This is a genomic window from Streptomyces sp. NPDC002671 (assembly GCF_053592475.1).
Genome location: NZ_JBSFVU010000004.1, coordinates 295,463 through 351,643 on the forward strand (window position 1 = coordinate 295,463; position 56,181 = coordinate 351,643).

A 56,181-nucleotide genomic window follows, 5' to 3' on the forward strand; every position below is an offset into this window, starting at 1 on the left:
TCCTGGAGATCAGCCCCGTCGACCGGATCGCCGTGGTCGAACCGGGCGTCGTCAACGCCGCCCTCTCCCGCGCCGTCGAGGAACACGGCCTGTACTACCCGCCGGACCCCTCCAGCTGGGAGACCTGCACCATCGGCGGCAACATCGGCACGGCCTCCGGCGGCCTGTGCTGCGTCAAGTACGGAGTGACCGCCGAGTACGTGCTCGGACTCGACGTCGTCCTCGCCGACGGCCGCCTGATGTCCACCGGCCGCCGCACCGCGAAGGGCGTCGCGGGCTACGACCTCACCCGCCTGTTCGTGGGCTCCGAGGGCTCGCTCGGCATCGTGGTGCGCGCCGTCCTCGCCCTGAAGCCCAAGCCGCCCCAGCAGCTCGTGCTGGCCGCCGAGTTCGCCTCCGCCGCCGACGCCTGCGCCGCGGTCTGCCGGATCATGGAGGGCGGCCATGTGCCGTCCCTCCTCGAACTGATGGACCGTACGACCGTCAAGGCCGTCAACGACCTCGCCCACATGGGGCTGCCCGAGACCACCGAGGCCCTGCTGCTGGCCGCCTTCGACACCCCGGACCCGGCCGCCGACCTCGCCGCGGTGGGCGCGCTGTGCGATGCCGCCGGCGCCACCCAGGTCGTCCCCGCCGAGGACGCCGCCGAGTCCGAACTCCTCCTCCAGGCCCGGCGGCTCTCGCTGACCGCGCTGGAGGCGGTCAAGGGCACGACGATGATCGACGACAGTTGCTCTATGGCACGAGCCGTCCGACCTGCGACGATGATTGATGACGTCTGTGTTGCCCGGTCCAAGCTCGGCGAGTTCATCGACGGCGTTGCGAAGATCGCCGACGAGCTCAACCTCACGATCGGCGTCGTCGCGCACGCGGGGGACGGCAACACCCATCCGACCGTGTGCTTCGACGCGAACGACGAGGACGAGTCGCGGCGCGCTCGGGAGTCCTTCGACAAGATCATGGCTCTCGGCCTGGAGCTCGGCGGGACGATCACGGGGGAGCACGGAGTCGGGCTGCTGAAGAAGGACTGGCTCGCTCGGGAGGTGGGGCCGGTGTCGTTGGAGATGCACCGCGGCATCAAGGCCGTGTTTGACCCTCTGGGCATTCTCAACCCGGGCAAGGTCTTCTGACGATCGTTCTCGCGTGTTGGCCCGTGTGAGGGCGTGCGTGATGCTCGCCCCGGAATTCTCTATGCGATGGAGCATCTGGGGCGAGCGGTGGTGGCGTTCGTGCAGACCCCTGCCCCCGCAGACCCCCTGAGACCTCTTGGGCGCGGGCCGGAGACGCGGGCTAGGGTCTTTCGTTTGGATCAGGCCGGATCAGGGAGCGGGGCCTGGTGCGTGCATCTGCAAGGCGGAGGAGGGAGTCAACGATGGGGGTCCCCCCGCGCGAGCGAAGCCGAGCGTGGGGGAGTGTTGGCGACTGACGACAACGCCGCTGGGGGTCCCCCCTCTGGGGGAGTGCGTGCCAGGCCCCGCGAGCCCGGCGTGATCCAAACGAGAGGCCCTAGAGGTTGCCGCGCTTCTCCTGCTCGCGCTCGATCGCCTCGAACAGGGCCTTGAAGTTGCCCTTGCCGAAGCCCATGGAGCCGTGCCGCTCGATGAGTTCGAAGAACACGGTCGGGCGGTCCTGGACCGGCTTGGTGAAGATCTGCAGCAGGTAGCCGTCCTCGTCGCGGTCGGCGAGGATCTTCAGCTCGCGCAGGGTGTCGATGGGCACGCGGGTCTCGCCCACCCATTCGCCGAGGGTGTCGTAGTAGCTGTCGGGGGTGTCGAGGAACTCGACGCCGGCCGCGCGCATGGTACGTACCGTCTGGACGATGTCGTTGGTGTTCAGCGCGATGTGCTGGACGCCGGCGCCGCCGTAGAACTCCAGGTACTCGTCGATCTGGGACTTCTTCTTGGCGATCGCGGGCTCGTTGATCGGGAACTTGACCTTGCGGGTGCCGTCGGCGACCACCTTCGACATCAGGGCGCTGTACTCGGTGGCGATGTCGTCGCCCACGAACTCCTTCATGTTCGTGAAGCCCATGACCTTGTTGTAGAACGCCACCCACTCGTTCATGTGGCCGAGTTCGACGTTGCCGACGCAGTGGTCGATGGCCTGGAAGGTGCGCTGGGCGGGGGGTTCGACCATCGGGGCCGTGGCGACGAAGCCGGGCAGGTACGGGCCCTCGTAGCCGGTGCGCTCGACCAGGGTGTGGCGGGTCTCGCCGTAGGTGGCGATCGCGGCGAGGACGACGGTGCCGTGCTCGTCCTTCACCTCGTACGGCTCGGTGACCGGCCGGGCGCCGTGCTCGACGGCGTAGGCGAAGGCGCGGCGCGCGTCCGGGACCTCGATGGCCAGGTCGATGACGCCGTCGCCGTGCTCGGCGACGTGCCGGGCCAGGAAGTGGCCCCAGTCGGTGCTGGGCTTGATCACCGAGGTGAGGACGAACCGGGCGGAGCCGTTCTCCAGCACGTAGCTGGCGGTCTCGCGGCTGCCGTTCTCCGGTCCGGAGTAGGCGACCAGCCGCATGCCGAAGGCGGTCGAGTAGTAGTGCGCCGCCTGCTTGGCGTTGCCCACGGCGAAGACGACCGCGTCCATTCCCTTGACCGGGAAGGGGTCGGCCGCCCGGGTGGTGTCGGGAGTGTGGTGTGTGGTCTGCGTCATAAGCGAAGCGTGGACCCGGTCTGCAAGGTGCGCAATAGTGGCCGTAATCGCTGGACAATCTGTTCAGTGATCCAGCCGCTTTGGCGCTTGATCTGTACAGGCTGACCATCTCAGGGGGTCCCGTGGCGATCGATCATCTGGACGGCCGCATCATCGTGCTGCTCGCCCGGGAGCCGCGCATCGGCGTACTGGAGATGTCCCGGCGGCTCGGGGTCGCGCGGGGCACGGTGCAGGCGCGGCTGGACCGGCTTCAGTCGAGCGGAGTCATCCACGGATTCGGCCCGCAGGTGGACCCGGCGGCCCTCGGCTACCCGGTCACCGCATTCGCCACGCTGCAGATCCAGCAGGGCCAAGGGGCCGACGTGCGGGCGCACCTGGTGACCGTGCCGGAGGTGCTGGAGCTGCTGACGACCACCGGTAACGGGGACATGCTGTGCCGCCTGGTGGCCCGCTCGAACGCCGATCTTCAACGGGTGATCGACCTGGTTGTCGGTTTTGACGGCATCGTCCGGGCCTCCACGACGATCGTCATGGAGACCCCCGTTCCGCTGCGGGTCATCCCGCTGGTGGAGCAGGCGGCCCGGGACAACGAAGGGGCGCAGCCGACGACGGGCTGACTTACAAAGAAGTTGTTGCAAAGGACTGCTTGCAAAGAAGTCTTTGCATAGCTATCGTTGTACGCATGACGGAGGAACCACAGCAGCACAAGGTCCGCGAGCTGGACGCCCGTTCACTGAAGGGGCTGGCTCACCCGCTGCGCATGGAGCTGCTCAACGCCCTGCGCCGCGGCGGGCCGGCCACGGCTTCCCAACTCGCCGAGAAACTGGGCGAGTCGAGCGGGGCGACCAGCTACCACCTGCGGCAGCTCGCGGTGTACGGCTTCGTCGAGGACGCCCCCGAGCAGGGCAAGGGGCGCGAGCGCTGGTGGCAGGCGGCCGACCAGGGCCTGAGCATGAGCGACGACCTGATCAGCAGCCCCGACCCGGCGGTGCGCGGCGCGGCCGACTTCTTCCTGCACGAGGCACTGGCCGCCCACCACCGCGAGCTGTCCACCTTCATGGCCACGCGTCAGGACTGGCTCCCGAAGTGGTCCGACGCCTCCGACATGAGCGACATGACGCTCCGGCTCACGCCCGAACTGGCCGCCGAGCTGATCCAGAAGATGCACGCCCTGATCGACGGCTACCGCGACCGCGTCACCGACGCGGACACGCCCGACGCCGAGCAAGTACGCGTCCACACGCACCTGTTCCCCATCGAGACGGACTGAGAGGCACCCTCATGAACGCCACGACCCAGCTCGCCGCGTCCCACATCGCCGACCTGCACACCCAGGCCGCCGCCCACCGTCTCGCCACCGAGGTGAAGCCCCCGGCCGAACTGCGCGCCCGCGTCGGCTGGACCCTGGTGGAACTCGGCCTGCGCCTCGCCTCCACCCCCCGGCCCGTCGCGGCGGTGGCCTAGGGTCTTTCTTCCGGATCAGGCCCGGCTCCAGCCCACCGAGCTTCCCGGCCGACCCGAGCGGGGTCTGGTGCGTGCAGCTGCAAGGCGGAGGAGGGCGGCGACGCGATGGGGGTCCCCCCGCGCGAGCGCATTCGAGCGTGGGGGAGTCGGCAACCGACGACAACGCCGCTGGGGGTCCCCCCTCTGGGGGAGTGCGTGCCGGACCCCGCGACCCCGGCAAGATCCGGAAGACAGGCCCTAACAGCTCGGTACCGAGCCCTTCCCCTTCTCCAGCGCCGCCAGGGAGTTCACCGCGCCCTTCAGCGTGGTGACCGGCACCAGCCGCAGCCCCTTGGGCAGCTCGGCCTTGGCATCGGCGCACTCGGCCTTCGGGACCAGGAAGACGGTCGCCCCGTCCCGCCGGGCGGCCTGCGTCTTGAGGGCGACCCCGCCGACCGCGCCGACCTTGCCTGCCGCGTCGATCGTCCCCGTACCGGCGATGGTGCGGCCACCGGTCAGGTCGCCGCCGCTGCCGTCGCCGTCCAGCTTGTCGATGATCCCCAGGGTGAACAGCAGCCCGGCGCTCGGCCCGCCCACGTCGGCGAGCCTGAGCGAGACCTTCACCTTGTCGGGGCTCAGGTCGAGGTACTTCAGCGCGGCCACGGTCGCGGCGTCCTGGGACTGCCGCATCTGCGCCGCGTTGTGCTTCTCGATCTCCTTCACGCTGTTGCCGCTCGGGTAGACCGAGTCGCGCGGCATGACGGCGCGGTCGGTGCGGAACCAGCCGTCGATCACGTCCCCGAGCGAGACCCGGGTGGTCGGACCGGTCGCCACGATGGTCACCATCCGCAGCTGCCCGCTGGTCCGCCGGACCGGGGCGCCGGAGACGGTGATCACCTCGGTGCCCTTGTTCTTCCCGAGCACGTTCGCCGTCATCCCGGGCTGCGCCACCGAGAACGGCAGCGGCGCGAACGCCGCCGTGGCGAGCAGCGCCGCGACGGGCACGGCGCTGACGGCGATGGCCTGGAGGCGTGTGAGACGTGAGAGCACGGAATCAATCTAACGACAACGTGCGAACACTGCGGACCGAGGCCTCCCTCCCACCGCGCTGCGGGCACCCCACAAGCGCGGGCAGGCGAAGCCGGCCGGCGCCAACGCCGGGTGCCTTGTCAGCGCAGGGCCTCCGCGACTTCCTTGGCCGCCTCCACCACCCTGGCTCCCACCCGCTCCGGCACCGAGTCCGCCAGCATCACCACGCCCACGCTGCCCTCGACCCCCGTCACCCCGACCAGCGGCGCCGCCGCCCCGCTCGCGCCCGCCTCCAGTTCTCCGTGCGTGAGGGTGTAGCCGGGTTCGGCCGACGGGGAGTGCCGGGCCGTGAGGATCGCCCTGCCCGCCGCCCCCCGGTCCAGCGGATGCCGGAAGCCGGCCCGGTACGCCACGTGGTAGTCGGTCCACGTCGGCTCGACGACCGCGACGGCCAGCGCCTCCGCACCGTCGACCAGGGTCAGATGCGCCGTCGCCCCGATGTCCTCGGCGAGCGAGCGCAACGCGGGCAGCGCGGCCTCGCGTACCAGCGGATGCACCTGGCGGCCGAGGCGCAGCACCCCGAGCCCGACCCGGGCTCGCCCGCCCAGGTCACGTCGTACGAGCGCGTGCTGCTCCAGCGTGGCGAGCAACCGGTACACCACGGTCCGGTTCACGCCCAGTTTGGTGGATAGCTCGGTGACGGTCAGCCCGTGGTCCGTGTCGGCCAGCAGCTTGAGGACGCGCAGTCCCCGGTCGAGCGTCTGAGAGGTCTCCGCGGTCACGACGCCCACTCCTTTGGTGGTGAGGTCGGCGGCCTCCAAGCGCGGAATACGTCACCGAGTCCCGTCGGCGACGCGCCTCAGAGGCCGCCGATCGGCAGGACGGCCCGGCGGCTGCGGACCGTGTCGCTTCACGGCTGCGCTCCGCGGCGGCGCTGCCACGGGGCGTGTGCGTAGCGGGACACTAGCGAAGCCGGTTCGCTGAGCGGAAGTCTTCGTCCAGAATCCGGGCAAGGCCGGATCCGGCCTGCCTGCATTCGTCCGGATACGCACACCGAGGCCGGACCGGGCCTCACCGCATGCGGGTCGCCCACTCCTGCACCTTGGCGATGCGCTGCCGCAGCTGCCCCGCCGTCGCCTCCGCGCTCGGCGGTCCGCCGCACACCCGGCGCAGCTCGGTGTGGATGACGCCGTGCGGCTTGCCGCTCTGGTGGACGTACGCGCTCACCATGGTGTTGAGCCGCTTGCGCAGCTCCATCATCTCCTTGTGGCTGACCACGGGGCGCCGCTCGGCGGGCAGCTCCAGCAGGTCGGCCTCCGCGTCCGGCTTCTTGCGGCTGTGCGCGATCTGCCGGGCCTGCCGCTTCTGGAGCAGCATCTGCACCTGCTCGGGTTCGAGGAGCCCGGGAATCCCCAGGTAGTCCTGCTCCTCCTCGCTTCCCGGGTGGGCCTGCATGCCGAACTCGGCGCCGTCGTAGAGCACCCGGTCGAAGACGGCCTCGGACTCCAGCGCCTCGAACGAGAACTGCTCCTGTTCGCCGGTGTCCTCGTCCTGCTGCTTGTTCGCCTCGTCCATCTCCTTCTCGGACTCGGCGTACGGGTCCTCCTCACCCTCCTTCTTCGGCTTGTCGAGGGCGTGGTCGCGTTCCTTCTCCATCTCGTTGGCGAAGGTCAGCAGGTCGGGGACGGTCGGCAGGAACACGGACGCGGTCTCGCCGCGCCGGCGGGAGCGTACGAAGCGTCCGACGGCCTGTGCGAAGAAGAGGGGGGTGGAGATGGTGGTGGCGTACACCCCGACCGCGAGCCGGGGCACGTCGACGCCCTCGGACACCATGCGCACCGCGACCATCCAGCGGTCGTCGTTCTCGCTGAACTCGTCGATCCTCTTCGAGGCGCCGGCGTCGTCGGACAGGACGAGGGTCGCCTTGTTGCCGGTGATCTCGCGGATCAGCTTGGCGTAGGCGCGCGCGGAGTCCTGGTCGGAGGCGATGACGAGGGCGCCCGCGTCCGGGATGGCCTTCCTGACCTCGGTGAGCCGCTGGTCGGCGGCGCGCAGCACGCTGGGCATCCAGTCGCCGCGCGGGTCGAGCGCGGTGCGCCAGGCCTGGCTGACCGCGTCCTTGGTCATGGGCTCGCCGAGCCTGGCGGCGATCTCGTCACCGGCCTTCGTGCGCCAGCGCATGTTGCCGCTGTAGGAGAGGAAGATGACGGGCCGGACGACGTGGTCGGCGAGGGCGTTGCCATAGCCGTAGGTGTAGTCGGCGGCGGACCGCCGGATACCGTCCTGCCCCTCCTCGTACGTCACGAAGGGGATGGGGTTGGTGTCGGACCGGAACGGCGTACCGGTCAGCGCGAGCCGCCGGGTCGCGGGTTCGAAGGCCTCCAGGCACGCCTCGCCCCAGGACTTGGAGTCACCGGCGTGGTGGATCTCGTCGAGGATGACGAGAGTCTTGCGCTGCTCGACGCGGTTGCGGTGCAGCATGGGGCGCACGCCGACACCGGCGTACGTGACGGCGACCCCGTCGTAGTCCTTGCCGAGCGGGCCGGCGCTGTACTCGGGGTCGAGCTTGATGCCGATCCGGGCCGCGGCCTCGGCCCACTGCTTCTTGAGGTGCTCGGTCGGCGCGACCACGGTCACCTGCTGCACGACGTGGTGGTGCAGCAGCCAGGAGGCGAGCGTCAGCGCGAAGGTCGTCTTGCCGGCGCCGGGCGTGGCGACGGCGAGGAAGTCGCGCGGCTGTTCCTGTACGTACTTCTCCATCGCCCCCTGCTGCCAGGCACGCAGCTTGCTGGCGGTACCCCAGGGCGCACGGCCCGGGAAGGCGGGGGAAAGGTGATGGGAGGCGGTGGCGGCGGTGGTAGTCACGGTCTCCGTGGTCAGTGGGTAGGGGCGGCTCGGCTACGTATGACAACCGGGCCACCCTACCGGCGCCCCACCCCCGTCAACGCGCGAACGAGGGCGCACCGCCCGTGGGTGGGACCCAGTTCACATCGCCTCGTGCAGCGCCCTCAAACGCCGGGCGATCATCCCCACATCCTCCAGGCTGCCCGATGCCACCTCGATGACGAGCTTGTAGGCCTCGTCCTGGTCGACGCCGACCATGTCTGTGCCGTTGAAGTCGAGATAGACGACGGTGGACATCCACGCCATGCGCTTGTTGCCGTCCACCAGGGGATGATTGACGGCCTGCGAGTGCAGCAGTGCGGCGGCCTTCTCGAACGGATCGGTGTACGCCTCGACGCCGAACATCTGCGACTGGGGGCGGTGCACGGCCGAGCTGAGCAGACCCAGATCGCGCACGGCGACCTCCTGTCCCCCGCACGCCAGCTCCGCCAGGTCCAGGACCTCCGGGACCGTGAGGTACTTCATCCGCTACTCCCCCAGCCTCCGAAGCAGGTCGGCGTGCGCCGCCGCGTACTTCGCCCCGAGGCGACGCACCGTTTCCCGGTCCGTCTCCTGCTCCAGATACCGGTCGATGGCCTGTAGCACTACGGCGTGCATGCTGCGCCCCTCCTGCTCGGCCCGCAGCCTGAGCGCCTCCTGCTGGTCGTCACGGAGACGAAGGTTCATAGCCATACCAGGACGGTACCGATCATGGGGTCACCGCGGTACCGGATTCGGGCACCCCCCGCAGCCGCCTCGTCACCCAGGCCCCCGCCAACGCCACCCCCGCCATCGGCAGGAACACCGCGGCGAAGGCGGCCGGGTGGGTGCCGTCCGCTGTCGTGGGTGTGGTGCTGCCGCCGCCCAGGGCCGCGAAGGCCGCGCCGGTCGCCGCCAGAAGGACGACGTTGGAGAGGGCGTCGGAGATCTGGAGGGCCGCGGAGTTGGTGCCGGCCTCCTCCGGGGGCGACAGCTTGAGCAGGAGCACGCTGGCGGAGGCGAGCACCAGGCCCATGCCGAAGCAGCCGAAGCCCCAGGCGACCGCCACGGTCCAGACGGGCACCGCATCCACGAGCACACTCGGCACGGCGGCGATCGAGGCGGCGACCAGCACCATCCCGAACGTCATCAGCCGCTCCCGGTACGGCTCAAGGCGTGGCCGGGACTGCACCCATGAACCCAGCGCCCAGGTGGCGCCGCCCGCCGCCAGCGAGAACCCGGCGAGCGTCGGCGACAGCCCCCGCTGGGTGACCAGCATCAGCGGCACGAACGACTCGGCGGCGATGAAGGCCCCGTCGGCCAGCCCGCGCAGCAGCACGACGGAGGGCAGACCGCGGGCGGCCCGGTAGGTGCCGCGCGGCAGGAGACCGAGGACGGCGGGCACGAGGAGGGCCGCGCCGGCCAGCCCGGGCAGGAGGGAGAGGACGCGGAGGTCCTGGGCGGCGTACTGGAGGAGCCCGGCGCCGAGCGAGATGCCGAGGGCGAGGCGGATCCGGCGCCCGTCGAAGGCCGCGGCACCGGCCTCCGCGTCCAGCGGTCCCGCCGCCCTCCGCCGTATCTGCGGCAGCGCGAGGGCGAGCGGGAGCACCACGAGGACCGGGATGCCGAGGAACACCCAGCGCCAGCCGAGCCGCTCGGTCACGGCACCGGCGGCGAGGGGGCCGACGATGGACGGCACCACCCAGCCGGCGGCGAAGGCGGCCATGATGGCGGGCCGCAGCCGCTCCGGGTAGGCGCGGCCGACGACGACGTACAGGGCGACGATGACCAGCCCGCCGCCGAGTCCCTGTACGGCCCGGCCGAGGATGAACGCCCACATCGCCTGGGCGGTCCCGGCCACCACCAGCCCCGCCGCGAAGGCCGCGATGCCCGTGGTCAGCGGCGCGAGCGGGCCGCGCCGGTCCGACCACTGACCGGAGAGCACCATGCCGAACAGGCTGGTGGTGAAGTACCCCGAGAACGCGAACGCGTACAGCGCCACACCGTCCAGCTCCCGGGCCGCGACCGGCATCGCGGTGCCGATGGCGGTGGCCTCGAAGGCGATGAGGAAGATCACGGAGACGAGGCCGACGCTGAGCGCCCGGTACGACCGGCTCAGCACGCTGCCGTCGTCTCTCTCGGCGTTCACGACGGCGGCGTCGCGGGGTTCCAGGGCGGTCATGGTCGTCAGCGTAAGGCGCACAACGCGGCTTGACCCCTGTCGGTGGTCGCACTCCCGCTCCGACCATGGTCGTACGCCCCAGGCGTTTCATGAACGCCGCATGGCAGCCCTGTTGCAGCCCCGCCCGTTCCCTTGAACGCCGCTCCGACGGACCCGTACGTTCATTCCCGGAACAGCAAAGAACACGGCCGTGTGCCCGAGTGGTTCAGGGGCTCGCCTGCAAAGCGAGTTACGTGGGTTCGAATCCCGCCACGGCCTCCAGAACGCCCGTCCTGGTTCCGAGTGTCAGAGGACCCCGCCCGCCTCGTCCTGGAACAGCTCCGTCCAGTAGTGCCAGTCGGTGAGCGGGGACATCCCCGTCGGGTCGACGGTGTTCAGGGTGTGGATCATCGCGGCGGCGAGCTGGTCGTAGGCCTCCGTGCCCAGTTCGTTGCCCAAATGCTCGTCGATGGTGCGCTCGTGGTGGAGGAGCCAGAGCGTGAAGGCGAGGGTGGAGACGTCGGTGTTGAGCGGGTAGAGGGTCGCCTCCGGCTCGCTGAACGTCAGCACCGCGCCCGTTCTGCCGTCGATCACCAGGCTGTTGTCCTCGACCAGGTGTCCGACGCGGATCAAGTGGTCGGCGTGGGCGGGAAGTTCGTGCAGCGGGTAGTCGCCGTCCGTGCGCTCGTCGGTGAAGTACTCGCGCAGGGTCGGCAGGGGCACGTCCGTGTCGGCGTGGAAGAGGACCGTCTCCTCCGGCAGCCCGGTCTCGCGCAGGAAGCGGCGGGTCGGCTCGTGGGTGAGCGTCGCCGGGAAGTCGACCTCCTCGAAGCGGACCACGCGGCCGTGGCCGAACTCCTGGTCCAGGAGACGGGCCGGGACGTCCAGGGTGAGGCCGCAGACCGTGCCGGGGCCGGCGACGAGGGCGAGCGGGCGGATCAGCGCCGCCGCCTTCCAGTACGGCGGGACGTCGCCGTCCGTGCCCTCCTCGAAGAGCCCGAGGAGGAGCCGGGACGCCTCGGTCGCCGTCCGGGGGCCGTACTGGCCCGCCAGGGCGGCGAACCGGCCGCGCAGGCCCGCCAGTTCCTCGGTGACCGCGGCGAAGCGCAGGAGGGTCGCCAGGGAGGGCGCGAAGGGGCGTGGGTCGGACGGGGCGAAGAGGTACGCCGTCGTCAGCTCGCCGGTGTCGCCGTCGAGCAGGATCGACTCGCACTCCATGCCGGCCGGGTTGAGGAGTTCACCGATCACCAGGCGGTCCCGCAGCTCCTCCGCGAGGTGCAGGGGGCCGTCGGTGGCGTCGGCGAGGGTGCGCAGGCCGTTCGTGCGCAGCGGGGAGAAGGTCAACAGGCCGGTGTCGGCGGGCAGTCCGGGGCCGGTGAGCAGGCCGCGGGTCGGGGCGTGCGTGACGTAGCGGTCCAGCTCCGCCTCGGTCAGCGTGATCGCCGGAACCCCGGCGTCGGTCGTGCTCATCGCTCCCCCGCGATCCGGTCCTGGTGCGTCGGGAACGGCCGTCCCCCACTGCTCGGAACACTACGCCGCCCCACTGACAACGCCCTCCACCTGGGAGGACGTCAGACGGTGCAGCCGCGTTCCGTTCCAGGCGAACACGAACTCACGTGAAGTAGACGCCGCCCAGGACAACGGCCAGCGCCGCCACGACGAACAGCAGGATCCAGAGGAACAACTTGCCGAGCGCGGGCGGAGGTTCGTAGCGCGGCTCTTCGGGAGGACTCGGAGGAGTGGTCATCGGTCCGTCACCACCGCGGCCTGGGGGCGGATGGGCAGGCGGTTGACCGGGCGGCCGGTGGCCGCGCGGACGGCCGAGGCGATCGCCGCGGGGGCCGTCACGACCGGGACCGCGCTGACCGACTTGGCGCCGAAGGGGGCGACCACGTCCCGTTCCTCGACCAGTTTCACGATCCGGATGTCCGGCGCGTCCAGGGCGGTCGGCAGGGCGTATCCGGTCAGGTCGGGGTGGCGGATCAGGCCGCGCGGGGTGCGGAGGTTCTCGGTGAGGGCGATGCCGATGCCCTGGGTTACGCCCGCCTCGATCCGGGCCTCCAGCTGCGCCGGGTTGAGGATGCGGCCCACGTCCTGGGCGAGGGCCAGCTCCACCACCCGGACCGAGCCCAGCTCGACGTCCACGTCCACCACCGCGCGGATCGCGCAGAAGGCGAGCCCGACGAAGGCGTCGCCCTGGCCGGACTCGTTCAGCGGCTCGGTGGGGTGCGGGCGGCACTGGGCCGTGGCCCACAGCTCCTTGCCCTCCATCGCCTCGGTGACGGTCGTCGACAGCACGCCGTCGTACGAGGTGATCTTGCCGTCGGTGATCTGGAGCAGCTCGGTGGACATGCCGAACTTGTGCGCCAGGGGCTGGAGGAGCTGGGTGCGGACCATCTTGGCCGCCCGTTCCACCGCGCCGCCCGACACCCAGGTGTGCCGGCCCCGGCAGCTGCCGCCGGCCGGGGGCTGGTCGGTGTCGACCGGGGCCACGTGGACCTCGTCGATGCCGAGCGTCTCCTGGACGATCTGCCGGGCCAGCGTGGTGAAGCCCTGGCCGGTCTCCACGGCCGCGCACAGCACGGTCGCGACGCCGTCGTGGACCTTCACGGTCGCGGTGGACACCTCGTCGGCGCCTTCCGTGCCGAGCATGTGCACCATGCCCAGGCCGTAGCCGACGCCCCGGCGCACCGCGCCCGGCTCGCCCGCGCCCTCGGGGCCGCCGGGCAGCAGCCACTCCTCCTCGGGCGTGTCCTTGGGCAGCGCGGGCAGCGGGAAGTCCCGTACGGCCTGGAGGAGTTCGGCCACCGGCGCCGGGCAGGTCACCGTCTGCCCGATGGGCAGGACGTCGCCGGTCGCGAGCGCGTTGCGCAGGCGCAGCTCGGCCGGGTCCAGGCCGAGCTTCTTCGCGAGCTTGTCCATCTGCGCCTCGTAGGCGGCACACACCTGCATGGCGCCCTCGCCGCGCACGTGCCCGGAGGGCGGGTTGTTGGTGCGCACGGCCCAGCCCTCGATGAAGGCGTTCGGGACGACGTACGGGCCGCAGGCGAAGGAGACAGCGGCGGCCAGGACCTCTGCGGAGGTGTCGGCGTACGCGCCCGCGTCCAGCAGCACCTGCGCCTCGACCTTCACCAGCTTGCCCTCGGCGTCGGCGTGGTGGCGGTAGCGCAGCAGGGTGGGGTGGCGGTGGGCGTGGCCGAGGAAGGACTCCTCGCGCGTGGCCGTGAGCTTCACCGGGCAGCCGGTCTTCAGGGCGAGCAGGCCGAGCGGGAGCTGGAAGCTCTGGTCCTCGCGGTCGGCGGTGGCGCCGGGCACCCCGGTGACGACGATCTTCACCCGATCAGGGGACAGGCCGTAGCAGGCCGCGGCCGTGTTGCGGTCGGTGTGCGGGTCGGTGGAGGCCAGGTACAGCTCCACGCCGCCGTCGGGGCGGGGCACGGCGAGGCCGGCCTCGGCACCGATGGGGGCCGGGTCCTGGCGGCCGATGCGGTACAGGCCCTCGACCACGATCTCGCCGACCGCCTCCGGGTCGCCGTGGCGCAGCGGGATGTGCCGGATCAGGTTGCCGTCGGGGTGCAGCGGTTCGGCCTCGAAGGCGTGCTCCGGGTCGGTGACCGGGTCGAGTACTTCGTACTCGACGATGATCGCGGCGGCGGCCATCCGCGCGGTGTCCGGGTGGTCGGCGGCGACGGCCGCGATGGGTTCGCCGTGGTGCCGCACGACCTCGGAGGCGAACACCGGGCGGTCGGGCGTGCCCCGGCCGTGGCGCGGGGTGCCGGGCACGTCCTCGTGGGTGACGACGGCCCGTACGCCGGGCATCTCGCGCGCGTGGGTGGTGTCGACGGAGACGATGCGCGCGTGCGCGTGCGGGGAGCGCAGCACGGCCGCCCACAGCAGGCCCTCGGCCCACAGGTCGGCCGCGTACGGGAAGGTGCCCTCGGTCTTGGCGCGGGCGTCGGCGTGCGGCAGCGAGGCGCCGAGGCCGTGCGGCAGCGGCTCGGCGGCGGGAGCGGGTTCCGCGGTGGTGGTCGCGGCGGCTTCGTTGCTCACGCCTGGCCTCCGTCCTGGCCGTAGTGCTGCTCGTGCGGTGCCGGCGCGCCGAAGGTGCCGGGGCTGTCGAAGACGCTGGGCGTCTCGAACGCAGACGGGTTGACGCCCCCGGAGCCGGGGCCCGCCTGGTGCGGAATACGTGCCGCGTCGGTGTCCGTCCCGGCGTCCGCGGCGGTGAGCGCCTCGCGTTCGGCGACGACCTCCTTGACGGCCTGGACGACGCCCCGGTAGCCGGAGCAGCGGCACAGGTTGCCACACAGGGCCTGCCGGGTCTCCAGCTCGGTCGGGGCGGGGTTGCCCTCCAGCAGGTCGTGCACGGTCATCGCCATGCCGGGCACGCAGAAGCCGCACTGCACGGCACCGCACCGGGCGAGCGCGCGCTGCACGTCGGAGGGCTGTCCGTCGACGGCCAGGCCCTCGACGGTGCGCACCTCGGCGCCGGCCGCGGTGACCGCCGGGACCAGGCAGGAGGCCACCAGCCGCCCGTCGACCTGCACGTTGCAGGCCCCGCACTCGCCCTGCGAGCAGCCGTCCTTGGCGCCCGCGAGACCGAGCCGCTCGCGCAGGACGTACAGCAGCGACTCGCCGATCCAGGCGTCGGTGACGGGCCGGTCGGCGCCGTTGACGCGCAGGACGAAGGAGGCGAGGGGATGGTCGTCGAGCGGGGGCAGGGGCGTGGGGTCGAGGTCCTCCGGGGCGCCGTCCTGCTCCGGGTCGGCCGGGACCGCCGGGGCGGACGCCTCGGGCTCCCCGGGCTCGGCCACCGGTGCCGGGGGTTCCTCCTGCGCGGGCGCGGAGTCAGCGAGGTCCGCGGGGATTTCGGGCGTGTCGGCCGGGGCCGCGGGTGCCACGGGTGCTGCGGGTTCGGCGGCTACGGCCGCTTCGGCGGGTACGACCGCTTCGGCCGTGTCCGGCGTTTCCACGGCCTTTGGTGCGGCTGCCGGGGCGGCGGAGGTCTCAAGGTGCGCGGGGCTGCCAGCGGGCCACTCAGGGGCTTCCTCGGGCGCGTGCGCGCCGGGGTTCTCCGGGTACGGCCCGTCGTACTGCGGGGCGTACGGCTCGGCAGGCGCGTGCCCCTCGGGCGCCGGGATCCCGTGCGCGGGCGTCTCGGTGGTCTGCGCGAGGGACTCGGCGGCCTGCGCGAGCGCCTCCTGCCGGCTCCACGTCTGGCCGGCGCCGTCCGTCGCCCAGGGCGCGGGCGCGCCGCCGGGGAGCGTGGCGGGCGGGGTGCCGCCCCACTGCTCGACCAGCGAGGATGTGGTGAACTCCCCCGATTCGTCCGGGAGGTCGCCGCCGGCGACGGGGATGGACCACTGCCCGGTGACGTCGTGGCCGGACGCGGGCGGGGCGGCGGGCTCCTCGAACGTCCACTGCTGCGTGGCGCCGGGGTGGTACGTGAACCGGTCGTCGGTGACCGGCTCCTGGGGCACGGCGTTCGGGTCGGGCCACTGGGCGCCCTCGGCCGCCGGCCAGGTCCCGGCGGAGCCGTCGGCGGGCGCCGCCGTTATGGGCGGCGGCACATAGCCGTGTCCGGGTGCGGCCAGCGGGCTGTCGCCGGAGAGCAGGGCGTCGATGCCGCCCTCGGGGAGCTTGACGAAGGCGGTGGCGCCGTCGTCGTAGTCGCCCTGGGGCAGCGGGTCCCAGCGCCCGCCGGTTCGGGGCGTGCCCTCTCCGTGCTGGTCGTCGGTCACGACAGCGCCCTCCCCAGTGCTCGTCGGGCCAGCGCGGCGACGGTGCGCCGCAGGTGCAGTACGGCGGGCGGAAGAGGCGGGACGGTGCCGTCCGCCTCCGGTGCCGGGTCGGGGATGCAGGCCGCGGCGACGTACTCCCCGAAGGCCTCCAGGGCCTCCGGGACGAGCGCGCGGTCGTTGTCCCAGTCGATGAGCTGCGCCACCCACTGCTCGGCCTCCAGGGGCCTGAGCGGCATCGGCGCTATGGCCCCGACGGCGCAGCGCACGCCGCGCCGGGCGGGGTCGAGGACGAGGGCCACGGAGGCCAGCGCGCGGCCCGGCCCGGTGCGTCCCGTCGCCTTCAGGAAGACCTGCGGGGCGTGCAGCAGCGGTACGCGCACGAAGCCGATGAGCTCGCCGCCGCGCAGCATCTCCACGCCGGCCAGCAGGTGCGACACCGGGACCTCGCGGCGGGCGCCGCCCGGGCCCGCGACGATCAGGGTCGCCTCCAGGGCGGCCAGCACCGGCAGCGCGTCCCCGGTGTGGGCCGCGGAGGCGATGTTGCCGCCCAGGGTGCCGGCGTTTCGGATGTGCGGCGGGCCCGCGGCGCGCGCCGCGGCGGCGAGCGCCGGGATCAGGGCCGCGAAGTCGGGGCGGCCCATGCGCGCGTGGGTGAGGCCCGCGCCGAGCAGCGCGTGGCCGTCCTGGTACTGCCAGCCGCGGATCTCGCTGATCCGCCCGAGGCCCACCAGGGCCGCGGGCCGGAGCTGGCCGGAGTTGACGGTGGCCATCAGGTCGGTGCCGCCCGCGACGGGGACGGCGGTGGGCACGGCGGTGAGGGCCGCCACCGCCTCGTCCAGAGTCGTGGGCAGCGTGACGGCCTGCGCCGCCTGCGGTGCGTGCGTGGTCAAACCGGCTGCCCCTTCCCGCTGCCCCACCTGGTCCCGCCTGTGCGCCGTACGGTACGTGCTGACAGGGCGGACGTGGCAACTCTGGCACATCTTCGCAACACCCGAACGCGGGGGTCCGCTAGGAGGCATTCACCCATCCCATCGGGGGGATGGTCCGTTTTCGCACGGCAGCACCGGTGCGCACGAATTGCCACTCTTCGGTGATAGTGCCGGGGTTTTTCCGTTGTCTGTTCGGGGCGGCCACCTGTTCGGCCACCTGTTCGGCTACCTATTCGGAGGCGGTCCCTCGATCGGCCGGCCGAGGACACCGGGGCGCCGCTGCCAGGGCCGGGGACCGGCCGGTGGCCGGTATGCGACCCCCAGGGCGTCAAGTCGCCCGTAATGGGCGGCCATACGGCGCTCGAAGTCCGCGAAGTCCCGTTCCGCCGGGGCGGGCAGCCGGCTCCAGGCGACCTCGGCGAAGGCGGCGAGCCTCGGGAAGGTCTGGTAGTCCACGCGCGCGGCGTCCTCCAGCACCTCGGTCCACACGTTGGCCTGGGTGCCCAGCACATGCCCGGCTTCCTCGGGGGTGAGCTGGGATGGAACGGGCTCGAACCGGTAGACGTCCTCCAGGGTGCGCACGAAGCCGATCGGCACGGGTTCGTCCTCGCCCGGAGCCTGGCGGTGGTCCAGGTAGACGTACTGCTCCGGGCAGATGACGACGTCGTGCCCGGCCTGCGCCGCCGCGACGCCGCCCCCGTAGCCGCGCCAGGAGGAGACCGCCGCACCGGGCGCGAGGCCGCCCTCCAGGATCTCGTCCCAGCCGATGAGCCGGCGCCCGCGCGCGGACAGCCACCGGTCGAAGTGGCCGATGAACCACGACTGCAGCTCGTCCTCGTCGGCCAGCCCGAGCTCCGCGATACGGGTCTTGGCGGCCACCGACTCGCGCCACTGCTCCTTGCGGCACTCGTCGCCGCCGATGTGCACGAACTCTCCGGGGAACAGTTCCAGGACCTCCTCCAACACCCCCTCGTAGAAGCGCAGAGTGGTATCGGTGGGAGCCAGTACGTTCGAGGAGATCCCCCAGTTGTCCAGAACGGTGAGGGCGGTCGTGTCGATGACGTCGGTGTTGCCGAGTTCCGGGTACGCGGCGATGGCGGCCTGCGAGTGGCCCGGTACGTCGATCTCCGGGACGACGGTGATGTGCCGCTCGGCGGCGTAGGCGACGATCTCCCGGATGTCGTCCTGGGTGTAGTAACCGCCGTGCGGCTTCTCCTCCCACAGCGGCGAGGCACGGTGACCGAATTTCGTCCGCGCCCGCCAGGTGGCGACCTCGGTCAGCTTCGGGTACCGCCTGATCTCGATCCGCCAGCCCTGATCGTCCGTCAAGTGGAAGTGGAAGACGTTGAGTTTGTGCGCGGCCATCAGATCCAGGTAGCGCAGCACGCCTTCCTTGGGCATGAAGTGCCGTGCGACGTCGAGCAGCAGACCGCGCCAGCCGAACCGCGGCGCGTCCTCGACGGTGACCCGCGGCAGCTCCCAGTCCCGCCCCGGCCGCACCGGCGCCCGGCGGAAGGCGTCGGCACCGAGCAGCTGCCGGAAGGTCTGCGCCCCCCAGAAGACACCCGCCGCGCTGCCGCCCTGGATGCGGTACGGCCCCTCGTCGCCGACGAGCCGGTAGCCCTCCGGGGGCAGGTCCGGCTCGACGCCGAGCACGATGCGATTGCCGGGGTCGGCGGGATCGGCCGCCTCCGGGAACGGCAGCCCGGTCGCCGCGCCGACCGTCGCCCTCAGCCAGCGCGCGACCCCCTCCGTACCGGGCCGCGCCTCCAACGCCGTACTGCGATCGAGCCTCGCGCGTCCGGCGGTGTCCTCGGAGTTCTCGGGGTTCTCGGAGTTCTCGGAACAACGCGCCGGAGCCGGAATCAGATCCACCATGCCCGGAGGTTAGGAGCCCGGGGACAAGCCGACAAGAGGTCTCGACCACTTCGCGCCTTCGGCACACGAAGGCCCCCGGGGTGCACCGAAGCGCACACCCCGGGGGCCTCGCACAGATCAGACGTATGTCACACGTACATCAGAAGGAGGGAGGAGCTACTTGCCGCCGTCCTTGCCCTTGCCCTCGTCGCCGCCGGCGCCCATGGACTCGTAGATCTCCTTGCACATGGGGCAGACCGGGTACTTCTTCGGGTCACGGCCCGGCACCCATACCTTGCCGCACAGCGCCACGACGGGCGTGCCGTCCAGGGCGCTCGCCATGATCTTGTCCTTCTGGACGTAGTGGGCGAAGCGCTCGTGGTCACCGTCGCCGTGGGACACCTGCGGCGTCGGCTCGACGAGGGTCCCCGTACCAGTCCCGCGCTCGGGCTCAAGAGTGCTCATATCGCCAAGGGTACTGAAGCTCACACGCATCAGTTGAGCGATGGGTCGTCCGGGTACGTGGCCACCATCGCCAGTTCGCTGCGCTGGCGGCGGAGCACTTCGCGCCAGAGTCTTTCCGGGGCCGGGGAGGAGACGTCCCCGGGTTCCGATTCCACGACGTACCAGGCGCCCTCCGCCAGCTCGTCCTCCAGCTGGCCCGGGCCCCAGCCGGCGTATCCGGCGAAGATGCGCAGGGAGCCGAGGGCCGAGGCGAGGAGTTCCGGCGGGGCCTCCAGGTCGACCAGGCCGATCGCGCCGTGCACCCGCCGCCAGCCCAGCGGGGCGGCGTCGCCGCCCGCGCCGCCCGGGATGACCGCGACGCCGAGCGCGGAGTCCAGCGAGACGGGGCCGCCCTGGAAGACGACGCCGGGCTCGCCCGCGAGGTTGGCCCAGCCCTCCAGGATGTCGCCGACGCCCACCGGTGTGGGACGGTTGAGGACGACACCGAGGGAGCCCTCCTCGTCGTGGTCGAGAAGGAGCACGACCGCACGGTCGAAGTTCGGGTCCGCCAGGGCGGGGGTGGCCACGAGCAGCCGCCCTGTGAGCGAGGACACCTCGGTCATGGCAGACATGATCCCGCATCTTCCGCCGGTGTGGGGAGCCAATCGCCGTTCCCCGCGTGCGGTGACCCCATGTGCCCGCCGGGGAACCGTTCGTGTTGTGACAGAGCTTTGACGTGGCTGGGTCGTACTCGGGCTTACGGACGAGGGGTCATCGGCGATTAGTCTGTCTTCCCGGCCCCCGCCAAGAGTGATCGGCCGGCCCCTGTCCAACCAATCGGAACGCGAGATTCATGACCGTCAACGACGATGTCCTGCTTGTCCACGGCGGAACCCCGCTGGAAGGCGAGATCCGGGTCCGCGGTGCGAAGAACCTCGTGCCGAAGGCCATGGTCGCCGCGCTGCTGGGCAGTGCGCCGAGCCGGCTGCGCAACGTTCCGGACATTCGTGACGTGCGCGTCGTGCGCGGCCTGCTCCAGCTGCACGGGGTGACGGTCCGTCCGGGCGAGGAGCCCGGCGAGCTGGTGCTCGACCCGACGCATGTGGAAAGTGCGAACGTCGCTGACATCGATGCCCACGCGGGTTCCAGCCGTATCCCGATCCTGTTCTGCGGTCCGCTGCTGCACCGTCTCGGCCACGCGTTCATCCCGGGCCTGGGCGGCTGCGACATCGGCGGCCGGCCCATCGACTTCCACTTCGACGTGCTGCGGCAGTTCGGCGCGACGATCGAGAAGCGGGCGGACGGCCAGTACCTGGAGGCGCCGCAGCGGCTGCGCGGCACGAAGATCCGGCTGCCGTACCCGTCCGTCGGTGCGACCGAGCAGGTGCTGCTGACGGCCGTACTCGCCGAGGGCGTCACGGAGTTGTCCAACGCGGCCGTCGAGCCGGAGATCGAGGACCTCATCTGCGTTCTGCAGAAGATGGGCGCGATCATCGCGATGGACACCGACCGCACGATCCGCATCACCGGTGTGGACAAGCTCGGCGGCTACACCCACCGCGCCCTGTCGGACCGCCTGGAGGCGGCGTCCTGGGCCTCGGCGGCCCTCGCGACCGGCGGCAACATCTACGTCCGCGGCGCCCAGCAGCGCTCGATGATGACGTTCCTGAACACCTACCGCAAGGTCGGCGGCGCCTTCGAGATCGACGACGAGGGCATCCGTTTCTGGCACCCCGGCGGCCGGCTGAAGTCCATCGCGCTGGAGACGGACGTGCACCCCGGCTTCCAGACCGACTGGCAGCAGCCGCTGGTGGTGGCCCTGACGCAGGCCTCGGGCCTGTCCATCGTCCACGAGACGGTGTACGAGTCCCGCCTCGGCTTCACCTCCGCGCTGAACCAGATGGGCGCGCACATCCAGCTCTACCGCGAGTGCCTGGGCGGCTCCGACTGCCGCTTCGGCCAGCGCAACTTCCTGCACTCCGCGGTCGTCTCCGGCCCGACGAAGCTCCAGGGCGCCGACCTGGTCATCCCCGACCTGCGCGGCGGCTTCTCCTACCTCATCGCCGCCCTCGCGGCCGAGGGCACCTCGCGCGTCCACGGCATCGACCTGATCAACCGCGGTTACGAGAACTTCATGGAAAAGCTGGTTGAACTGGGCGCGAAGGTCGAGCTGCCCGGCAAGGCGCTCGGCTGACGGCTGGTTAACGGCTCGCGAAGCCTGCACGAAGGCCGCACGAAGCCCGTACGACGATGGGGCGGCCCTCCGGTGAAGGAGGGCCGCCCCATTGGCGTCACAGCGCTTCAGAGCGCCTCGTACGCCGTCCCGTGGCGTACGAACGGCAGGGTCACTTGCCCTTGGCGGCTTCCTTGAGCTTCGAGCCCGCGGAGACCTTCACGCTGAAACCGGCCGGGATGTTGATGGGCTCACCGGTCTGCGGGTTACGCGCGGTACGAGCGGCACGGTGGGTGCGCTCGAAGGTCAGGAAGCCAGGGATGGTGACCTTCTCGTCGCCCTTGGAGACGATGTCGCCGACGACCTCGGCGAAAGCGGCCAGTACGGCGTCGGCGTCCTTGCGCGTCACCTCGGCACGGTCGGCCAGCGCGGCCACCAGCTCACTGCGGTTCATGTTGTTACTCCCGTGTTTTTCTTACCGTTGGGGTGTGCCACGCGGCGGAGCCGAAGAGGCACTGCGATGCCGATGCGCTCGCGCCCAGGGACGCATCCTGCCCCTACCTGCGGCGGGAAAGCCAATCCGGCACCCGTAGGAGTCGTGAGAACACCCTGGGGAGTCACACGAAAAACGCCTGCTCGGCCGTCACCCTAGAGCGCGCCCGGCATCAGGTGGTTCCACGACGCGCCGGGGCGGGGGCCTGCCGTGGCGATGCTCACAGCCCCCGCACAGCGGCGCGCGCAGCTACTAGACGGTCTCGTTGACCGTCACGCCGGCCGCCTTCGCGGCCTCGCGGACCGCGCCGGCGACGGCGCCCGCGACCTTGTCGTTGAAGACGCTCGGGACGATGTAGTTCGGGTTCAGCTCGTCCTCGGTCACCACGGCGGCGAGGGCCTTCGCGGCAGCGAGCATCATCTCGGTGTTGACGGTGCGGGACTGCGCGTCCAGCAGGCCGCGGAAGACACCCGGAAAGACCAGCACGTTGTTGATCTGGTTCGGGAAGTCGGAGCGGCCGGTGGCCACAACGGCCGCCGTCTGCCGGGCGATTGCCGGGTCGACCTCGGGGTCGGGGTTCGCGAGCGCGAACACGATCGCGCCGTCGGCCATCGCGGCCACGTCGTCGCCGTCGAGGACGTTCGGGGCGGAGACGCCGATGAAGACCTCGGCGCCGCGCACGGCCTCCTTGAGGGTGCCGGTCAGGCCCTCGGGGTTGGTGTTGTCGGCGATCCAGCGCAGCGGGGAGTCGGCCGGGGCCTCCACCAGGTCCTCGCGGCCGGCGTGCACCACGCCCTTGATGTCGGCGACGACGGCGTTCTTCACGCCCGCCGCGATCAGCAGCTTGAGGATGGCCGTACCGGCCGCGCCGGCGCCGGACATGACGACGCGGATGTTCTCGATCGCCTTGCCGGTGACGCGCAGGGCGTTGGTCAGGGCGGCGAGGACGACGATCGCGGTGCCGTGCTGGTCGTCGTGGAAGACGGGGATGTCGAGGGCCTCGCGCAGCCGGGCCTCGATCTCGAAGCAGCGGGGCGCGGAGATGTCCTCCAGGTTGATGCCGGCGAAGCCCGGGGCGATCGCCTTGACGATCTCCACGATCGCGTCGGTGTCCTGGGTGTCCAGGCAGATCGGCCAGGCGTCGATGCCGGCGAAGCGCTTGAACAGGGCCGCCTTGCCCTCCATGACGGGCAGCGCGGCCTTGGGGCCGATGTTGCCGAGGCCGAGCACGGCGGAGCCGTCCGTCACGACCGCAACGGAGTTGCGCTTGATGGTGAGGCGGCGGGCGTCCTCGGGGTTCTCGGCGATGGCCATGCAGACGCGGGCCACACCCGGCGTGTAGACCATGGAGAGGTCGTCACGGTTGCGGATGGGGTGCTTGGACTGCATCTCGATCTTGCCGCCGAGATGCATGAGGAACGTACGGTCGGAGACCTTGCCGAGGGTGACGCCCTCGATGCCGCGCAGCTTCTCGACGATCTCCTCGGCGTGTGCCGTGGAGGTGGCCGCGATGGTGACGTCGATACGGAGCTTCTCGTGGCCGGACGCGGTGACGTCGAGGCCCGTGACCGAGCCTCCGGAGGACTCCACGGCGGTGGTGAGCTGCGAGACGGCGGTTCCGCTCGCGGGCACCTCCAGCCGGATGGTCATCGAGTAGGAGACGCTGGGCGCCGTTGCCATGGCCGACTTCCTCTGCTTTCACCGTGTCGCGAGTTGTGCCGTCCGATCGTCGCACCTACCGATCAGTACGTGGTAGTCGCCCTGGATTGCGGACGTTTTGTTCACACGGGACGTACGGTCGATGCATGGTTTCGGAAAACCTCTTCCACCATACGAGAGGCGATCGGACAAAGAAAGAGACCCACGCCACACCCGTGACGTGGGTCTCTCTCACGTTCATGACACCGACCCGCCATGCTCGCCTCGCGGCAAGTGGTCCCTCTGAGGGACGAAGGTTGGGCCCGGGGGCTTGGATCGAGCCGGTGTCACACCCAGGCTAACAAACCGACGACGGACAGCCATTCCCCGTACGGGATGTTCGCCGGAAGTCAGTCCCGGAGCAGGTCGGGCACCCCGGCCGCGTCCGGCTCGTCCCGCTCCCCCGACACCAGCGTCAGCTGCTGGGTGGCCCGGGTCAGCGCCACGTACAGCACGCGCAGCCCGGCCGGGGACTCGTCGGCGATCTCGGCCGGGGAGACGACGACCGTGGCGTCGTACTCCAGGCCCTTGGCCTCCAGGCTGCCGAGAGCGACGACCCGGTCGCCGAGCCCGGCCAGCCAGCGCCGGGCCTCCTCGCGCCGGTTCATCGCGACGACCACGCCGACCGTGCCGTCCACCAGCCGCAGCAGCCGCTCGGCCTCCGCGCGCACGGTCTTCCCCAGCGAGTCCCCGACGACCACGAACCGGGGCTCGACCCCGGTGGACCGTACGGCGGACGGCGACTCGGAGCCGGGCATGGCCAGGGCGAGGACCTTGGCGGCCAGCTCGGCGATCTCGGCCGGGTTGCGGTAGTTCACGGTGAGCTGGAAGCGGCGCCGCGGGCGGGTGCCGAGGGCCTCGTCGCGGGCCTCGGCCGCCTCGTCCGGGTCGGACCAGGAGGACTGGGCGGGGTCGCCCACCACCGTCCAGGTGGCATGCCGGCCGCGGCGGCCGACCATGCGCCACTGCATCGGCGTGAGGTCCTGTGCCTCGTCGACGATGACGTGCGTGTACTCGGTGCGCTCCTGCGCGAGCCGCTCGGCGCGCTCGCGCTGTGTCTCCTCGCGCACCGGCATCAGCTCGTCCAGGCCGGTGAGCTGGTCCAGCGGGTCCAGCTCGCGCTTCTTCTTCGGCCGGGCCGGGGCGCCGAGGATCGCCTGGAGCTCGTCCAGCATGGCGATGTCGTGCACGGAGCAGCCGTCCCGCTTCAGCGCGCGGGCGACCCTGCGGACCTCGCCGGGGTTGAGGATCCGGCGGGCCCAGCGGCCGAGCCGCTTCTCGTCGGCCATGGCGGCCAGCACGCCCTTCGGGGTCAGCTCGGGCCACCATGCGTCGAGGAAGGCCAGGAAGGTGTCCTCGGTGCTGACGTCCTCGTCGAAGGAGGAGCGCAGCTCGGCGGCCAGCTCCGGGTCGGTGTGCCGGCCGGCGGCGCCGGATGTGGCCCACAGGGCGTCCAGCAGCAGCTTGCGGGCGCGCGGGCGCAGCAGGTTGACGGGGGCGGTGCCGCCGAGCGCGTTACGGCGGATGCGTTCCAGCTCCCTCGCCTCCAGCTCCAGGCGCCGCCCGAAGGCCACCACGCGCAGCCGCTCCGGGGAGCCGTTCAGCTCCAGCGCGCCGCGGGCGGCCTTGCGCAGCACCTTCAGCATCCGGTACGAGCCCTTGGCCCGTGCCACGGACGGGGAGTCGTAGAGCGTGGCCTCCACGCCGTCGACCAGGGAGCCGATCGCGCGGATCGCGACCTGGCCCTCCTCGCCGAGGGAGGGCAGCACGCCCTCGGTGTAGGCCACCAGCAGCGGGGTCGGCGAGACGATCAGGATGCCGCCCGCGTAGCGTCTGCGGTCCTGGTAGAGCAGGTAGGCGGCGCGGTGCAGCGCGACGGCGGTCTTGCCGGTCCCCGGCCCGCCCTCCACGTACGTGATGGAGGCGGCGGGGGCGCGGATCACCAGGTCCTGCTCGGCCTGGATGGAGGAGACGATGTCCCGCATGGTGTGGCTGCGGGCCTGGCCGAGGGCGGCCATCAGGGCGCCGTCGCCGATGGCGGGCAGCTCACGGCCGTCGAGGAAGGCCGTCAGCTCGGGCCGCATCAGGTCGTCCTCGACGCCGAGCACGCGGCGCCCCTTCGACCGGATGACGCGTCGCCGCACGACCCGTCCCGGGTCCACGGGGGTGGACCGGTAGAAGGGTGCGGCGGCGGGGGCGCGCCAGTCGATGACCAGCGGCGCGTAGTCCTCGTCGAGTACGCCGATGCGCCCGATGTGCAGGGTCTCGGCGATGTCGGCCGTGTTGTCGCCCCGCACGGCTCCTTCGGCGGGTTCGACGGCGGTGTAAGCCCCGTCGGGCCCCTTCTTCCCGTCCTTCCCCGGCAGCAGATCGATCCGTCCGAAGAGGAAGTCCTCGAACTCGTTGTTGAGCCGGTTCAGGTGGATACCGGCCCGGAAGACCTGCGCGTCCCGCTCGGCGAGCGCGCCGGGGGTGCCGACCTGGCCGCGCTGGGCCGCGTCGTTCATCAGGAACTCGGCTTCGTGGATCTTCTCCTCGAGCCGCCGGTACACCCGGTCCAGGTGTTCCTGTTCGACGCTGATCTCTCGGTCACGCACGGACTCGTGTGCGTCGCGTACCGATCCGACCGCGGACTGCTGAACCTGAGCGGCCACCGGGCCCCCTTCTGACGTGCTGGGCAGCCGTCAACCGTACGCGAAGGGGACCGGCGGAAGCTACGGCACCGCTACGGACCGGTTACCACGGCCGTGCTCTCGACCTCACTCACCCACCTCACTCCCCCACCTCCACGAGCTTCTTGCCCTCGAAGGTCATGACCTCGAAGTGGTCGATCTGGTTGGGGCTGAAGGCGGCGCCGCCGTGGACGTAGAGCGGCTTCTTCGCCTCGTCGGACTTGGCGTTCGGGACGCCGTAGCCCCAGTCCGGGACGGACCATGAGGTCACCGTCTCGCGTTCGCCGTTCTTGCCGACGGCGACGAGCGAGCACCGCTTCGGGCCGGTGACGTTCTTCAGCTCCAGCACCGCATGGGTGCCCCACTCCCTCTTCTCCGTCGCGACGGTCGCCGTGACATGGGTCGCAGGATCCGTGGCCGTCCTCTTGTCGGACATGGTCTGGAAGGCGGACTGGGCCGGCCCCATGGCCTGCATGCCGCCGTTGTCCGAGCCGCCGCTGGTGGTGAGCACGACGAGCGGCCCACCGACGATCAGCGCAGCCGCGGCGGCGACGAGATAGAACCCGCGCCGGCGCTTCTGCGCACGCTTCACGGCGACCTCGTCGACGAGCCGCTCCGCCAGGCGCGGGCTGGGCCTGGCCGACAGGGACTCGCCGATCGAGGGAGTGCTGCCGGAACCGGGCAGGTCCGCGAGGGCGGCCAGCATCGGCTCCATCCCGGCCAGCTCGTCCAGCTGCTGGGCGCACCAGTCGCAGCCGGCGAGGTGGACCTCGAAAGCGGTCGCCTCGGCGTCGTCGAGGATCCCGAGAGCGTAGGCACCGACGGCCTCGTGCTCGCTAGGCACCGAAGATCCCTCACCCGGGTTCATGGGACCAGTCATACCCGTACCACCTGCACCAAATCCCAGTTTTCCCCCGTACCCGCTCATCACGCCGTCACCCCCCGCTCCTCCAGTGCCAGCTTCATGGACCGCAGGGCGTAGAACACCCGAGAACGCACCGTGCCGCTGGGAATACCCAGCGTTTCGGCCGCCTCGTTGACCGTACGTCCCTTGAAGTACGTCTCGACGAGCACCTCCCGGTGGGCCGGGGTCAGGTCGTCGAGCGCGTCGGACAGCGTCATCAGCCACAGCGCCTTGTCGATCTCGTCCTCCGCGGGGATGACCTCCAGCGGCGACGGATCGACCTCCTGCGGCCGGGCCTGCCGGCTGCGGTGGCCGTCGATGACGATGCGGCGCGCGACCGTCACCAGCCAGGGGCGTACCGATCCGGTCGCCCGATTGAGCTGACCGGCGTTCTTCCAGGCACGGATGAGCGTTTCCTGTACGACGTCCTCGGCGCGCTGCCGATCACCGGCGACCAGCCGCAGGACATAGGCGAGCAGAGGCCCCGCGTGCTCCCGGTACAGGGCACGCATCAGCTCCTCGTCCGGCTCCGAGGGCTGGGAGGGCATGCGATGTCGGGCCCTCGGTCCTCGTTCATTGGCCACGGCCGCATCCTTGCGCACGCCCACCTCCGGTGTCCGGGGGTTCCCCCAGTCGGTCGCTCGCCCACCCGTACGGACGGAGGTGGCAGGGTGTTCAAAGGGGGTGGCGATTTTTCTCTCGACTGAGGGCGGGAGCGGGGCGTTTCCACACATTCTCACCACATGTTGTTCATGCCCCCGACGTATGGGCAGGGTTGGGCGGCACGTCGCCCCCGGGGGCTCTCAAGCCCGCGCGAGGGCGGCCCGCCGCCGGTGCCGGGCGACCCTCTCCCGATTCCCGCAGACTTCACTGGAGCACCAGCGCCTCCGGCGCCCGCGGGAGGTGTCGAGATAGACGATGGGACAGTTGTCCCCTTCACACTCCCTGAGGGCCGCGCGCGCGACGGGATCGGTGAGCAGCTCGACGGCATCCCGGGCGACGGCACCGAGCAGCGCGGCGCACTCGACGGGTGCGGCCAACTCCCGTATCAGTACACCGTCTTCACCGGGTACGGCACGTGGCGCGGGCGGTGCGGCATGGGCAACGTCGTTGAGCCGGGCGAGCGAGCGTGCATACGACGGCGCGCTCACACCACCTCCGACGCCCACCAACCGCCCTACGCACCCTCGCAGTTCCCGGAACCCGACCAGCCAGGAGGCATCGACATGCCCCAGCGCCGTACCGGCCGGGACCAGCCCGGCACCGACGATCCAGGCACACAACGTCTCGACGGCGTCGAGACGTTCGGCCGGGTGCGTGGTCGCGAGAAGATCCAGACAGATCCGCCCGGCATCGAACCGCAGCTCGTACGGGGGCGTGGCCGTACCCAGTGCCATGTGCCTGTCACCGCCTAGGCAGGAACCGTGCAGGGGGAACCATTCCGTGGCTCCCTTTCACAGTGCCCGTCCCTGCGGGCTGCCGGAACCCCTCGTACCGGCTCGGCGGCCCTCAGGGCAGGAACGCCTCCACCACGGCCCGGGTCAGGGTCCGGTACCGCTCCTCGCCCAGACCGCCCGGGAAGTGCCCGCCGAGCTCCAGGCTGATCACCCCGTGGGACGCCGCCCACAGGGTGTCGGTGACCTCGTCGACGTCGGCGTCCGCACGCAGCACGCCGGCCTCGATCGCGGCGCGGACCGCTTCCCGCAGCACGTCCAGGCTGGCCGCGGCTGCGGCGCGGGACTCCTCGTCCGGTACGAAGCCTGGGATGGCCTCGCCGTGCATGACGCGGTAGAAGTTGGGCTCTTCCAGGGCGTTGGCGCGGTAGGCGCGGCCGAGGGCGGCGAGGTACTCGGCCGGGTCCGTGCCGCGTGGCACGGCGTCGAGGCGGCGGTGTAGTCGGGCGAAACCTTCGCGGTAGAGCGCCTCCGCGATGCCCTCCTTGGCGCCGAACAGGCGGTACAGGACGGTGGTCGAGCAGTCGGCGGCGGCGGCCAGGCGACGCATGCTCAGCGCGGCCGGGCCCTCGGCGACCAGCAGCCCGGCGGCGATGTCGAGCATGGTGGTGCGCAGAGCCTCCTTGCCCTGGGCCTGGGCCCGGGCGAAGGCGCCGGTCGGTGATTTGGCGGGCATGGAAACGATCCTCCGGGAATGACTGTCGGACGGCGCTGATGACTACTGCCAATCGGACAGCGGCCGGTAGATCGGCACGCCGGCTTCCTCCAGCGCGGTCCGCCGGGCGAAGTACTCGTCACCCATCGGATCCACCCCCAGGAGCGGCATCGCGCTGCGCCACGTCGTCACATCCTCCGGTGCCAGCTCCGTGGCGGTCTCGAAATGCCGCTCGGCCGCCTGCCGGTGGCCGTGGCGCAGCAGCCAGAGCGCCAGCGTCGCCTCCGTACGGGCGCGCTGCTGCTGCGGGGTGCCCGCCAGGGTCAACTCCGCGACCGTGTCGGCGTCGAGGCCCGAGTCGCCGGTCGTCACCCAGCGCCGCAGCGCGCCGAGGGCCTTCGCGGAGTCCAGGCCGCTCATGGAGCGGAAGAGGTCGGTCGCGAACTGGGTGTCGTTCGGGCGGACGATGCGGCCCTGTTCGTCGATCCAGAGCACGGTCGGGACGTTGAGCAGCTGGTACAGGTCGGCGACCCGGCCGTCGACGTCGATCAACGCGGGGTGCGTAGGCGCGGCCTCGGCGATCCACGGCGCGGCATCTTCGATCCTGCGGTCCACGGCGACGCTCACCACGGTGAGGCCCTCGGCGGCCAACGCGGCGTGCTGGCGCTCCCACTCGGGGAGGTCGTAGCGGCAGCCGCACCACGAGGCCCAGAAGACGAGCGCCACCTTCCGTCCGCGCAGCTCGCCCAGCGAGTGCTCGACACCGTTGACGTCCGGCAGGGTGAAGTCGGGTGCCTGGTCGCCGACCAGGGCTGCCGACCTGTCGGCGGCCGACGCGCCGAGCGCCATGACCCCGGCGTCGGGTTCGATCGCCACCGGCCGGCCCAGCATCTCGGCGAAGGCGGTGACGTCCAGCATCCCGGCGTCCCCGTCCCCGTCCGCGTCCTCGATCCGCGCGACGGCGGCGGCCGGAACGCAGATGTCGCCCTGGCACCAGCCCTGCGGCTTGCGCGTGAACCCGAGCGTGCGCTCGACGTCCGTGAAGGCGAGCCAGACGTGGGGGCTCGCGCCGCCCTCGCCGACGCCCGTTCGGAACTCGGCCTCGACGTGACTCTCGACGTGGTCGTCCAGGACTGTCAGCCGGACGGTGGTCCGGGCACTGCTCGCGGTCGTGATCACGGTGTCGCACATGGCGCCGCCCCCTTGGTTAATAACAGCGTTACTTAACAATAACGCTGTTACCGTACGGCAAACCACCTCCCCCGGCAAGCGGACGATCTGCGAGATCGGCGCCGCCCCTAAAGGCGCATCTCTTCCTCGATGACGCGGGCAATCTCCGACCACGGCGCGCACAAGGCACCGACGAGCGACCAGTAGCCGTACATATCCCGGACCAGCGCCCCGACGCCAAGGCGTGCGGCGTCTCGGTCGATGGCGCCTATGACCCGCCGAGTGATTCCTCCCGCTCCTCGGGCAGCCGGGGTGATCCCGTGACCGAGTAGGAGCGTGGCCGTACGGATGGCATCCAGCGTGGTAGGCGGCGCAGCCCCAGCGAAGCTGCCGTAGATCAGTTGGTGCCAGCACTCCTGGGTGCGAGCCCACGCCAGGCGCTCCAGTCCGCTGCCGAGGTCTACGGCCATGCGGCCTGGGTGATCGCTGTTCCACAGGAGGACGATGTCGCCAAGGGTGCGGTCCAGGTGGTAGAAGCGCAGCGTGATTCCCTCGACCTGCCGCCGACGCCACGAGGACAGCTCGCCGTTGATGCTCAGGTGCCGTGCATGGAAGCCGAGCTGGGAGAGGACCGTCAGCCAGCCGTCGAGGATGGCGCCGCACTCGTCCAGGCTGCCTATGCGTTGGACCCGGGATATGTTGAAGAAAGAGGTCAGAAAGCCGTCCTTCAAGTGGCCAGTGTCGTCTCGCTGACCCGTGAAGCGAACGACCGGCTGGGGAAGGAACCCGCTTCGATGCGTGTGGAGTTGGCCGTCCTTGAGAAGCGGGTCGAGTGCCTGGACCGCGGAGATGGTCAGCTCGGTCTCCCGGCCCCAGCGGAGGGGAAGGCAGGCATCACGTACAGCTCCAACTCGTGCGAAGCCAGTCTCCAGGGAGTCGAGCAGTTCCCTCCATGAAGGTGGTCTGCGCGGTGGCCTGTAGGGGGTTCCGCGGTTCGGATGGCGGACCTCGACCTGACGGCCATCGGCCGTGAACTCCCAGTGCGGGCCTAACGCGGCACGCAACACGCCGGGTATCTGCTGGGCCAAGTCGTCCCCGACCGTGCGGTTCGCGCGGGTCAGCACGGCCGTGTCGCCATCGTCTGGAAGTGGCGGACCGGGTCAAAGCGCTGCATCCCGATCTCCTGGACCCGGCGGTGGTCGAGGTCTTCCGCCTGCTGGATCGAGCCGGCGAGCCTCCGCGCTGCCGTCTCATCGTCCTCCTGTGGATCGACGACGGCGACCGCACCGGTCTCGTTGCACAGGGCTGCCTGGGCACATGTCCCATCCCTCCAGGTCAGAGCAGCCATGGGGGTGCCGGCGCGGAGGGATTCACCGAAGACGGCGGCACCGGCCTCCACGTACGCACGCGCGTGCGTATAGACGAAGACAGACGCCTCGGCCATCGCGGCCGTCTTGGCAGTGCCACCGAGTTCCCCGACCCAATCCACGTGTTCGGCGGTGAAGAGGCGCTCGTGGTGACGCACGTACTCCCTGTCGAAGACCGGCCCGACGATTCGGATTCGGCGGCTAAGTATCTGTGCCGCGCGCACCGCGATATGCGGGGCCTTGTCCTCGTCGATCCGGCCGAGCCAGACGAGGTCGGTACCGGCGGTGGCTGGAGGCTCCTCCTCGCAGAGGCCGAGGTGAACGGCGAGCTCGGGGATCGGCCTGTGGTCGGCGTAGCGCTTGGTCATCTCGGGCGAGTAGCAGTAGAGCCGCGACCGCCGGCCGTCGAAGGCGGTGTCGGTGTGTTGGAAGACCGGCGAGTGCTGGAAGGTGGCGACGTCGCAGTCCAGCTCGCTCCACGTGCGGGTCCAGGCCGGCAGCGACGGGTACTCGTGGCCCACGACAAGGAGGTCGTACCCGCTGGCTCGCAGCTCGCGCTCGGCGAGCATTCCGGGTGTGATGTCCTCCAGCCGGACCGGCTTGCGGACCCAGTCATGCTCCAGGTCCGTGAGCCAGCCCGGCCCGAGGAGGTGTACATCGGCGTCTGCGGCTCGGGCGCCTATGGCGACTGCCCACAGCCATCGTTCGATTCCGCCGTATCCGGCGGGTGGAAAGGCGTAGCTACCAGGGAAGTCGCAGACGCCGACGAGCACTATGCCTCCGGTGTTCCGTCCGCCGAGATCCGGCGGAAGCCGAGGTACGGGACGAGGGATTCGGGCAGGAGGATGGAACCGTCCTGCTGCTGGCACTGCTCAAGGAGAGCGGCCAGGGTGCGGCCGATGGGCAGGCCGGAGCCGTTGAGGGTGGCGACAAGCTTGGGCTTGCCGTCCTCGCCGCGGGTCCGGATGCTCGCCCGGCGGGCCTGGAAGGTGCCGAAGTTCGAAATCGAGGAGATCTCGCGGTACGTGTTCTGGCTCGGGATCCAGACCTCGATGTCGTAGGTGAGCTGGGCGGAGAAGCCCGTGTCGCCGGCGGCCAGCTTGACGACGCGGTAGGCGAGGCCGAGTTCCTTCAGGCACTCCTCGGCGTGGCCGATCATCTTCTCCAGCTCGGCGTTGGCGTCCGCCGGGTCGACGATGCGGACGATCTCGACCTTGGCGAACTGGTGCTGGCGGATCAGGCCCCGGGTGTCGCGGCCGTACGAGCCCGCCTCAGACCGGAAGCACGGGGTGTGCGCGGTGAGCGCGAGCGGCAGCTCCGCCGGGGGGATGATCTCGTCGGCGTACAGGTTGGTCAGCGGGACCTCGGCCGTCGGGATGAGGAACAGCTCACGGTCGGCGACGCCGGTCTTGAACAGGTCTTCCTCGAATTTCGGGAGCTGGCCGGTGCCGGTCATGGTCTTGCGGCTGACCAGGTAGGGGACCGCGTACTCGACGTAGCCGTGCCGACGGGTGTGGAGGTCGAGGAAGAGCGTGGCCAGGGCACGCTCCAGGGCGGCACCAGCACCGCGGGAGACCGCGAAGCGCGGGCCGGACAGCTTTGTGGCCCTGCCGAAGTCGAGGATGCCGGTGGCCTCGCCGAGGTCGACGTGGTCCTTCGGCTCGAACGGGAACGCGGGAGGCGTGCCGACGCGCCGGACCTCGACGGCGAACTCCTCGGAGTCGCCATCGGGGGCCGAGTCGTCTGGCAGGTTCGGGATGCTGAGGAGCAGGTCACGAAGCTGGGCCTCGATCTGCTCCTGGCCGACCTCGATCTCGCGGATCTGTTCCTTCAGTTCGCGGGCGCGCTCCTTGAGCTTGGTGATGTCGCCGCCCTGCTTCGCCGTCTGCTGGACCTCGCTCGCCACTCGCTTGGACTCTGCCCGCAGCTCGTCGGCCGAGCGGATGTTCTGGTTGCGTCGAGAGTGGAGGGACTCCAGCTCGGACAGGTCCAGGGTGTAGCCGCGACGAGCGAGCCGACGAACCGCTTCGGCACCCATGTCGATCAGGGCGCGGGCATCATGCATGAGGAAGATCCTTCTGATCCTGCGAGTGGGATGGGGATGCGGAAACGACCGTAGCAACCGCCGTGCCGTTCCCGTTCCGGAATATCCTCCCGTCACCGGTATCGGCGGCACGGCACTCAGCGCCGGCTTCGAGATCGTTCATCAGTGTCCCGACCGCCAGGCCATGGGCCACGAGGACGCGAGGGCCGGGGTGGTCCAGAGCCGCGAGCACCCCCGTGAGCATCCTGCGGATTCCCTCGCTCTGGGATTCGGTGCTGGCGGGCGGTTGCTCGTCGGCGCGTTCTCACGCTGTGGAGGGGCAGGCTGGTTCATGGTCAGCGCCCGATAATCGGTTCCCTGGGGTTAGGGCCGACAGCCACGCGAGGACGTCGGCCATCCGCGGTGCGCGTGTGTCAGAGGTTTCGAGGTAGTAGAGGAGACCGTCCAGTGCCAGGGCTCGGCACCACGGCGCGAGCACGGGGACGGGGATACGAGCGATCCGGGCGGCCGTAGCCAGGCGAGCATCCGTGCCGTGCCCGAGGTCGTAGTACACGGTCCAGAAGGCCCAGTCGAAGGCGGCGTCGCCCACCATCGGAAGGGGATCGATGAACCGCGGGTGCCCCAGCCAGTCGAAGAGCACGTTCTCGCGGTAGAGGTCCGTGTGCAGGACCGTCGCACGGCCTTCGTCCTCCTCCAAGGCCAGGAACTCGGGGAGGATCGCGTTGACGAGGTCGTGCCACGTGCCAAGGTCGACCGCCCCCAGTCTGCGCCGCACCCGCGGGCATATTTCCTGGTGCAGGTACGTGGCCAGAGGCGGGAGGTCACGCGGTCGGCGACGACGCCGGCCGAAGGTGTGGAGGCCGTGGAGGGCGGCGGAGACCGTCTGTAGCTCCCGTGGTGGCCGCTCGCCGCCGCCCGGCTGGCTGCTGATCATTTCCATGGCCGCCACGGCGAGGTCGTCCGCCACCTCGACAACGTCCGCCGTGGGACCGCCCGCCCAAAGGCGCAGGGCGGTCACCTCGTTGCGGAACCGGGTGGGGTCAGCCCACGCCTTGAGGAGCAGCGGACGCCCGTCGAGGGTGCCGGCCGTGGCGATCACGGAGGCGTGTCCGGCGTCGTGGTACGCCCCGAGAGTGAGCTTCCAGCGCTTCGTCGCCTGGTCCAGCAGAGCGGGCACGGTGTCGAGCCACCCGGAGACCTCGGTGCCATAGTGGATGATCAGGCGCTCCCGGCACTCCGTGGAGACCTCTCCAAGCGTCCGCTTCACCATCAGCTCAGCACGATCCCGTCGGAGACCAGCTCGTCGGTGAGGGCGGGAAACTCTCCCAGCGCTTCCTCCACCAACGCCTGCACCTTGTCCACCTCGGCGTCCGGAGACGACAAGCGGACGAGAACGCGCCACGGCTGGTCGAGGCGCTGTCCGGTGGCGCTCACCAGGTGGACCTCGGCGTGGCCTCCGGTCGCCTCGTGGAGCCGCTCGGCGAGCCGTCGCGCGGCAATGTTGTAGAGCTTGCCCACGTGGTACACGGGGTTCTTGCCGTTGGCGCCCTCCAGGTTCATCGGCCGCAGCGGCGTGATGAGCCCGTTGACCCGGTTGCCGCGGCCGACAACTCCTTCGTCGCCGGACTCGATCGAACTGCCGGTGTACGTGAGGTACAGCTCGTCCTTCTCCGGCACGTCGCGTGCGTTGAGCCGGAACCGCGCGTCCGCACCCGGAAGCCGGAGGGAGGCGAGTCTGTGGCACTCGGCGAGCACGCTCTCCGCGTTCCGCACGTACTCGGCCCGGTTGGCGACGAACAGCGACTTCTGCGGGACGCAGAGCACGACATCGGCCTGCTCTCCGTCCCAGTAGCCCATGAGCTTGACGTCCGATCCGCACCAGGTGTGGGTGCGGGTGAACTCGCTGTTCCCGGAGAAGTGGTTCACCAGCTCGCGGACGAAGGACTCGAAGGTGTTCTCCGGTGCCCAACCGGTTCCCAGTGAGGTGTCGTTGGACAGCCTCACCCGCCGCTCCCGCAGGTCCTCGATCGACCGCGGGTTGAACCAACGCGTCCGGTCAGGCACCTCATCGCTCGTAAGGACGGCACCTGGGCTCGAATTGCTGGTGATGTTGAAGACGACGTCGAGATGGTCCGAGACCTCGGGGAGCCGCTCGTCGAAGAACGCCCGTACCTCGGCCTCCACGATCTCCTCGACGGGAATCCTCTCTCCGCCGCACGCGGGCGCGGCACGGCCGTTGACGAGCACCCTGACCGGAGCGGTCATCCGGCCGGCGCCGTACCGGACCTCACTCGCGCCGCCGAGGAGGGCGAGCTTGTCGAAGTTGTGGTGCAGCACGTCACCGAAGCGCTCGACGGTGTGGTGGCTGTAGGCGCGGGAAAGCCGCTCGGCGAGGTGGTCGGCCAGGGTGTCCGGGTGACCAAGGCCCTTCCGTTCCACGATGGTCGTCGCATCCGGTCTGGCCATGGCGGTGTCGATGACGAGGCGGCTGTTGCCGATGGTCGTGCTGGTACGAGGCATGACGAACTCCCGTTTGGTGTGGACGAAAGGTGGATGAGTGCAGGCGTCGGCGCGCCTGGGTGAGCAGTGAGCGAGGATTCAGCGCGGAACGCCAGCGGCGCGCAGCGCCGAGACAGCCCGAGTCAGCAACGCGTAGGCGGCTGGGGCGTGGTCCTCGGCGGCAAGCCGGTAGACATCGCGCGTCGCGATGAGGTCGATGTCCTGAGGGCGACGGCGATCAAGCCAGAGCAGTAGGCGCCAGGCCAGAGCCGAGCCGCTGAACGGCAGCCGGCTCATGAGATCGATCGGGACAGGGCCGGGCTTCACGCCCGCGTAGAGCAAGTCACGTACGAGGTGAAAGACCACGTCGGCGTAGTCGACGACGGCGGGCCCGCGGGCGCTGGCCTCCCAGTCGACGACGCTCAGTTGGTGGTCGTCGACCAAGAGGTGCTCGGGCTTGAGATCACCGTGGAGGTAGACGACGGGATGTGATTCAAGGGGCTGAAGTGCCTCGGTCAGGGCTGCCCACCACGGTCGCAGTCGGCAGCGCGGAGAGAGCTGGTTGAGCAGGAAGTGGTGCTGGAGAGCAGGGCGCCCTCCTTCATCGGCCCAACCGGAACCAGGTGCCAGACCAGTCGAAGACCGGTGAAGCCTCTGTGTCAGACCAAGGACGTGGCCGATGTACTCCTCGATCGCCCGACCCGTCCGAATGCCACATGGCATGCCTGGTAGCACGCGGAACACCGACCAAGATCCGGTGCCGCACCTGCCTGTGGCCAGGACTTCCGGAACCGACAAGCTCCAGTGAGCCGCACGCCGGACCGTCTCCGCCTCGCGGTTCCGCCGGCCCTCGGGATCAACCCCGATGTAGACCTTCAGCAGAGAGCCACCGTCGACTGCCCGCTGCGTCCTGGAGTACGGCTTGACGGTCACAGGCCCGAAAGGACCGCAACGGAGCTCGGCCGTCCGTAACGTCACGTCGCCATCAAGCACAGGTCGCCTCCTGCCCTCTCCGATCTCGTACGGACACTGGAGACCGAGGCGGGCGAGCGACGACCGCGTCGGTGTGACCATGACAGCGGTTCGGGGGTCCGCGGAGTATCACGAGCTGTTGCCCAAGCTGCTCATCAACGGCTCATAGCCGAGTGACCTGACTTTTCAACATCCGCTATCACACGCGTTCATGAGAGGCTGACCTAGGCTCCGGATCATGACCAGGGATGGGCAGGCGATAGGCGCAGTGGGGAAGAGTCGCCCCGGGTGGCGCCCGGACAAGCTGAGACAGCAACGCGAAGCCCACGGTCTGACACTCGAAGGCGCGGGCGAGCAACTGCGCGAGGTGGCCCGGGCAGCGGGTCTCGCGGTGCCGGCCGCCAACTTCCAGACACTGTGGCAGCATGAGCAAGGTGAGGTCTATCCCGGACCGCACTACCGCCGGGCGTACTGCTTGCTGTACCGCGCGACCGAGCCCGAGCTCGGCTTCCGCAACGCCCTGCCCGACGAGGCCAGGAAGCTCAAGTTCACCGCGTCGAGCGAACCGCACAGCGGAGCCCACGTACTGGCTGTGGAGCGCGCGTTGCTCCAACTCTCACCCGGTACGGAGGACACCGACGGGCAGGGCATACAGCAACGCATCCTCGACGCCTGGAAGCGCCGCCACACCGGCGGCGACCCGAACAAGCCGACACTGATGATGGTCGGTGGCTATGCAGGGAGCGGGAAGTCGGAGTTCGCCCGCTTCATATCCCAGCTCACTGGCTGGCCCGTTCTCGACAAGGACCCGATCACGCGTCCCCTCGCCGAGCGACTCCTCGTGGAAATGGGCAGCGACCCAAACGACCGACACACTGACCTCTACCGGGAGAAGGTCCGCCCGCTGGAGTACCAGTGCCTGCTGGAGACCGCCTACGCCAACATCGACTGCGCGATCAGCACAGTGCTCACCGCGCCGTTCATCTCCGAAGCCACCGATCCTCGGTGGATGCGGCGTCTGATCAACCGTTGCGAGGCCCGTGGCGTCACCGTCGCTGTCGCCTGGATCCAGTGCGATCTCGACACGATGCACGAGTACATCAGCTTCCGTTCCGCCGCCCGGGACAGCTGGAAACTCCAGAACTGGGATGCGTACGCCGCCGGGATCGATCCCGAGCTGCGGCCCGTCGTACCGCACTTGGTTGTCGACAACCGGCTAGGAGCCGCGATATCGCTCACGGACCAGGTGCGTCAGGTCTTCGGGACGGTGTTCCAATGATGCAGGGCATCCTGCTGTACGGGCCGCCGACAGCAGGCAAGGACACAATCACGGACGTACTCACCGAACTCGGCGCGCGGTACGTGCGGTTCACCCGACTCAAGATCGGGACGGGGAACACCAAGGGCTATCGGATGGGCACACCGGAGCAGTTGACGGACCTGGAGGCGCGCGGCGACGTCATCTACCGCAATGAGCGGTACGGCAACATCTACGTCGTCGACCGGCCCGGTCTCGAACAGGCCATGGAGGGCGGCCGGACCCCCATCGTCCACCTCGGGCAGATGGCGGGGATGGAGCAGGTGTCATCCCTCTTCCCGGCGCAGTGGGTGCGCGTACTGCTGTGGTGCTCCAAGGAGACCACCGCCCTACGCTCACCGCAGCGGGGCGACAACGACACGGCGGCTCGGCTGGCCGCGTGGGACGCCACCGAGACCGATCTCGCGGCTCATCCGTGGGCTCAGTGGGAGCTGCGCGTGGACACGGATGCGGCAGCACCCCTTGAGGCAGCGAAGCGGATCGACGCCATCGTCCGCACCACGTCACCTCATGCCTGACAGCCAGGAGTCAGCGACCCAGCGGCGCGATCCGCTCAGCCCAGTTCGTCCAGGTCTCGCTCACCGCGCAGGGCTTCCAGTGCCTCGGCGATATCCAGTTGCTCGTCTCTGTTGCCGTCCCACCGTGCGAGCGTCGCAGCAGCGGCGTGCATCAGGGAGTCCGGCAGGCCGACGTCGGCAAGCAGAGCAGCCGCGTCCTCAAGCTCCGGGCCCCAACGCCAGGCGCGGGCTGCGGTCTTGGGGATGTAGTCCGTCTCGATGAGATAGCTGCGGGTGCGCTTGGCCGCGATCGCCAGCAGCTCGTCCGCAACTCCGTACGATTCGGCTGCTCCGTACGCCACAGTGGCGAGGACGCGGGAGACCTTCTGGTAGCTGGAGTACGCGAGCTTGAGTGCGGAGGCTTGGCCCATGCTGTCACCGAGGACGCGGGTCCGAACATCGGTTCCCGAGAAGAGTTCGGCGATCTTGTCGGCCTGTTTGCCGGGGCCGGACACATAGAGCGTCGGGGTCTTGCCGCCCACCGGTGGCGATCCGACCACCGCGGCATCGATGACCGCCATCGGGGCCAGACGGTCGGTGATGCGCTGCACACGGGGCGGCGCGACGGCGTTCGCTTCGACATAGATCGTGCCCGCGCCGGCCATACCGAGCTCGGCCACCTGGGCGGCAACCTCCTCCGCGGCGGCCGGCGGGCACAGGGAGAGAAGCACGTCGGAGCGGGAGACGAGCGCGGGCAGTGCCTCGGGTTCGAGACCTGCGTGCTGAGCCCGGCGGCGGGTTGCCTCGCTGCGTCCGTCGGGGCACCACAGAATGGTGTGGCCACAGGCGCGCAGCTGGGCGCCGAAGGCGGATCCCATGCTGCCGGGGTGCAGCAGCCCGATGGTGTACGTCATGCCGTGGTACTCGCGTGGTTGGCGGAATGGAGAAGCAGCAGGTCGATGGCCGCGCGTGCATGCGGCACGGTGTGGTCCGGCCCGGGATCGTCCGGCGGCCAGAGGTGGACGTTGCCGACCCAGATGGTACGCAGCCCCGCGGAACGTCCGCCGCCGATGTCGTTGACCGGGTTGTCGCCGACCATCCAGCCGCCGTCGCCCAGCAAGGCCCCGCAGCGGGCCGCGGCCAGGGCGAAGTGCCGGGGCTGCGGTTTGCGTGCGTCGGCGTCCTCGGAGACGAAGACGCCATCCACGCGATCGAAGATACCGGTTGCGCGCAGCTTGGCGCGCTGGATGTCCGACGCTCCGTTGGTCGCCACCCCGACTCGCCAGCCGGCTCCACGCAGTGCGTCCAAGCCGTCGAGCACCTCGACGGGGCACGACACCAAGGCGGCGATGTCGGCGCAGTACGCGCGCCACAATTCGTCAGTCGACATGGGCAGCCGGTACCGGGAGCGAATCACGTCAAAGGTTGATGGATAGGCTCGTTCGGCCACCATGCCCAGGACGTATCCCTGCTCCTCGTCCTCTAGGCCATGCCGGGCGGTGAACTCAGCGGCCCAGTCGGCGAGCGCTCCGCGCCGGTCCACAAGCGTGTTGTCGAGGTCGAAGAGAACCAGGAAGCGCTGCACATCCCGCACCCTAATTGCCTGTCCCTCTCCGAGGCACTGCGGGAGACCATCCGCTCCCTGCCCGAGCGGGCGCAGGGTTTCCAAATGCCTCGCACGAGAGGAAGTCCGTCCAGGTGGAGGGCGTGACAGTGATGTGAGGGCGGGTGATGTTCTTCGAGTCGCGGATGTGGATCGTGGTGGGGGTGGGGGCTATTTCGACGCAGTTCGAGCTGTCGCCGCTGTAGGTGGATTTCTGCCAGTGGAGTGTCTGCACGTCGCTCTCTCAGATGTCCCGGATGAGGCTCTGAATGAAGTCGCGCGACTCGGCCGGCTCGAGCGCGCAGGACTCCATGTGATCCAGCACGGCACGGTACTTGCTCAACTGTGCCTCCGCGTCGAGGAATCCGCAGCCGCCGTGATGGGTGTCGAGCTGCACCGTGTCGAGCTGCGGAACCGGGCCCTCGACGTAGTCGAAGGACTGACCCGTGCTCGGGTAGTACTCCGCGTCGAACGGGATCACTCGGACGATGACCTTCGGAAGCTCGCTCATATCGAGGAGATGCTCGAGCTGCCCACGCCTGACGTCGGCGCCGCCGAACCGGATGCGAAGAGCCGACTCGTGGATGATCGCCGCATACGGCAGCGGATCCTCCCGGTGGAGGATCCCCTGCCGTTTCATGCGGTGTGTGAGGCGGTGCTCGATCTCGTACTGCCGCATGGGCGGGACCACTGCTCGGAAGAGGGCGCGGGCGTGGTCCGTCGTCTGCAGCAGTGCGGGAATGTGCATCGCAAGGGCCACCCGCAAACCAGTTGCGTAGTGCTCGAGTTCGGCCAGGTCGACGAGCGCGGCCGGGAGATGTTCGCGGTACTCCTCCCACCAGCCGCGCGTCCGGCGTCCGGTCATCGCCGCCAAGGCGTCGACCATAGCCCCGTCCGAGCAGTCGTACGCGGATGCCAGCGCCCGGACGCGGTCGGAACTGAGAGAGCTGCGGCCTGTCTCGATCATGCTGACCCGCCCCTGGTTGACGCCCAGCCGCGCGGCGGCCTGGGTGACCGTGAGGCCGGACCGCTCTCGGAGTTTGCGCAGTTCAGCGCCAAGACGACGTTGACGCAGGGTGGGGTTGTTGGTGGGCGGCAAGGCGCGTCCTTCCAGGCTGGTGCGCGGCACTTTCGTCACCCACACGAGGTAACTACTGGCACATCTCCCCCGTCTGGGAGATGCATCTCCCGAGTCGCTCTACTGTAGAGCCGTACCGCCCAACTCCCCCCGCCCATAAGCCGGAAGCGCACCTCCCCAGGCAGAGCCACCGCCGGGCGCAGTCGTCATCCCGTTCCCTTCTCGGAGGATTCCATGGGCACCGTATCCCCGCCCGACACCTGGATGTACACCCTTCGCCTGCCCCATGATCCTCGCGCGGCACGCGTCGCACGTATGACCGTACGGGCGGCACTCAGCAGTCATGGCAGAACCGAAGTCCTGGACGCCGTAGAGCTGTTGACGTCGGAGCTGGTCACCAACACCTATCGACACACCCGCGGCCCCGCCTCCCTGCGGCTCACCGCCCTCGTGGACGGGCGGTTGCGGGTCGGGGTCTGGGACAGTCATCCATCGATCCCCGCGCCCTTTGGTGAGCCGCCCCGGGATCGTGTCCCGCCCGCCCCGATGGAAGCCGAAAGAGGGCGTGGGCTGCAGCTCGTGCAGGAGTACGCCGACTCGTGGGGCGGCCGGCCCATCGGGGACGGGCCGCTCGACCGCGGTGCCGGGAAGCTGCTGTGGTTCGAGGTGGGCGGGCGGCGAGCCGAGGGGGCGCGGAGGGCCGTTGCGTGACGTGCAGGTGAGCAGGGGCCCAGGCCGCCGCCTCCTCACACATCCGAGTACTTCGCGTCCGCCGACGGGTCCAGCGCCAGCCGGTACCCCCGCTTCACCACCGTCTGGATCAGCTTCGGTGCCCCAAGGGCCGTACGGAGGCGGGCCATCGCCGTCTCCACCGCGTGTTCGTCGCGGCCGGTGCCCGGGAGGGCGCGGAGGAGGTCGGCGCGGGCGACCACCCAGCCGGGGCGGCGGGACAGGGCTCGGAGGAGGGACATGCCGGCCGGGGGGACCGGGCGCAGTTCGCCGTCGACCAGGACCGCGTGGCCCCTTATCTCCAGCTGGTGGCCTGCCACCGGCAACGCCCTTGCCCGGCCCGGCAGTTCCTGGCAGAGGAGTTGCACGAGGGGGCCCAGGCGGAAGCGTTGGGGCTGGACGGTTTCCACACCGTGTGCCTCCAAAGGCACCGCCGTCACCGGGCCTACGCACGCGGGTACCACGTCGTGGGAGAGGGCGGTCAGCAGCTCGGCCAGCAGGCCCCGCTTCTCCGCCCGGGAGAGGAGGGAGGCCGCAGCCGGGGCGCTCGTGAAGGTGAGTGCGTCCAGGCCGCGGGAGACGGCCGCGTCCAGCAGGCGGTCCACCGGGGCGAGGTCCTCCGGGGGGCGCCAGCGGTAGACAGGTACGGGAACTACCTCCGCTCCGGCCGCCGTCAGCGACTCCACGAAGCCCGGCAGTGGCTCCCCGTGCAGTTGTACGGCGATGCGCCGTCCGCAGACGCCCTCCTCCAGGAGCCGGTCGAGTACTTCCGCCATCGAGTCGCTCGACGGCGACCACTCCTCCGTCAGCCCGGCGGCCCGCACGGCACCCTTCACCTTGGGGCCGCGGGCGAGCAGCTCGACCCCGCGCAGCCGTGCGATCAGCGGCTCGCCGAGCCCCCAGCCGTCGGCCGCCTCGATCCAGCCGCGGAAGCCGATGGCGGTGGTGGCCACCACCACGTCGGGCACCTGGTCGATGATCCCCTTGGTCGCGGCGAGCAGTTCGCCGTCGTCGGCGAGGGGCACGATGCGCAGGGCGGGCGCGTACAGGACCGTTGCGCCGCGCCGCTGGAGAAGGGCGCCCAGTTCGTCGGCGCGGCGGGCGGCGGTCACGCCCACGGTGAACCCCGCGAGGGGACTCTTTTCCGTTCGCTGCTGTACTGCGGACATGGCTTCGTACATGGCTCTCGTCCCGCATTCGCGTTGTCGTACTGGATGCGGGTAGCGGCACCCGCATGCCGATCGAGCCTGTCAACGGCTCGTGACAGGCTCGGTTCGGCTTTATGTCCCCGGTGTTACGTCACACCTCGGCGTAGCTGAGCTGGGCGTTTGCTTCTGTGGCAGCTGTGGCCTGCGTCCCACCGGCCGGGCGGCGAAGGTATACGGCCCAGGTGACCATGAAACACACAGCGTAGAAGGCGAGGAAGGCGACGAAAGCTCCGGTGCCGGAGCCGTAGGAGAGGAAGGACTGCCGGAAGGCGAGGTTGATGCCGACGCCGCCGAGCGCGCCCACCGCGCCGATGAGGCCCATGGAGGCTCCGGAGAGCCGTCGGCCGTAGGTCGCCGCTTCCTCACCCGTCAGCCCCTTGGCCAGGGCCTTCGCCTGGAAGATGCCGGGGATCATCTTGTACGTCGACCCGTTGCCGAGCCCGCTGAGCACGAACAGGACGACGAAGACGGTAACGAAGAGAGGAAGCGACTTCCGCATGCTGGCCACGATCAGTACGGCGGTCGCGGCGGCCATGCCTACGTAGTTGTAGAGGGTGATCCGGGCCCCGCCGTAGCGGTCGGCGAGCCAGCCGCCGACCGGGCGGATCAGGGAGCCGAGCAGCGGGCCGATGAAGGTGAGGTACGCGGCCTGGAGCGGGGTCCGCCCGAACTGGTTGGTGAGCACCTGTCCGAAGGCGAAGCTGTAGCCGATGAACGAGCCGAAGGTGCCGATGTAGAGGAAGGACATGATCCAGGTGTGGGCGTCCTTGGCTGCGTCCTTCGCGGCCCCCGTGTCGTTCTTCACTGAGGAGAGGTTGTCCATGAAGAGCGCGGCGAGGACGGCAGCGACGACGATCAGCGGGATGTAGATCCCGAGCAGCACGCGCGGGCCGCCGTTCGCGCCGATGATGGCGAGCGCGACTAGCTGGATGACGGGCACGCCGATGTTGCCGCCACCGGCGTTGAGTCCGAGCGCCCAGCCCTTCTTCTTCAGCGGGAAGAAGGCGTTGATGTTGGTCATGGAGGAGGCGAAGTTGCCCCCGCCGACCCCGGCGAGCAGCCCGATCCACAGGAAGGTGGAGAAGGAGGTTCCCGGCTTCATCACCGCGAACGCGGCGATGGTCGGTACGAGCAGCAGAGTGGCGGAGATGATCGTCCAGTTCCGGCCGCCGAAGACGGCGACGGCGAAGGTGTAGGGCACCCGGACGACGGCGCCGACCAGCGTGACCATGGACGTGAGCAGGAACTTGTCGGCCGGGGTGAGCCCGTACTTGGGCCCCATGAACAGGACGAGCACGGACCACATGGCCCAGATCGAGAAGCCGATGTGCTCGGAGAGCACGGAGAAGAACAGGTTCCGGCGCGCGACCCGCTCGCCGGTGGCCTGCCAGAAGCCCTCGTCCTCCGGGTCCCAGTGTTCGATCCAGCGACCGCCGGTACGACGGGTTGAGGCTGGGGCTGCCATGACGCCTCCGGTTCTCCGGGTACTCGGGTCTGCCATCGTGTGTGACTGGACTCGAAGGTAGGCAGAGCGCGTTTCCTGCCTGTGGCTGCGGGTGACCGGAAGGGAACGTTGCTCTCACTTGCCCGCTAACGGGCCGGTGAGGGCCGGCCCGGCACCTCATCGATCCCAGCGCTCCCCGCGCCCATCACCTCGTCGTCCATGGCCGGAATCCACCCCCCGGCAGGCCGTCGTAGCCAGCCCTCCGTCCGGGCCAGCTCCGTCGCCGCCCGCCGCAGTGCGGTCAGGGCGGGGTGGGTCAGGCCCTTGCGCCAGACCAGGGAGACCGGGGAGAGGGGGACGGGGTCGGTCAGGGGGCGCAGGACCGTGCGGGGCATGGGAGGGAAGTCCCGCACGGCCAGGACCGGGTTGCGGGTCTTGGCCATGATGCGCTCGAACTCCTCGTCCCCGACCGCCAGGGGCAGGGGTGGGGCCACGCGGATGTTCCGGGGCTCGAAGAGGTTACGGGCCAGGTCGGTCCACTCCCGGGTGCGGGGGTTGCCGGCACCGGCGTACACCGTCTCCCCGGCCAGCGCGGACAGGGGCACCGTCGGCAGGGCGGCCAGGTGGTGGTCTTCGGGGAGGACCACGGCCATCGGTTCGTAGCGGACCGGCTGGTGTGCCAGGGCCGAGCGCAGGGACGCGTCCAGGCCGGCATAGCGGCCGAAGGAGGCGTCCAGCCGGCCGGCCAGCAGTTCGGCCGCCGCTCCCGTGAGTCCGCTCTCGTAGCGGGCCATCAGCTCGCAGTCCGGGGCGAGTTCGCGGGCCCGGTGCAGCACACGGCGGCCGGTGGCGAGGCCCGGCGAGTTGAGGTCGACCAGCAGCGGCCGGGCCTGTCCGGAGGCGAACGCGGCGAGCAGGTCGTCCTGGGCGGCGAGGACCCGGCGGGCGTGCGGCAGCAGGCGCTCGCCGTCGGCGGTGAGCGTCACCTGCCGGGTGGTCCGTACGAACAGCTCGGCGCCCAGCTCCCGTTCGAGGCGCCGTACGTCCCGGCTGAGCGCCTGCTGGGCGACGTACAGGCGGGCCGCGGCCCGGGTGAAGTGCAGCTCCTCGGCGACGGCGAGGAACGCGCGCAGCAGGCGGGGGTCTATGTGGGCGGGGGCGGCGGGCATGGCGGTCAACTTACAACGCGGGTGCGTGAATCGGCGCGGGGAAGGTGTTGGACGCGGTGATCCACTCGGGGCGAGTGTGGAGCCATGCCGCAACAGACCGCCGAAGACAGCCGAATACACCACAGACAGGAGCAATTCACCGGATATCGCCGCCTGTTTGCCCTGCCCGGCACCCGTGCCTTCACCGTCGGCAACCTCCTCGCCCGCCTCCCGATGGGCATGTTCTCCGTCAGCGCGGTCGTGATGATCGCCGGGTCCCGGGGCTCGTACGCCCTCGCCGGTGGCGTCACCGCGACCGGTCTCGCGGCGACCGCGGTGGCCGGGCCCTGGCTGGCGCGGCTCGTCGACCGGCACGGGCAGGCGCGGGTCGCCGTACCGGCGACGCTCACCGCGGTGCTGGGCAGCCTCGCGCTGCTGCTGTGCGTGCGCTGCGGCGCCCCGGACTGGACCCTGTTCGCCGCGTACGCGGCCACGGCGGGCACACCCAACATCGGTGGCCTGTCCCGCGCCCGCTGGGCCCATCTGCTGCGCGACGACCCGGGCGCGCTGCACACCGCGAACTCCTTCGAGCAGGCCGCCGACGAGCTGTGCTTCATGCTCGGGCCGGTGCTGGCCTCCTTCCTGACCGGCACGTTCTTCCCGGAGGCGGGCACGCTCGTGGGGGCCGGGCTGCTGCTGGCCGGGATGCTCGCCTTCTGCGCGCAGCGGGCGACCGAGCCGCCGCCCCGGGCCCGGTCGAAGGCCCCGTCCCCACTGCGCAGCCCCGGCATGCCGCCGCTGCTGGCCTGCTGCACGGCCACCGGCGCGGTGTTCGGCTCTATGGAGGTCGTCACGATCGCGTACGCCGACGCTCAGGGCCATCGCGCGGCGGCCGGGGTCGTGCTCGCCCTCCAGGCCGCGGGCTCCTGTGCGGCGGGGCTGCTGTACGGGGCGCTGAAGCCGGCCGGTCTCCGCCTCTCCCACTGCCTGTCGGCCATGGCCGCGCTGCTGTGCCTGCCCTGGCTCGCCGCCGCGACCGCGGGCTCGCTGCCGGTGCTGGCGGGGGCGCTGCTGGTGGCGGGCATGGCGACCGCGCCGACGATGGTGACCGCGATGACCCTGGTGCAGCAGCGCACCCCGGCCGACCGCCTCAACGAGGGCATGAGCCTGGTCGTCACCGGTCTGCTCACCGGCATCGCCTGCGGCTCGGCGGCCGGCGGCTGGGCGGCACAGCACCTGTCCCCCACCACCGCCTTCGCCGTACCGGCCGCGGCGGCGGGTGCGGCGGCGGTCGTCAACTGGGTTGCCCAGCGGGCACGGCAAAGGCCCCGCCGCTAGAAGCGACGGGGCCTTTGCCCACATGGGGTACCCCCGGAGGGGCGTCGTGGAGATGGCGGGAATCGAACCCGCGTCCAACGGTGCGGAATCAGGGCTTCTCCGTGTGCAGTTCGCTACGAGTTTCTCGGCCCCGGAGATCACGCGAACAAGTCTCCGACGGGCTCAGTCACTGTTAGATTTCCCTCTTCACCCCGTGACCGGGATCAAGGTTTAGTTCCCTAGCTGATGCCAGGATCCGGGTCGGGAACAGCCCCGGGCTGACACTTCGCAAGTCGCTACTTAGGCAGCGAGGGCGAAGGAATCGCGCTTGGTGTTGGCGATTATTTTTTGCGACATATGGTTTACGAGATCATTGCCGCTTCCTCGACACGCTTCCCCTGCTTCGACAGCCGCTGTCGAAACCGATCATCCCCATGTTGATTTTTCAAACCCTCCGAGGAGGGGGCGTGCACCCTCTGTGAGGTGCAGATGCCATCGTACGTGAACAACGCGTGGCTGTGCCAGCGTATTCCCCGCTCAGCCGCGCTGCCTCCGCTTCGCCGCCGCCATCGCGCGGTCCGACTCCCGCCGGTCCTGCTGCTCCCGCAGGGTCTGCCGCTTGTCGTACTCCTTCTTGCCTCGGGCGAGGGCGATCTCGGCCTTCGCCCGGCCGTCCTTGAAGTACAGCGCGAGGGGCACGATCGTGTGACCCGACTCCTGGACCTTGGACTCCAGCTTGTCGATCTCCTCGCGGTGCAGGAGCAGCTTGCGCTTGCGGCGCACGGAGTGGTTGGTCCAGGTGCCCTGGTGGTACTCGGGGATGTGGGCGTTGTGCAGCCACGCCTCGCCCCGGTCGATCTGGACGAAGCCGTCGGTCAGCGAGGTCCGCCCCTCACGCAGCGACTTGACCTCGGTGCCGGTCAGCACGATCCCGGCCTCGTAGGTGTCGACGATCGCGTAGTCGTGCCTGGCCTTCTTGTTCTGGGCGACGATCTTGCGCTTGCCGCCCTTCTCGCCGTCCCTGGCCTTCGCGGCCCCTCCGCCCTGCTTGGGCTGGGACTCCTTCGGTACGTACATTCCCTTGCTCATAGTGACGACATTTTCTCACCACACCAGGGGTGCGAGGGAAGCGTATTTAACGAGGGAAGCGTATTTAAGGGGACTGCGACAGTTCGAGGGGCCTACGACGGGTCGCCGAGGCCCGTCAGCACCGTCTCCGCCCGCTGCAGGGCCCGCGGGCCCGCCTCCAGGTCGGGGGTGATGCCCCGGCCGTCGACCGTGTGCCCGGAGGGCGTGCGGTAGTGGCCCACGGTCAGCTCGGCCACCGAGCCGTCGGGCAGGGCCGTCGGCATCTGGATGGAGCCCTTGCCGAAGGTGCGGGAGCCGATCACGACCGCGCGGCCCCGGTCCTGGAGGGCGCCGGTGAGCAGTTCGGCCGCGCTCATGGTGCCGCCGTCGACCACCGCGACCAGGGGTCGGGCGGTGTCGCCGCCGGGCTCGGCGTGCAGGGCGCGCTGGGCACCGTCGACGTCGTAGGTGGCGACCAGGCCGCCGTCGAGGAAGGCGGAGGCGGTGTCGACCGCCTCGGTGACCAGCCCGCCGGAGTTCCCGCGCAGGTCGAGCACGACGCCGGCGTCGGCCGGGGCGTGCCGCAGGGCGGTGTGGACGGCGGCGCCGGAGCCCTTGGTGAAGGCGGCGATCTTGATGACGGTGACCCCGCCGGGCAGCCTGCGGACCGTCACGGAGTCGGTGGAGAGCCTCGCCCGGCGCAGCGTCTCGGTCCACGCGTGCCTGCCGCGGTCGAGGCCCAGCGTGACCGTCGTACCGGCGGGCGCGTCATCCGCATCGCCGCGCAGCAGGGCGACCACGTCGGTGACCGGGCGCCCGTCGACCTTCGTGCCGTCGACGCTGCGCAGCCGGTCGCCCTTGCGGATCCCGGCGTCCGCGGCGGGCGAGCCGGGCTGCACCTTCGTCACCTGGATACGGCCGTCCCGCTCGCGCCGGGCCCACAGGCCGACGCCGGTGTACTGGCCGTCGAGGGCCTCCTGGAACTCCTGGTACTCGCCCTCGGAGTAGACGGCGCCCCAGCGGTCGCCGCTGCGGCTGACGACCCCCTCGGCGGCCTCCATCGGGGACGTGCCGTCGGCCAGCGCCTCGGCGGCGGCCTTCTGCACGGCCTGGTGCCGGGTGGCCGCGGGTGCCGGGCCGGAGACGGGCCTACGGGCCGGCTGCTCGGATTCCGGGAAGGAGCCGGTGGCGGCGCCGGCGACGAGCACGCTGGCGAAGACCAATGTCAGGGCGGCCCCGCGGCGGATGCGGCGGGGCTGGCAGAACAGGTCTCGGCCTGACATGGCGGTGAGTCTAGGACAACGCGAAGGGCCGTACGGACGGATGCCCGTACGGCCCTCTTGGGATGCGTCACACCTTCAGGTACTTGCGCAGAGCGAAGAACGCGGCAAGAGCCGGCATCAGCACGCTGGTCGCGAGGATCAGCGGAAGCTTGGTGAACACCGCGTCCCAGCCCACGAAGTTGATGAGGGTGAGCTTGTTGGCCAGGGCCATGCCGTGGTCGATGGTGAAGTACCGGCCGACCACCAGGAAGACGCAGGCGAGCCCGCCGCCGATCAGGCCGGCCACCGCGGCCTCCATGATGAACGGCGCCTGGATGTAGAAGCCCGAGGCACCGACCAGGCGCATGATCCCGGTTTCGCGCCGGCGGCTGAACGCCGAGACGCGCACGGTGTTGACGATCAGCAGCAGCGCCACGACCAGCATCAGCGCCATCACGCCGAGGGCCGCCCGGTTCATCAGGTTCAGCAGCCCGAAGAGGTTGTCCAGGATGCCCTTCTGGTCCTGCACCGACTGCACGCCGTCACGCCCGTTGAAGGCGGTCGCGATGACCTGGTACTTCTCCGGGTCCTTCAGCTTGATCCGGTACGACTCCTGCATCTGGTCGGGCGTCAGGGAGCCGGCCAGCGGGGAGTTGCCGAACTGCTCCTTGTAGTGCTTGTACGCCTCGTCCTGCGACTCGTACGTCACCTTCTGGACGACGGGCATCTTGTGCAGGTCGGCGAGGATCTGCTTCTTCTGGTCCTCGGTGACCGCACCCTTGGCGCAGTGCGGGTCCGACGTGGCGTCACTCTTGTTGCACAGGAAGATCGAGACGTTGACCTTGTCGTACCAGTAGCCCTTCATGGTGCTCACCTGGTCGCTCATCAGCAGCGAACCGCCGAAGAGGGCCAGGGACAGGGCGACGGAGACAATGACGGCGAAGGTCATCGTCAGATTGCGGCGGAGACCGACACCGATCTCCGACAGGACGAACTGGGCGCGCATGGCGTCGGGTTAAGCCTTTCCGTGGACGGTCGTCGGGCGGCGGTTACGGCTCAGTGCTGGTAGCCGTAGACACCGCGGGCCTGGTCGCGGACGAGGCGGCCCTTCTCCAGCTCGATGACGCGCTTGCGCATCTGGTCCACGATGTTCTGGTCGTGCGTCGCCATGATCACGGTGGTGCCCGTCCGGTTGATGCGGTCGAGCAGCTTCATGATGCCGACGGAGGTCTGCGGGTCGAGGTTGCCGGTGGGCTCGTCGCAGATGAGCAGCTTGGGCCGGTTGACGAAGGCCCGCGCGATGGCCACGCGCTGCTGCTCACCACCGGAGAGCTCGCCGGGCATCCGGTCCTCCTTGCCGCCGAGCCCGACGAGGTCGAGCACCTGCGGCACGGACTTGCGGATCTCACCGCGGGACTTGCCGATGACCTCCTGCGCGAAGGCCACGTTCTCCGCGACCGTCTTGTTGGGCAGGAGGCGGAAGTCCTGGAACACCGTCCCGAGCTGGCGGCGGATCTGCGGCACCTTCCAGTTGGAGACGCGCGCGAGGTCCTTGCCCAGAACGTGCACCTGGCCGTGGCTGCACCGCTCCTCGCGGAGGATGAGCCGCAGGAAGGTGGACTTTCCGGAGCCGGAGGACCCCACGAGGAAGCAGAACTCGCCCTTCTCCACCTCCAGGGAGACTTCCCTCAGGGCTGGGCGGGTCTGCTTGGGGTAGACCTTGGAGACATTGTCGAATCGGATCACGGATGCACCACGGGTCGCCGGGGGTAGATGTGCGTGACCATACGCGACCCGGGTGCACGAGTGCAGGGTCCGGTTGCGGTTGCGCGAGACTTGTGCGTTTTTGTACGGGACTGCTCCCGGCGTTTTGTACAGGCCTGCTCCTGGCCTTCGCCGGACGCCCGCGCTCTTTCCGGGGGAACCTGGCAGAGTGGGAGGGGAACGTTCTCGTTCCTCGAAGCGTTGTTGTGTGTGATGGCCGGTGCAAGGAGGGCGAGCGCATGACGTACGACCGGTTGGTGTGCGCGAACTGTGCTGCGCCCGTGAGCGAGGGCCGGTGCCCTGTGTGCCGTGCCAACCGCGAGCGACTGCAGCAGGAGGGCTTCTTCGCGGGGCTGAACCCGATGGCGCTGATCGCGCTCCTCGCGGTGCTGATCGCCGCGGTGGCACTGCTGGCGCACCAGACCGCCTAGAAGGCCGGAAGGACTGCGAAGGGCCCGGAGCGTGCAGCTCCGGGCCCTTCGACTTAGGTCGCGCGTACGCGGTGTGACCTTAGGGCCACGACCAGTGCGCTCAGACGGTCATCAGGCCGCCGCGCCGCCCCGGCCGTTCACCAGGCGCGGCAGGAAGCGGAAGCCGATGCCGCCGGCGATCATCGTCGCGGCACCGATCAGCAGGAACGCGGTCTGACCGGCACCGGTCTCGGCGAGCTGCTTGTCGCCGCCCTGGGCCGAGGTGTCGGAACCCGTGTCGGTGAGGGCCGAGGAGCCCTCCTCCTGGGAGGCGTTGTTGTTGCCGCCGTCGGGGGTGGTGTGGTTCCCGCCGGTGCTGGAGCCGCCGCCGGTGGTGCCACCGGTGCTGGAACCGCCGCCGGTGCCGTTGCCGCCCGAGCTTCCGTGGCCTCCGCCGTTGCCGCCGCCGGAGTTGCCGTTGCCGCCGTTGCCGTTGCCGCCGTCGGTGTTGCCACCGTTGCCGTTGCCACCGTTGGTGTTGCCCTGGGAGGTGCCCTGGGTCGTGCCCTGGCTCGTCCCCTGGGTCGTGCCCTGAGTGTCACCCTCGGTCGTCCCCTGGGTCGAGCCCTGGGTGTTGCCCTCGGTCGTGCCGACGGACGTGCCCTGGGTGTTGCCCTCGGTCGTGCCGACGGACGTGCCCTGGGTGTTGCCCTCGGTCGTGCCGACGGACGTGCCCTGGGTGTTGCCCTGGGTCGTCCCCACGGTCGAGCCCTGGGTGTTGCCCTCGGTCGTGCCGACGGACGTGCCCTGGGTGTTGCCCTCGGTCGTCCCCACGGAGGTGCCCTGGGTGTTGCCCTCGGTCGTCCCCACGGAGGTGCCCTGGGTGTTGCCCTCGGTCACACCCACGGTCGAGCCCTCGGTGTTGCCCTCGGTCACACCCACGGTGGCACCGCCGGTGTTGCCACCGTCGTCGCCGTTGTCGCCGTCTTCGGTGCTCACGCCGATGTTGATCGGGCCCGCCTGCACATCGATGCCCGCGGCCGAAGCGGCTCCCGCGGCGGTCAGCGACGCACCGGCCGCGATCACGGCGCAGGCGGCTATCCGCGCGACCCGGATCCGCGTCTTCTTCGTCATGTGGTTGCTACCCCCAGTAGCTATTCGTCAATGAGGCGGTGCGTGGGGCCGGCCGTGATCGACGGAGGCAGCTGACGAAGCCGGAATTCATGTCCGTGTCGTCCCATTCCCCCGGTCCACATGCGCCCCAGAGACACGCATGCCACGCTTTACCCTTCCGATTTTTCAATGCAACGTCAAGGCCGTTGCGTGCGCAATGTCCGCATGGGGTGGCGTTTACGGGGAGTTGAGACCTGTGAGTGTGATGTAAAACCCAGACAAATGGCAACTGCCGCCACTCGGGCGGCAGTTGCCATGTCGACAAAGTTACTTCTCCTGCTGCTTGCGCCAGCGAATGCCGGCCTCCAGGAACCCGTCGATCTCACCGTTGAAAACGGACTCCGGGTTGCCCACTTCGTGCTCGGTGCGCAGGTCCTTGACCATCTGGTAGGGGTGCAGCACGTACGAACGCATCTGGTTGCCCCAGGAGTTTCCGCCGTCGCCCTTGAGGGCGTCCATCTTGGCCTGCTCCTCCTGGCGGCGCCGCTCCAGCAGCTTGGCCTGGAGGACGTTCATCGCGGTGGCCTTGTTCTGGATCTGCGACCGCTCGTTCTGGCAGGAGACCACGATGCCCGTGGGGAGGTGGGTGAGGCGCACCGCGGAGTCGGTGGTGTTCACGCCCTGACCGCCGGGACCGGAGGACCGGTACACGTCGACGCGCAGCTCGGACTCGTCGATCTCGATGTGGTCGGTCTGCTCGACGACGGGGAGCACCTCGACACCGGCGAAGGAGGTCTGCCGGCGCCCCTGGTTGTCGTAGGGCGAGATACGCACGAGGCGGTGGGTGCCCTGCTCCACGGAGAGGGTGCCGTAGGCGTACGGCGCCTGCACGGAGAACGTGGTCGACTTGATGCCGGCCTCTTCCGCGTACGACGTCTCGATCAGCTCGGTCTTGTAGCCGCGCTGCTCGGCCCAGCGCAGGTACATGCGCTGAAGCTTCTCGGCGAAGTCGGCGGCGTCGACGCCACCGGCCTCGGCGCGGATGTTCACGAGCGCCTCGCGGGAGTCGTACTCACCGCTGAGGAGCGTCCGGACCTCCATCTCGTCCAGCGCCTTCTTCACGGAGGCCAGCTCGGACTCGGCCTCGGCGCGGGTGTCCGGGTCGTCCTCCTCCTCGGCCATCTCGAAGAGCACGGCGAGATCGTCGATCCGGCCGCGCAGCGCCTCCGCCTTCCTGACCTCGGCCTGGAGGTGGGAGAGCTTGCTGGTGATCTTCTGCGCTTCGTCCGGGTTGTCCCACAGGGACGGCGCCGCAGCCTGCTCCTCGAGCACGGCGACATCTGCCCTCATCGCATCGAGGTCCAGGACGGCCTCGATCGACTCCATGGTCGAGGAGAGGGACTTCAGCTCTTCGGATACATCGACGACTGCCACGCCTCCAGCGTAACGGCTCCGCCGGGCAGCGAGGGCCGGGTACGCCCCAGCTACCAGGGCGCCCAGGAGGCGGAGCCCCCTGGGTGGGTCACGGGGTCGACGTGGTGTGGGTGTCCTGGGGTGGGTGGTCGTCGCCGCCGGACGAGGCCAGGTACGCGCCTACGGCCACTACCGCCGCCACGGCCACGCCGGCCACGCCGAGCGTCACCCTGCGGCGTCGTACCGCCACCCGGTGCCGGGCCGAGCCCGGGCGGGGGGTGCCGGAGGCTCGGGGGGCGCGGGCCGTTCCGTGGGCACCGCCGGCCAGCTCGTCCGCTCCCGGCACCCTCATCGACGTATGCGTGTCCCGGTTGGAGTCCGGCTTGGCTCCCGGCACCAGGGACACCGCTCCTCGCCGCCGTACCGGCTCGCCTTCGACGGGAGTCGACGGGGGCCGAACCTCCTCCGCCGCCTCCTCGGCGGGCTCCGCGTCCGGCTCGTCCACGTCCAGCGGCGGCATCCCGGCCAGCAGCGGCAGCTGCTCGCGCAGCCGGGCCGCCAGCTCCGAGGCGCGCAGCCGGGAGGCCGGGGCCTTGGCCAGGCACTGCACGAGCAGCTGCCACAGCTCCTCGGGGATGCCCGGCAGCGGTACGACGGTCTCGGTCACGTGACGGCGCAGCACCGCGCCCGGGTGGCCGCCGCCGAAGGGGGTGAAGCCCGCGAGCAGCTCGTACAGGACTGTGGCCAGGGCGTAGATGTCCACGGCGGCCCGCGGCGGCAGGCCCTCCACGATCTCCGGCGCCAGGTAGTCGGGCGTACCGATGATCTTCGTGGCGCGGGTCCGCTTCGGCGAGTCGATCAGCTTGGCCACGCCGAAGTCCGTCAGCAGCGCGGGGTGCGACCCGCCCGGTCCGAGCGGTCCGCGCATGTCCAGCAGCACGTTCTCGGGCTTGACGTCCCGGTGCACGACTCCGGCCGCGTGGGCCGCCGCCAGCCCGTCGGCGACGTCGGCGGCGATCGCCACGGCCGCCTCGGGGGAGAGCCGCCGCTCGCGCTCCAGGCGGGTGCGCAGATCCGTCCCGCGCACCAGGTCCATGACCAGCGCGAGGTCGTTGCCGTCGACCACCAGATCGCGCACCGACACGATGTGCGGGTGCTCCAGCCCGAGCAGCGCGGTGCGCTCCTGCACGAAGCGTCCGACGAGCTCCTGGTCGGAGGCGAGGTCCTCGCGCAGCAGCTTGATGGCGACGGGGCCGTCCGGTCCCTCGCCCAGCCACACCGTGCCGGCGCTCCCCCGGCCCAGGATCTGGTTCGCGGTGTACCGGCTGCCGATATTCCGTGCCAAGACTGCTCCTACCAGACGCGTGTTGTCGTAAAAACTACGCGTCCGACGAGCCAACCTTCACCGTGGGGACGGAAATCACCCGCCGGATGTCGACAAATCTCCAGACCGGCGATCAGTTGCCGGAGCCGGCCCTGCCCAGTTCCTTCATCCAGTGGCCGACCTGCCCGGCGAAGTGGGTCACCTCGTGCCAGTAGCCCCGGCCCTGGCCGACCCACGTGTGCAGCGGGGTCAGCTCCCAGATCAGC

Annotated in this window: 54 protein-coding genes, 1 tRNA gene and 1 other RNA gene (2 of these 56 only partly in view); 11 read left to right on the forward strand and 45 right to left on the reverse strand. The window is 70.3% G+C overall.

Annotated features, from left to right (window positions below):
- On the forward strand, positions 1-1,130 hold the 3' portion of the coding sequence (locus ACWD35_RS08220) for an FAD-binding oxidoreductase (protein ID WP_451350336.1). It extends 325 nt beyond the left edge of the window; 1,130 of the gene's 1,455 nt are visible here — the last part of the coding sequence; the start codon falls outside the window, past its left edge; the stop codon is at positions 1,128-1,130.
- A gap of 376 nt (positions 1,131-1,506) precedes the next feature.
- On the opposite strand, the gene hppD is transcribed toward ACWD35_RS08220, so the two are convergent.
- The gene (gene hppD, locus ACWD35_RS08225; protein WP_451350337.1) at positions 1,507-2,652 is read right to left on the reverse strand and encodes a 4-hydroxyphenylpyruvate dioxygenase; all 1,146 of its coding nucleotides are present in this window, start codon (positions 2,650-2,652) and stop codon (positions 1,507-1,509) included.
- A 122-nt stretch (positions 2,653-2,774) separates the two neighbouring features.
- On the opposite strand from hppD, the gene ACWD35_RS08230 reads away from it, so the two are divergent.
- The 3 genes from ACWD35_RS08230 to ACWD35_RS08240 all read left to right on the forward strand — a co-directional run bounded on the left by ACWD35_RS08230 (position 2,775) and on the right by ACWD35_RS08240 (position 4,116).
- The gene (locus ACWD35_RS08230; RefSeq protein WP_451350338.1) at positions 2,775-3,269 is read left to right on the forward strand and encodes an Lrp/AsnC family transcriptional regulator; all 495 of its coding nucleotides are present in this window, start codon (positions 2,775-2,777) and stop codon (positions 3,267-3,269) included.
- A gap of 65 nt (positions 3,270-3,334) precedes the next feature.
- A complete protein-coding gene (locus ACWD35_RS08235; RefSeq protein ID WP_451350339.1) occupies positions 3,335-3,922 on the forward strand; it encodes an ArsR/SmtB family transcription factor in 588 nt (195 codons plus the stop codon).
- Positions 3,923-3,933: 11 nt separating this feature from the next.
- Positions 3,934-4,116, forward strand: coding sequence for a hypothetical protein (locus ACWD35_RS08240; protein ID WP_451350340.1), 183 nt, complete (start codon positions 3,934-3,936; stop codon positions 4,114-4,116).
- 237 nt (positions 4,117-4,353) lie between these two features.
- On the opposite strand, the gene ACWD35_RS08245 is transcribed toward ACWD35_RS08240, so the two are convergent.
- From ACWD35_RS08245 to ACWD35_RS08270, 6 genes are all read right to left on the reverse strand, one after another.
- Positions 4,354-5,145 (reverse strand): S16 family serine protease, encoded by a 792-nt coding sequence (locus ACWD35_RS08245; RefSeq protein WP_451350341.1) that lies wholly within the window; start codon positions 5,143-5,145, stop codon positions 4,354-4,356.
- Positions 5,146-5,264: 119 nt separating this feature from the next.
- Positions 5,265-5,906: an IclR family transcriptional regulator gene (locus ACWD35_RS08250; RefSeq protein ID WP_451350342.1), complete on the reverse strand. Its 642-nt coding sequence runs from the start codon at positions 5,904-5,906 to the stop codon at positions 5,265-5,267.
- Positions 5,907-6,195: 289 nt separating this feature from the next.
- A complete protein-coding gene (locus ACWD35_RS08255; protein WP_451350343.1) occupies positions 6,196-7,989 on the reverse strand; it encodes a DEAD/DEAH box helicase in 1,794 nt (597 codons plus the stop codon).
- A gap of 120 nt (positions 7,990-8,109) precedes the next feature.
- Positions 8,110-8,493 (reverse strand): type II toxin-antitoxin system death-on-curing family toxin, encoded by a 384-nt coding sequence (locus tag ACWD35_RS08260; protein ID WP_451350344.1) that lies wholly within the window; start codon positions 8,491-8,493, stop codon positions 8,110-8,112.
- A 3-nt stretch (positions 8,494-8,496) separates the two neighbouring features.
- On the reverse strand, positions 8,497-8,694 hold the full coding sequence (locus ACWD35_RS08265) for a CopG family transcriptional regulator (RefSeq protein WP_451350434.1): 198 nt from the start codon (positions 8,692-8,694) through the stop codon (positions 8,497-8,499).
- A gap of 22 nt (positions 8,695-8,716) precedes the next feature.
- Positions 8,717-10,168 (reverse strand): MFS transporter, encoded by a 1,452-nt coding sequence (locus tag ACWD35_RS08270; protein WP_451350345.1) that lies wholly within the window; start codon positions 10,166-10,168, stop codon positions 8,717-8,719.
- A gap of 186 nt (positions 10,169-10,354) precedes the next feature.
- Here ACWD35_RS08270 and ACWD35_RS08275 point away from each other — a divergent pair.
- Positions 10,355-10,429 (forward strand) — tRNA-Cys (locus ACWD35_RS08275).
- Between the two features lie 24 nt (positions 10,430-10,453).
- Here the strand turns inward: ACWD35_RS08275 and ACWD35_RS08280 are convergent.
- The 8 genes from ACWD35_RS08280 to ACWD35_RS08315 all read right to left on the reverse strand — a co-directional run bounded on the left by ACWD35_RS08280 (position 10,454) and on the right by ACWD35_RS08315 (position 19,741).
- Complete coding sequence (locus ACWD35_RS08280) at positions 10,454-11,617, reverse strand: SUKH-4 family immunity protein (protein ID WP_451350346.1); 1,164 nt, start codon at positions 11,615-11,617, stop codon at positions 10,454-10,456.
- A gap of 142 nt (positions 11,618-11,759) precedes the next feature.
- Positions 11,760-11,894, reverse strand: coding sequence for a hypothetical protein (locus tag ACWD35_RS08285; RefSeq protein ID WP_451350347.1), 135 nt, complete (start codon positions 11,892-11,894; stop codon positions 11,760-11,762).
- Positions 11,891-14,197: a xanthine dehydrogenase family protein molybdopterin-binding subunit gene (locus ACWD35_RS08290; RefSeq protein ID WP_451350348.1), complete on the reverse strand. Its 2,307-nt coding sequence runs from the start codon at positions 14,195-14,197 to the stop codon at positions 11,891-11,893. The genes ACWD35_RS08285 and ACWD35_RS08290 overlap by 4 nt, the downstream gene beginning before the upstream one ends.
- A complete protein-coding gene (locus ACWD35_RS08295) occupies positions 14,194-15,888 on the reverse strand; it encodes a 2Fe-2S iron-sulfur cluster-binding protein (RefSeq protein ID WP_451350349.1) in 1,695 nt (564 codons plus the stop codon). Before ACWD35_RS08295 ends, ACWD35_RS08290 begins: the two co-directional genes overlap by 4 nt.
- On the reverse strand, positions 15,885-16,778 hold the full coding sequence (locus tag ACWD35_RS08300) for an FAD binding domain-containing protein (protein WP_451350350.1): 894 nt from the start codon (positions 16,776-16,778) through the stop codon (positions 15,885-15,887). The genes ACWD35_RS08295 and ACWD35_RS08300 overlap by 4 nt, the downstream gene beginning before the upstream one ends.
- 264 nt (positions 16,779-17,042) lie before the next feature.
- The gene (locus tag ACWD35_RS08305; RefSeq protein WP_451350351.1) at positions 17,043-18,695 is read right to left on the reverse strand and encodes a beta-N-acetylhexosaminidase; all 1,653 of its coding nucleotides are present in this window, start codon (positions 18,693-18,695) and stop codon (positions 17,043-17,045) included.
- A 156-nt stretch (positions 18,696-18,851) separates the two neighbouring features.
- Entirely contained in the window at positions 18,852-19,139 is a 288-nt protein-coding gene (locus tag ACWD35_RS08310; RefSeq protein ID WP_451350352.1) for a DUF3039 domain-containing protein, read from the reverse strand.
- 29 nt (positions 19,140-19,168) lie between these two features.
- Entirely contained in the window at positions 19,169-19,741 is a 573-nt protein-coding gene (locus ACWD35_RS08315) for a YqgE/AlgH family protein (RefSeq protein ID WP_451350353.1), read from the reverse strand.
- A gap of 230 nt (positions 19,742-19,971) precedes the next feature.
- Here ACWD35_RS08315 and murA point away from each other — a divergent pair, with 230 nt between their 5' ends.
- A complete protein-coding gene (gene murA, locus ACWD35_RS08320) occupies positions 19,972-21,312 on the forward strand; it encodes a UDP-N-acetylglucosamine 1-carboxyvinyltransferase (RefSeq protein ID WP_451350354.1) in 1,341 nt (446 codons plus the stop codon).
- Positions 21,313-21,463: 151 nt separating this feature from the next.
- Here the strand turns inward: murA and ACWD35_RS08325 are convergent, their stop codons facing one another.
- The 14 genes from ACWD35_RS08325 to ACWD35_RS08390 form a co-directional block, all read right to left on the reverse strand.
- Positions 21,464-21,745: an HU family DNA-binding protein gene (locus tag ACWD35_RS08325; RefSeq protein WP_018549700.1), complete on the reverse strand. Its 282-nt coding sequence runs from the start codon at positions 21,743-21,745 to the stop codon at positions 21,464-21,466.
- A 291-nt stretch (positions 21,746-22,036) separates the two neighbouring features.
- Positions 22,037-23,464, reverse strand: a complete 1,428-nt coding sequence (locus ACWD35_RS08330; protein WP_451350355.1) for a malic enzyme-like NAD(P)-binding protein — start codon at positions 23,462-23,464, stop codon at positions 22,037-22,039.
- A gap of 368 nt (positions 23,465-23,832) precedes the next feature.
- On the reverse strand, positions 23,833-26,136 hold the full coding sequence (locus tag ACWD35_RS08335; protein ID WP_451350356.1) for a HelD family protein: 2,304 nt from the start codon (positions 26,134-26,136) through the stop codon (positions 23,833-23,835).
- Between the two features lie 118 nt (positions 26,137-26,254).
- Positions 26,255-27,034, reverse strand: a complete 780-nt coding sequence (locus ACWD35_RS08340) for an anti-sigma factor family protein (RefSeq protein WP_451350357.1) — start codon at positions 27,032-27,034, stop codon at positions 26,255-26,257.
- A gap of 47 nt (positions 27,035-27,081) precedes the next feature.
- Complete coding sequence (locus tag ACWD35_RS08345) at positions 27,082-27,666, reverse strand: sigma-70 family RNA polymerase sigma factor (protein ID WP_451350358.1); 585 nt, start codon at positions 27,664-27,666, stop codon at positions 27,082-27,084.
- A gap of 195 nt (positions 27,667-27,861) precedes the next feature.
- Entirely contained in the window at positions 27,862-28,455 is a 594-nt protein-coding gene (locus ACWD35_RS08350; protein WP_451350359.1) for a CGNR zinc finger domain-containing protein, read from the reverse strand.
- Between the two features lie 112 nt (positions 28,456-28,567).
- Positions 28,568-29,188, reverse strand: a complete 621-nt coding sequence (locus ACWD35_RS08355) for a TetR/AcrR family transcriptional regulator (protein ID WP_451350360.1) — start codon at positions 29,186-29,188, stop codon at positions 28,568-28,570.
- A gap of 42 nt (positions 29,189-29,230) precedes the next feature.
- On the reverse strand, positions 29,231-30,358 hold the full coding sequence (locus ACWD35_RS08360) for a redoxin domain-containing protein (protein WP_451350361.1): 1,128 nt from the start codon (positions 30,356-30,358) through the stop codon (positions 29,231-29,233).
- A 107-nt stretch (positions 30,359-30,465) separates the two neighbouring features.
- Positions 30,466-31,068, reverse strand: a complete 603-nt coding sequence (locus tag ACWD35_RS08365; RefSeq protein WP_451350362.1) for a hypothetical protein — start codon at positions 31,066-31,068, stop codon at positions 30,466-30,468.
- 386 nt (positions 31,069-31,454) lie between these two features.
- Positions 31,455-32,477 carry a glycosyltransferase gene (locus tag ACWD35_RS08370; protein WP_451350363.1) on the reverse strand — a complete coding sequence of 341 codons (1,023 nt, stop codon included), beginning with the start codon at positions 32,475-32,477 and terminating at the stop codon, positions 31,455-31,457.
- On the reverse strand, positions 32,477-33,769 hold the full coding sequence (gene serS, locus ACWD35_RS08375) for a serine--tRNA ligase (RefSeq protein WP_451350364.1): 1,293 nt from the start codon (positions 33,767-33,769) through the stop codon (positions 32,477-32,479). Before serS ends, ACWD35_RS08370 begins: the two co-directional genes overlap by 1 nt.
- A gap of 283 nt (positions 33,770-34,052) precedes the next feature.
- On the reverse strand, positions 34,053-35,018 hold the full coding sequence (locus ACWD35_RS08380; RefSeq protein WP_451350365.1) for an aminoglycoside phosphotransferase family protein: 966 nt from the start codon (positions 35,016-35,018) through the stop codon (positions 34,053-34,055).
- Positions 35,018-36,268 carry a methionine adenosyltransferase gene (locus ACWD35_RS08385; RefSeq protein WP_451350366.1) on the reverse strand — a complete coding sequence of 417 codons (1,251 nt, stop codon included), beginning with the start codon at positions 36,266-36,268 and terminating at the stop codon, positions 35,018-35,020. The genes ACWD35_RS08380 and ACWD35_RS08385 overlap by 1 nt, the downstream gene beginning before the upstream one ends.
- A gap of 78 nt (positions 36,269-36,346) precedes the next feature.
- The gene (locus ACWD35_RS08390) at positions 36,347-37,321 is read right to left on the reverse strand and encodes an aminoglycoside phosphotransferase family protein (protein WP_451350367.1); all 975 of its coding nucleotides are present in this window, start codon (positions 37,319-37,321) and stop codon (positions 36,347-36,349) included.
- A 136-nt stretch (positions 37,322-37,457) separates the two neighbouring features.
- Here ACWD35_RS08390 and ACWD35_RS08395 point away from each other — a divergent pair, with 136 nt between their 5' ends.
- Both ACWD35_RS08395 and ACWD35_RS08400 read left to right on the forward strand, forming a co-directional pair.
- A complete protein-coding gene (locus ACWD35_RS08395) occupies positions 37,458-38,498 on the forward strand; it encodes an AAA family ATPase (protein ID WP_451350368.1) in 1,041 nt (346 codons plus the stop codon).
- The gene (locus ACWD35_RS08400) at positions 38,495-39,055 is read left to right on the forward strand and encodes a guanylate kinase (protein WP_451350369.1); all 561 of its coding nucleotides are present in this window, start codon (positions 38,495-38,497) and stop codon (positions 39,053-39,055) included. Before ACWD35_RS08395 ends, ACWD35_RS08400 begins: the two co-directional genes overlap by 4 nt.
- 35 nt (positions 39,056-39,090) lie before the next feature.
- Here the strand turns inward: ACWD35_RS08400 and ACWD35_RS08405 are convergent, their stop codons facing one another.
- The 4 genes from ACWD35_RS08405 to ACWD35_RS08420 are packed head-to-tail and all read right to left on the reverse strand — an operon-like array spanning position 39,091 to position 41,736.
- Positions 39,091-39,948, reverse strand: a complete 858-nt coding sequence (locus tag ACWD35_RS08405; protein ID WP_451350370.1) for a DUF1932 domain-containing protein — start codon at positions 39,946-39,948, stop codon at positions 39,091-39,093.
- The gene (locus ACWD35_RS08410; protein WP_451350371.1) at positions 39,945-40,619 is read right to left on the reverse strand and encodes an HAD family hydrolase; all 675 of its coding nucleotides are present in this window, start codon (positions 40,617-40,619) and stop codon (positions 39,945-39,947) included. The genes ACWD35_RS08405 and ACWD35_RS08410 overlap by 4 nt, the downstream gene beginning before the upstream one ends.
- 10 nt (positions 40,620-40,629) lie before the next feature.
- Positions 40,630-40,872: a DUF397 domain-containing protein gene (locus ACWD35_RS08415; RefSeq protein WP_451350372.1), complete on the reverse strand. Its 243-nt coding sequence runs from the start codon at positions 40,870-40,872 to the stop codon at positions 40,630-40,632.
- A 9-nt stretch (positions 40,873-40,881) separates the two neighbouring features.
- On the reverse strand, positions 40,882-41,736 hold the full coding sequence (locus ACWD35_RS08420; RefSeq protein ID WP_451350435.1) for a helix-turn-helix domain-containing protein: 855 nt from the start codon (positions 41,734-41,736) through the stop codon (positions 40,882-40,884).
- 213 nt (positions 41,737-41,949) lie between these two features.
- Between ACWD35_RS08420 and ACWD35_RS08425 the strand changes: the two genes are divergently transcribed.
- Positions 41,950-42,426: an ATP-binding protein gene (locus tag ACWD35_RS08425; RefSeq protein WP_451350373.1), complete on the forward strand. Its 477-nt coding sequence runs from the start codon at positions 41,950-41,952 to the stop codon at positions 42,424-42,426.
- Positions 42,427-42,461: 35 nt separating this feature from the next.
- Here the strand turns inward: ACWD35_RS08425 and ACWD35_RS08430 are convergent, their stop codons facing one another.
- From ACWD35_RS08430 to ACWD35_RS08440, 3 genes are all read right to left on the reverse strand, one after another.
- Entirely contained in the window at positions 42,462-43,613 is a 1,152-nt protein-coding gene (locus ACWD35_RS08430; protein WP_451350374.1) for a uroporphyrinogen-III synthase, read from the reverse strand.
- A gap of 130 nt (positions 43,614-43,743) precedes the next feature.
- Positions 43,744-45,117, reverse strand: a complete 1,374-nt coding sequence (locus ACWD35_RS08435; protein WP_451350375.1) for a nitrate/nitrite transporter — start codon at positions 45,115-45,117, stop codon at positions 43,744-43,746.
- Positions 45,118-45,242: 125 nt separating this feature from the next.
- A complete protein-coding gene (locus ACWD35_RS08440; RefSeq protein ID WP_451350376.1) occupies positions 45,243-46,265 on the reverse strand; it encodes a LysR family transcriptional regulator in 1,023 nt (340 codons plus the stop codon).
- 84 nt (positions 46,266-46,349) lie between these two features.
- Between ACWD35_RS08440 and ACWD35_RS08445 the strand changes: the two genes are divergently transcribed.
- A complete protein-coding gene (locus tag ACWD35_RS08445) occupies positions 46,350-47,582 on the forward strand; it encodes an MFS transporter (protein WP_451350377.1) in 1,233 nt (410 codons plus the stop codon).
- 44 nt (positions 47,583-47,626) lie between these two features.
- On the opposite strand, the gene ssrA is transcribed toward ACWD35_RS08445, so the two are convergent.
- The 5 genes from ssrA to ftsE form a co-directional block, all read right to left on the reverse strand.
- Positions 47,627-47,995, reverse strand: a transfer-messenger RNA (tmRNA) gene (ssrA, locus tag ACWD35_RS08450).
- A 103-nt stretch (positions 47,996-48,098) separates the two neighbouring features.
- The gene (gene smpB / locus ACWD35_RS08455) at positions 48,099-48,638 is read right to left on the reverse strand and encodes an SsrA-binding protein SmpB (protein WP_451350436.1); all 540 of its coding nucleotides are present in this window, start codon (positions 48,636-48,638) and stop codon (positions 48,099-48,101) included.
- 104 nt (positions 48,639-48,742) lie between these two features.
- Positions 48,743-49,912, reverse strand: a complete 1,170-nt coding sequence (locus ACWD35_RS08460; protein ID WP_451350378.1) for a S41 family peptidase — start codon at positions 49,910-49,912, stop codon at positions 48,743-48,745.
- 67 nt (positions 49,913-49,979) lie between these two features.
- On the reverse strand, positions 49,980-50,897 hold the full coding sequence (gene ftsX / locus ACWD35_RS08465; RefSeq protein ID WP_451350379.1) for a permease-like cell division protein FtsX: 918 nt from the start codon (positions 50,895-50,897) through the stop codon (positions 49,980-49,982).
- 50 nt (positions 50,898-50,947) lie between these two features.
- The gene (gene ftsE, locus ACWD35_RS08470; RefSeq protein WP_451350380.1) at positions 50,948-51,637 is read right to left on the reverse strand and encodes a cell division ATP-binding protein FtsE; all 690 of its coding nucleotides are present in this window, start codon (positions 51,635-51,637) and stop codon (positions 50,948-50,950) included.
- 257 nt (positions 51,638-51,894) lie between these two features.
- Between ftsE and ACWD35_RS08475 the strand changes: the two genes are divergently transcribed.
- Entirely contained in the window at positions 51,895-52,086 is a 192-nt protein-coding gene (locus ACWD35_RS08475; protein ID WP_067001570.1) for a hypothetical protein, read from the forward strand.
- 111 nt (positions 52,087-52,197) lie between these two features.
- On the opposite strand, the gene ACWD35_RS08480 is transcribed toward ACWD35_RS08475, so the two are convergent.
- The 4 genes from ACWD35_RS08480 to ACWD35_RS08495 all read right to left on the reverse strand — a co-directional run.
- Positions 52,198-53,199, reverse strand: a complete 1,002-nt coding sequence (locus ACWD35_RS08480) for a hypothetical protein (RefSeq protein WP_451350381.1) — start codon at positions 53,197-53,199, stop codon at positions 52,198-52,200.
- Between the two features lie 306 nt (positions 53,200-53,505).
- A complete protein-coding gene (gene prfB / locus ACWD35_RS08485; protein ID WP_451350382.1) occupies positions 53,506-54,612 on the reverse strand; it encodes a peptide chain release factor 2 in 1,107 nt (368 codons plus the stop codon).
- Positions 54,613-54,700: 88 nt separating this feature from the next.
- The gene (locus ACWD35_RS08490; RefSeq protein ID WP_451350383.1) at positions 54,701-55,936 is read right to left on the reverse strand and encodes a serine/threonine-protein kinase; all 1,236 of its coding nucleotides are present in this window, start codon (positions 55,934-55,936) and stop codon (positions 54,701-54,703) included.
- A 112-nt stretch (positions 55,937-56,048) separates the two neighbouring features.
- Positions 56,049-56,181, reverse strand: partial view of a serine/threonine-protein kinase gene (locus ACWD35_RS08495; RefSeq protein ID WP_451350384.1) — the 3' portion only. It continues 1,538 nt past the right edge of the window; the window shows 133 of its 1,671 coding nt (coding positions 1,539-1,671); the start codon falls outside the window, past its right edge; it ends in the stop codon at positions 56,049-56,051.

Excerpts from the sequence above, each read along its gene's own strand:
- ACWD35_RS08310 (WP_451350352.1), bottom strand. The coding sequence starts at position 19,139 with ATGAGCACTCTTGAGCCCGAGCGCGGGACTGGTACGGGGACCCTCGTC.
- ACWD35_RS08315 (WP_451350353.1), bottom strand. The coding sequence starts at position 19,741 with ATGACCGAGGTGTCCTCGCTCACAGGGCGGCTGCTCGTGGCCACCCCC.
- ACWD35_RS08400 (WP_451350369.1), top strand. The coding sequence starts at position 38,495 with ATGATGCAGGGCATCCTGCTGTACGGGCCGCCGACAGCAGGCAAGGAC.
- ACWD35_RS08240 (WP_451350340.1), top strand. The coding sequence starts at position 3,934 with ATGAACGCCACGACCCAGCTCGCCGCGTCCCACATCGCCGACCTGCAC.
- serS (WP_451350364.1), bottom strand. The coding sequence starts at position 33,769 with ATGCATGATGCCCGCGCCCTGATCGACATGGGTGCCGAAGCGGTTCGT.
- ACWD35_RS08460 (WP_451350378.1), bottom strand. The coding sequence starts at position 49,912 with ATGTCAGGCCGAGACCTGTTCTGCCAGCCCCGCCGCATCCGCCGCGGG.
- ACWD35_RS08260 (WP_451350344.1), bottom strand. The coding sequence starts at position 8,493 with ATGAAGTACCTCACGGTCCCGGAGGTCCTGGACCTGGCGGAGCTGGCG.
- ACWD35_RS08265 (WP_451350434.1), bottom strand. The coding sequence starts at position 8,694 with ATGAACCTTCGTCTCCGTGACGACCAGCAGGAGGCGCTCAGGCTGCGG.
- ACWD35_RS08395 (WP_451350368.1), top strand. The coding sequence starts at position 37,458 with ATGACCAGGGATGGGCAGGCGATAGGCGCAGTGGGGAAGAGTCGCCCC.
- smpB (WP_451350436.1), bottom strand. The coding sequence starts at position 48,638 with ATGTACGTACCGAAGGAGTCCCAGCCCAAGCAGGGCGGAGGGGCCGCG.
- ACWD35_RS08445 (WP_451350377.1), top strand. The coding sequence starts at position 46,350 with ATGCCGCAACAGACCGCCGAAGACAGCCGAATACACCACAGACAGGAG.
- ACWD35_RS08480 (WP_451350381.1), bottom strand. The coding sequence starts at position 53,199 with ATGACGAAGAAGACGCGGATCCGGGTCGCGCGGATAGCCGCCTGCGCC.
- hppD (WP_451350337.1), bottom strand. The coding sequence starts at position 2,652 with ATGACGCAGACCACACACCACACTCCCGACACCACCCGGGCGGCCGAC.
- ACWD35_RS08340 (WP_451350357.1), bottom strand. The coding sequence starts at position 27,034 with ATGACTGGTCCCATGAACCCGGGTGAGGGATCTTCGGTGCCTAGCGAG.
- ACWD35_RS08360 (WP_451350361.1), bottom strand. The coding sequence starts at position 30,358 with ATGTGCGACACCGTGATCACGACCGCGAGCAGTGCCCGGACCACCGTC.
- ACWD35_RS08390 (WP_451350367.1), bottom strand. The coding sequence starts at position 37,321 with ATGGTCACACCGACGCGGTCGTCGCTCGCCCGCCTCGGTCTCCAGTGT.
- ACWD35_RS08235 (WP_451350339.1), top strand. The coding sequence starts at position 3,335 with ATGACGGAGGAACCACAGCAGCACAAGGTCCGCGAGCTGGACGCCCGT.
- ftsX (WP_451350379.1), bottom strand. The coding sequence starts at position 50,897 with ATGCGCGCCCAGTTCGTCCTGTCGGAGATCGGTGTCGGTCTCCGCCGC.
- murA (WP_451350354.1), top strand. The coding sequence starts at position 19,972 with ATGACCGTCAACGACGATGTCCTGCTTGTCCACGGCGGAACCCCGCTG.
- ACWD35_RS08350 (WP_451350359.1), bottom strand. The coding sequence starts at position 28,455 with ATGGCACTGGGTACGGCCACGCCCCCGTACGAGCTGCGGTTCGATGCC.
- ACWD35_RS08330 (WP_451350355.1), bottom strand. The coding sequence starts at position 23,464 with ATGGCAACGGCGCCCAGCGTCTCCTACTCGATGACCATCCGGCTGGAG.
- ACWD35_RS08435 (WP_451350375.1), bottom strand. The coding sequence starts at position 45,117 with ATGGCAGCCCCAGCCTCAACCCGTCGTACCGGCGGTCGCTGGATCGAA.
- ACWD35_RS08380 (WP_451350365.1), bottom strand. The coding sequence starts at position 35,018 with ATGGTGAAGCGGACGCTTGGAGAGGTCTCCACGGAGTGCCGGGAGCGC.
- ACWD35_RS08285 (WP_451350347.1), bottom strand. The coding sequence starts at position 11,894 with ATGACCACTCCTCCGAGTCCTCCCGAAGAGCCGCGCTACGAACCTCCG.
- ACWD35_RS08355 (WP_451350360.1), bottom strand. The coding sequence starts at position 29,188 with ATGCCCGCCAAATCACCGACCGGCGCCTTCGCCCGGGCCCAGGCCCAG.
- ACWD35_RS08475 (WP_067001570.1), top strand. The coding sequence starts at position 51,895 with ATGACGTACGACCGGTTGGTGTGCGCGAACTGTGCTGCGCCCGTGAGC.
- ACWD35_RS08425 (WP_451350373.1), top strand. The coding sequence starts at position 41,950 with ATGGGCACCGTATCCCCGCCCGACACCTGGATGTACACCCTTCGCCTG.
- ACWD35_RS08280 (WP_451350346.1), bottom strand. The coding sequence starts at position 11,617 with ATGAGCACGACCGACGCCGGGGTTCCGGCGATCACGCTGACCGAGGCG.
- ACWD35_RS08270 (WP_451350345.1), bottom strand. The coding sequence starts at position 10,168 with ATGACCGCCCTGGAACCCCGCGACGCCGCCGTCGTGAACGCCGAGAGA.
- ACWD35_RS08405 (WP_451350370.1), bottom strand. The coding sequence starts at position 39,948 with ATGACGTACACCATCGGGCTGCTGCACCCCGGCAGCATGGGATCCGCC.
- ACWD35_RS08430 (WP_451350374.1), bottom strand. The coding sequence starts at position 43,613 with ATGTCCGCAGTACAGCAGCGAACGGAAAAGAGTCCCCTCGCGGGGTTC.
- ACWD35_RS08440 (WP_451350376.1), bottom strand. The coding sequence starts at position 46,265 with ATGCCCGCCGCCCCCGCCCACATAGACCCCCGCCTGCTGCGCGCGTTC.
- ACWD35_RS08385 (WP_451350366.1), bottom strand. The coding sequence starts at position 36,268 with ATGCCTCGTACCAGCACGACCATCGGCAACAGCCGCCTCGTCATCGAC.
- ACWD35_RS08325 (WP_018549700.1), bottom strand. The coding sequence starts at position 21,745 with ATGAACCGCAGTGAGCTGGTGGCCGCGCTGGCCGACCGTGCCGAGGTG.
- ACWD35_RS08305 (WP_451350351.1), bottom strand. The coding sequence starts at position 18,695 with ATGGTGGATCTGATTCCGGCTCCGGCGCGTTGTTCCGAGAACTCCGAG.